The sequence below is a fragment of the Kitasatospora sp. NPDC058218 genome (assembly GCF_042882445.1).
Lineage (GTDB): Bacteria > Actinomycetota > Actinomycetes > Streptomycetales > Streptomycetaceae > Kitasatospora.
The window spans coordinates 1-56,985 of the sequence record NZ_JBHVWC010000067.1; the positions used below are offsets into that span (position 1 = coordinate 1).

The following is a 56,985-nucleotide window of genomic DNA, read 5'->3' on the forward strand; positions in this document are numbered from 1 at the left end:
GCAGGGGGGACCCTGTGGGAGAGTAGGACGCCGCCGAACAATCATTGTGAAGAACCCCCACCCGATTCCGGGTGGGGGTTCTTTGCGTTTCCGGGACAGGTACGCGACGCCTTTTCGGAGCAGGTGCGACCGGGGAGCCCGTTCGGTCGATGCCGCCGGGTGGCCCGAAGGCGCCGGCAGGGCTCCGCGCAGCCCCCTCCAGGCCCTCCTCCGCCGTCAATATGCCGCTAAAACTGCCTGATCAGCGCCCTGATCGGTGGAGAATCGCGGGCTACGCCGTAGTCTCCAAGGTGAGGGGAACAGGTGTCCGGGGTGGTCCCCCGGGCGGGCCGGATCAAGAATGGTGCACATGGGACGCGGCAGGCTGCGGATCTACCTCGGGGCGGCGCCCGGGGTCGGCAAGACCTACGCCATGCTGTCCGAGGCGCATCGGCGGCAGGAGCGCGGCACGGACGTGGTCGTCGGGTTCGTCGAGGACCACGGGCGCCGGCACACCGCGGAGCTGGTCGAGGGCCTGGAGGTCGTCCCCCGTCGCGAGCTGGCCCACCGGGGCGCCGAGTTCACCGAGATGGACCTGGACGCCGTCCTGGCGCGCCGCCCCCAGGTGGTGCTGGTGGACGAGCTGGCGCACACCAACGTGCCCGGCTCCCGCACCGCGAAGCGGTGGCAGGACGTCGAGCAGCTACTGGCGGCCGGCATCGACGTCATCTCGGCCGTGAACATCCAGCACCTGGAGTCGCTGGGCGACGTGGTCGAGGGCATCACCGGGGTCCGGCAGCGGGAGACCGTGCCGGACGAGGTGGTGCGGCGGGCCGACCAGCTCGAACTGGTCGACATGTCGCCGCAGGCCCTGCGCCGTCGCCTGGCCCACGGCAACGTGTACGCGCCGGAGAAGATCGACGCGGCCCTCGCCAACTACTTCCGCCCCGGGAACCTGACCGCGCTGCGCGAGCTGGCGCTGCTCTGGACGGCCGACCGGGTCGACGAGTACCTCCAGAAGTACCGGGCCGAGCAGGGCATCAAGGGCACCTGGCAGGCCCGGGAGCGGATCGTGGTCGGCCTGACCGGCGGGCCCGAGGGGGCGACCCTGATCCGCCGGGCCGCCCGGATCGCCGCCCGGGGCTCCGGCGGCGAGTTGCTGGCGGTCCACATCTCCCGCTCGGACGGCCTGGCCGGCTCGGGATCGGGCTCCTCCCAGGCGCTGATCGAGCAGCGGGCGCTGGTGGAGAACCTGGGCGGCAGCTTCCACGCCGTGCTCGGCGACGACCCCGCCGCCGGGCTGCTGGACTTCGCCCGCGGCGTGAACGCCACCCAGATCGTGCTGGGCACCAGCCGCCGGCCCGCCTGGCAGTACGTCTACGGTCCGGGCGTGGGCACCACCGTGACCCGGGCGTCCGGCGACATCGATGTGCACATCGTCACGCACGAGCAGGCCGCCAAGGGCCTGGGCCGGGTCCCGATCCGGCGGGTCACCGACCTCGGCCGCTCGCGGACGGTCGCCGGCTGGCTGATCGGCCTGGGCGGCCCGCCGCTGCTGGCACTGCTGCTCACCCACGTCGAGGGCCTCGGGCTCTCCACCGACATGCTGCTGTTCCTGTCGTTGACGGTCTGCGCGGCGCTGGTCGGCGGGCTCTTCCCGGCGATCGCCTCGGCGCTGGTCGGATCCTCGGCGCTGAACTACTACTTCGCCCCGCCGATCCACACCTTCACCATCGACGAGCCGCAGAACATCATGGCGGTGGCGATCTTCACCGCCGTCGGCATCGCGGTCGCCTCCGTGGTGGACCTCGCGGCCCGGCGCACCCATCAGGCGGCCCGCAGTCAGACCGAGGCACAGACGCTCAGCGCGCTGGCCGGCACGGTGCTGCGGGGCGTGCCGAGCGGGGACGGCGTCCTGACCGCGCTGCTTGAGCAGGTCCGGGAGACGTTCCAGCAGGACGCCGCCGCGTTGCTGGAGCGGCCCGACCCGCTCGGACCGTGGCAGTCGGTCGCGGCCGCCGGTCCGCGCCCGCCGCTTCGGCCGGAGACCGCCGACGTCGACGTCCCGGTCGGCGACTCCCTGGCGCTGGTGCTGCGCGGCCGGGTGCTGCCCGCCGAGGACCGCCGGTTGCTCGGCGCCTTCGCCGCCCAGGCCGCCGTGGTGCTGGAGCGCCGCCGGCTGGCGGGGGAGGCCGCCGCCGCCCGCCGGGAGGCCGAGGGCAACCGGATCCGTACGGCACTGCTGGCCGCCGTCTCGCACGACCTGCGGACCCCGCTGGCGGGTATCAAGGCCTCGGTGACCTCGCTCCGCTCGGCGGACGTCGAGTGGGACGAGGCGGACGAGGCGGAGCTGCTGGCCGGGATCGAGGCCGGGGCCGACCGGCTCGACCACCTGATCAACAACCTGCTCGACATGAGCCGGCTGCAGACCGGCACCGTCACGCCGCTGATCCAGGAGACCGACCTGGACGAGGTGGTGCCGTTCGCCCTCGGTGGCGTTCCGGCGGAGGCCGTCCGGCTGGACGTGCCCGAGACGCTGCCGATGATCCGGGCCGACGGCGGACTGCTGGAGCGCTCGCTGGCGAACCTGGTCGAGAACGCCGTCAAGTACAGCCCGGACGGTGTGAAGGTGCTGGTCAAGGCCGACGCCCTGCACCCGTCGGGCGGCCGTGCCCGGGTCGAGCTGCGGATAGTCGACCGGGGGCCCGGGGTGCCAGAGGAGGCCAAGGAACGGATCTTCGCGCCGTTCCAGCGGTACGGGGACGCGCCGCGCGGGGCCGGGGTGGGCCTCGGGCTCGCGGTGGCGCGCGGCTTCGTCGAGGCGATGGACGGCACCGTCACGGCCGAGGACACCCCGGGGGGCGGCCTCACCATGGTCGTCACCCTGCCCGCCGTCGACCGCCCGCCGGAGCCGGAGGAGCCCGCCGAGCGGGCCGGGCCGGCCGACTCACCCGAGAGTCCAGCACCGGTCGCTCCCGCCGACGGCCTGCCGTCCGGGCCGGCGGACCGCCCGTCCCCCGTATGACCACCACCCTTCCGACAGCTGTGAAAGGCGGAGCCCGTATGACCCGGGTCCTCGTCGTGGACGACGAACCGCAGATCGTCCGCGCGCTGGTGATCAACCTCAAGGCCCGAAAGTACGAGGTCGACGCGGCCCACGACGGCGCGAGCGCCCTGGAGCTGGCCGCCGCCCGCCACCCCGACGTGGTGGTCCTCGACCTCGGTCTGCCCGACATGGACGGCGTCGAGGTGATCAAGGGCCTGCGCGGCTGGACCAGGGTGCCGATCATCGTGCTCTCGGCCCGGCACGCCTCCGACGAGAAGGTCGAGGCGCTCGACGCGGGCGCCGACGACTACGTCACCAAGCCCTTCGGGATGGACGAGCTGCTCGCCCGGATGCGCGCCGCCGTCCGCCGGGCCGAGCCGGTGGCCGGTGAGGACGACTCGCTGGTGGTCACCGACAGCTTCACCGTCGACCTCGCGGCGAAGAAGGTCAACCGGGACGGCACCGACGTCCGCCTGACCCCCACCGAGTGGCACCTGCTGGAGGTGCTGGTCCGCAACGCCGGCCGACTGGTCAGCCAGACCCAGTTGCTCCAGGAGGTCTGGGGTCCGGCCTACCGCACCGAGACCAACTACCTGCGGGTCTACCTCGCCCAGCTGCGCCGCAAGCTGGAGCGCGATCCTTCGCACCCGCGCCACTTCATCACCGAGCCGGGCATGGGCTACCGCTTCGAGAGCTGAGCCGCGGGGCGGTCCGGCCCCCGGGCGGCTCCACGGCCTGCCGCAGCGGCCCCCAAAAACGGTACCCTTCCGACATGAGTGGTGACATCAGCAGCGACCAGCCGCAGGGCCGCTTCCGCCGCATGCTCAGCCGGCTGACCTCCTCCGCGGAGGAGCTGCAGGCGGAGGAGTTGCGCCAGGAGAGCGCGGCGGAGTCGGGCTGCACTCCGATCGCCCGCTGCGGGGACCGTGAACTGGTCACCGTCGCGGGCACCCTGCGCACGGTGACCCTCCGCCCGCGGGCCGGTGTGCCCGCGCTGGAGGCCGAGCTCTTCGACGGTACCGAGGCGCTGGACGTGGTCTGGCTCGGCCGTCGCTCGATCGCGGGCATAGAGCCGGGCCGCCGACTGGTGGCCAGCGGCCGGATCGGCCACGCACGCGGGCGCCGCGTGCTGTTCAACCCCCGCTACGAACTGCGTCCGGTCGGACACGGGAGCGAATGAGCGTGAGCAACCAGCCCGGCGGCGAGCCCGCCGCCCAGTTCGGCGTGGTCGAGATCGCCCCCGGCGAGCAGGCGGCCCGCGAGGCCGCCTCCCGTGAGGTCGCGGCCCGTGAAGCCGCGTCCCGCGAGGCCGCCGACACCGTGATGAAGGCGTTCGGCGGAGTCCGCGGCATGGTCGACATGACGCTGCCCGGCCTGGTCTTCATCGTCACCTACAACATCACCCACCAGGTCCCGGCGGCGGCCTGGGCCGCGCTCGGTCTGAGCGGCCTGTTCGTGGTGGCGCGCCTGGCCCGGCGGGAGACCGTCCAGCACGCCTTCAGCGGCGTCTTCGGGGTCGCCATCGGTGCCTGGATCTCGATGAAGACCGGCAAGGCGGAGAACTTCTACCTGCCCGGTCTGCTGTGGAACGTCGGCTACTGCATCGGCCTGGCCGTCTCGGCGCTGGTCCGCTGGCCGATGATCGGCCTGATGCTCGGCCCGATCACCGGGGAGATGTTCACCTGGCGCAAGGAGAACCCCGGGCGGCTCGCGGCCTACACCAAGGCCACCTGGGCCTGGGTGGTGATCATGGGCATCAAGCCGGTGATCCTCTTCCCGCTGTACTTCACCCACAACGTCAACCTGCTCGGCTGGCTGAAGGTCGCCCTGGGCATCCCGCCGATGCTGCTGGCGATGTACGTCACCTGGCAGATCCTGCTGAAGGCGCCGCCGCCCATCAAGGCGCAGCTGGACGACGAGCCGGCCGGGGAGCCCGCCGAGGCGCCTCCGGGGGACAGGTAGCGGCGGCCGCGCGTACCGCCGCGAGCCCACGTACGACAGCGGGCCCGCACTCGACCGAGTGCGGGCCCGCTGTCGTACGCCGACGGCGTCGGCCGCTACTGGGCGCCGGAGGTGGCGGAGAGCAGGTTCTCCAGCTCCTCCTCGCGCTCCTGGGCGGCCACGAAGAGCAGCTCGTCGCCGCCCTCCAGGGTGTCGTCCTTGCCCGGGGTGAGGACCCGGCCCTCGCGGATGATGGTCACCAGCGAGGTGTCCGGCGGCCAGGCCACGTCGCCGACCCGGGTGCCGACCAGCTCGGTGTCGCTCGCCAGGGTCAGCTCGACCAGGTTGGCGTTGCCCTGGCTGAAGCGCATCAGCCGGACCAGGTCGCCGACGCTGACCGCCTCCTCGACCAGGGCGGACATCAGGCGCGGGGTGGAGACGGCGACGTCCACGCCCCAGGACTCGTTGAAGAGCCACTCGTTCTTGGGGTTGTTCACCCGGGCGACCACCCGCGGCACGCCGTACTCGGTCTTCGCGAGCAGCGAGACGACCAGGTTGACCTTGTCGTCACCGGTGGCGGCGATCACCACGTGACAGCGCTGCAGCGCGGCCTCGTCCAGCGAGGTGATCTCGCAGGCGTCGGCCAGCAGCCACTCCGCCATGGGCACCCGCTCCACCGAGATGGAGTTCGGGTTCTTGTCGATCAGCAGGACCTCGTGGCCGTTCTCCAGCAGCTCGCTCGCGATCGAGCGGCCGACGGCACCGGCCCCGGCAATGGCGACCCGCATCAGTGACCCTCCTCCTTCGGCCCCTGCGCGAACGCGGCCTCGACGGCAGCCAGGTCGGCCCGGCGTGCCATGACGTGCACCAGGTCGCCCTCCTGCACCACCATCGCGGGCGTGGGCAGGACGCCCTCGCCGAGGCGCGTGACGAACGCCACCCGGGTGCCGGAGGCCTCCTCCAGCGCGCTGATCCGGTGGCCGACCCAGTGCGGGTCGTAGGCGACCTCGGCCAGCTGGACGGTGCCGCTCGGATCCTGCCAGAGCGGCTCGGAGCCGCTCGGCAGCAGTCGGCGCAGCATCTGGTCGGCCGTCCAGCGGACGGTGGCCACGGTCGGAATGCCCAGGCGCTGGTAGACCTCGGCGCGCCGGGGGTCGTAGATCCGGGCCGCGACGTTCTCGACGCCGAAGTTCTCCCGGGCGACCCGGGCCGCGATGATGTTGGAGTTGTCACCGCTGGAGACGGCGGCGAACGCGCCGGCCTCCTCGATGCCCGCCTCCTTCAGGGTGTCCTGGTCGAAGCCGACACCCGTGACCCGGCGGCCGTTGAAGCCGGCGCCGAGGCGGCGGAAGGCCGTCGGGTCCTGGTCGACGACGGCGACCGAGTGGCCCTGTTTCTCAAGCGCTCTGGCGAGGGCGGAGCCCACGCGGCCGCAGCCCATGATGACGATGTGCACCGGCGCTACCTCACCCGTCCCGTTGGGTTCTTGACCTGCGCAAACACCGTTCATCTTCCTTTCCCACCCCGTAGTCCGGGGCGAGCGTCCTCGTGGGGCCCGGCGCGACAACTTGAGTGTTGCCCGCCTGCTCGTATCCGACACGCTAGCCGGTCCACCGAACACAGTCGCGACGAAGGGGGGGCCATAAGTCGGACCACAGGGGTAAGAGCCCCTACGATTCCTTAACGTGCCTATGCCGACTGACCTTCCGAAACGCATCCTGATCGGGCGTGCGCTGCGCAGCGACAAGCTCGGGGAAACGCTGCTTCCCAAGCGCATCGCGCTGCCCGTCTTCGCCTCGGACGCGCTCTCCTCGGTCGCGTACGCGCCCGAGGAAATCCTGCTGACGCTCTCCCTGGCGGGTGCCTCGGCCATTCACTTCTCCTGGCAGATCGGCGTCGTCGTCGCCGTCGTGATGCTCGCCGTGGTGGCCTCGTACCGGCAGAACGTGCACGCGTACCCGAGCGGTGGTGGCGACTACGAGGTCGCCACCGTGAACCACGGCCCGAACTCCGGCCTGGTGGTCGCGAGCGCGCTGATGGTCGACTACATCCTCACCGTGGCGGTCTCCACCACCTCCGGGGTGGCCAACGTGGTGTCCGCGGTGCCCTCGCTGCGCGGCCACGAGCTGACCCTCTCGGTCGTCGTGGTCATCGTGCTGATGGGCATCAACCTGCGCGGTGTCCGCGAGTCCGGCAGCGCCTTCGCCGTCCCGACGTACGCCTTCATGGTCGGCGTGCTCGGCATGGTGGTGTACGGCGTGATCCGGCACTTCGGCCTGGGTCAGGACATGCCCGCCGAGAGCTCCGGGTTCCACCTGGAGGCGACGCCCGGCAACGAGTCGCTGGCCGGCTTCGCGATGGTGTTCCTGCTGCTCAAGGCGTTCTCCTCGGGCTGTGCCGCGCTGACCGGCGTCGAGGCGATCTCCAACGGCGTGCCGGCCTTCCGCAAGCCGAAGAGCAAGAACGCGGCGACCACGCTGCTGATGATGGCGTCGATCGCCGTGGTGATGTTCATGGGCATCATCTGGCTGGCCCGCCTCACCGGTGTCCAGATGGCCGAGGACCCCGCCGAGCAGCTGGTCGGCGCGGGCGACGGCTACCACCAGAAGACCGCGCTGGCCCAGATCAGCGAGGCCGTCTTCTCGAACTTCACGCCCGGCTTCTACTTCGTGGCCGCCGTCACCGGTCTGATCCTGGTGCTGGCCGCCAACACCGCCTTCAACGGCTTCCCGGTGCTCGGCTCGATCCTGGCCCAGGACCGCTACCTGCCGCGTCAGCTGCACACCCGCGGCGACCGGCTGGCCTTCTCCAACGGCATCATCCTGCTGGCGCTGGCGGCGATCCTGTTCATCATCGCCTTCGACGCCGACCCGACCCGGCTCATCCAGCTGTACATCGTCGGCGTCTTCGTCTCCTTCAACATGAGCCAGTCCGGCATGATCCGGCACTGGACCAGGCACCTGCGCACCGAGACCGACCCGGCCAAGCGCCGCCACATGCAGCGCAGCCGGGCGATCAACACCTTCGGCCTGGTGATGACCATGGCCGTGCTGATCGTCGTCCTCGCCACCAAGATCAGCCACGCCTGGATCGCGATCGCCGCGATGGTCGTGCTGTTCGTGATGATGAAGGCGATCCGCCGGCACTACGACCGGGTCTCCGAGGAGCTGGTCGCCGCCGAGGAGCCGGACGACGTGGTGCTGCCCACCCGGGTGCACGCCATCGTGCTGGTCTCCAAGCTGCACAAGCCGGCCCTGCGGGCCCTGGCGTACGCGCGACTGGCCCGTGCCCACACGCTCGAGGCCGTCACCGTCAACGTCGACCCGGCGGACACCGCGGCGCTGCGCGCGGAGTGGGACGAGCGCGGCATCGAGGTGCCGCTCAAGGTGCTCGACTCGCCGTTCCGCGAGGTCACCGGGCCGGTGCTGGACTACGTGAAGAACCTGCGCCGCAGCAGCCCGCGCGACGTGGTGTCGGTCTACATCCCCGAGTACGTGGTCGGCCACTGGTACGAGCACCTGCTGCACAACCAGAGCGCGCTGCGGCTCAAGGGGCGCCTGCTGTTCAAGCCCGGGGTGATGGTCACCTCGGTGCCCTGGCAGCTGGAGTCCTCCGAGCGGCGCAAGCCGCAGAAGGCCTGGTCGGCGCCGGGTGCCGTCCGTCGTGGTGAGCCGCGGGCGCCGAAGGCCGTAAAGTCGAAGGTCTCCGCACAGCCCGACGACACCGCTGACAGCAGCAAGGACTCCTCCCAGTGACCCGCAACACCCCGCCCCGCTCCAACGGCTCCTCGGGCTCCTCGTCGAAGGGCTCGTCCTCGAAGGGGTCCTCCTCCAAGGGCGCCCGCAAGGGCGGCGCCGGCAAGCCCGGGCAGGTCGCCCGGCCGCGCTGGGGCAAGCCCGTGCGCCCGGCCGCCACCGACCGCGACGGCTTCACCGCGCAGACCGCCCCGCTCGCGCCGATCGAGCAGGCGCCGGAGCCCGCCGCCGAACGTCCCGCCCCCGCGCAGGCCCGCAAGGACAAGCCCAGGGAGAAGCCCAAGGACGGGGACCGCCCGCGCAAGCAGGCCGTCCGTCCGCCGAAGGTGCTGCGCACTCCTCGTGCGCCGCGTGCCGAGGCCGCCCCCAAGGGGCCCGGTGGCGACCCGCTGGTCGGCGAGCGCTACGAGGTCGAGGTGGGCGCTGTCGCGCACGGCGGCGGCCACTGCGTGGCCCGCCACGAGGGCCGGGTGCTGTTCGTCCGGCACGCGCTGCCCGGCGAGAAGGTGATCGCCCAGGTCACCGAGGGCACCACGAAGTCGCGCTTCCTGCGCGCCGACGCGGTGGAGATCCTGGAGCCCGCCAAGGACCGGATCGCCCCGCCCTGCCCGTTCTCCGGGCCGGGCAAGTGCGGCGGCTGCGACTGGCAGCACGTCACCCCGGGCGGGCAGCGCAAGCTCAAGGTGCAGGTGCTCACCGAGCAGCTGGCCAAGCTCGCGGGCCTCACCCCGGCCGAGGCCGGCTGGGACGGCAGCGTCGAGCCGGTCGGCGGCAAGCTGCCGGCCGGCGAGGTGCCGGCCTGGCGCACCCGGGTGCAGTACGCGGTGGACCAGGAGAGCGGCAAGGTCGGGCTGCGCAAGCACCGCTCGCACGACCTCCAGCCGATCGACCGCTGCCTGATCGCCGCCGAGGGCGTCACGGAGCTGGGCATCGAGGCCCGCGACTGGCCGGGCGTGGCCACCGTCGAGGTGATCGCCGCCGCCGGCTCCTCGGACCGCCAGGTGGTGCTGACCCCGCGGCCCGGCGCCCAGCTGCCGCTGGTCGAGCTGGACAAGCCGGTGTCGATCGCCCGGATCGACGAGCACGACAACATCCACAAGGTGCACGGGCGGTCCTTCGTCCGTGAGCGCGCGGCCGGCCGGACCTGGCGGGTCAGCAACGGCGGCTTCTGGCAGATCCACCCGGAGGCGCCGGACACCCTGGTCGACGCCGTGCTGGACGGCCTGGACCCGCAGTGGGGCGAGAACGCGCTCGACCTGTACTGCGGCGTGGGGCTGTTCGCGGGTGCGCTGGCCGACCGGGTCGGCGAGGACGGCGCGGTGCTCGGCATCGAGTCCTCCAAGCAGGCCGTGGTCGACGCCCGGCACAACCTGGCGGTGCTGGACAACGTCCGGATCGAGTGCGACAAGGTGGAGACGCTGCTGCCGCGCACCGGCATCACCGCCACCGACCTGATCGTCCTGGACCCGCCGCGCGCGGGCGCCGGGCGGGAGACCGTCGCGCACCTGGCCGGGCTGTCGGCCCGCCGGATCGCCTACGTCGCCTGTGACCCGGCCGCGCTCGCCCGGGACCTCGCGTACTTCCGCGAGGGCGGCTACCGGCCGGTCTCGCTGCGGGCCTTCGACCTGTTCCCGATGACCCACCACTTCGAGTGCGTGGCGATCCTGGAGCCGATCGGGGAGTAGCCGAGGCCCTTCGCAGGACGCGCAGGCGGTATCCGGGCACTCCGGGTGCCGCCTGCCGGCGTCCGCGGGCCGGCCCGGTGCGCACGGCCGGGCCGGGCCGTCCGGTCCGAACGGCCCCCCTGGCCCGGATGGTCGGCCCGAACGGCCCGGTACGAGTGGCCGCCCGGGCACGACCGTCGGGCCGGGCTCAGCCGGAGGGCACGCCCACGGTGCCGGCCACCCCGGTGCTGCGCTCGGCCTCGGGCGCGGCCGGGGTCTGCATCGTCCCGGCGGGCAGGCCCTGGTCGCGCAGGCGGCAGCAGATGTCCTGGAGGACGGCGATGCCGGGCTTCTCGTGGTCGTCCGCCGGCCAGACCACGCCGAAGTCACAGGGCACCAGCCCCTCCACCGGCCGGTAGCGGACGTCCGGGCGGGGGAAGAGCTCGGCCGCGACGGCGGGCAGGAAGGCGATCGCCCCGTCGAAGGAGACCGCGGAGAGCAGGGACTCCACCCGGGTGACCTGGTGCCCGCTGTAGCGGACCTTGGTGCCGTCGGGCCGCGGGTCCATCGCCCAGAAGTCCCGTTCGGAGGGGGAGACCTCCGGCGCGAGGCCGACCATCGGCCGGTCGGCGAGGTCCGCGAGCCGCAGCGCCGGCCGCCGGGCCAGCGGGTCGGCGGCGGCCACGCAGACCACCCGCGACTCGGTGGTGAGGGGCTCGGCGTGGAAGCCCTCGGGCGCCGGCAGGTAGACGAACGCGGCGTCGATCTTCCCGATCGCGAGGGCGGTGGTCTGCTCGACCAGGTCAAGGACGTGGAAGTCCACCTCCAGGCCGGGGTGCAGGGTGGTGAGCGCGGCGATCACCCGGCGGGTGGCGGCCAGGGCGGCGGCGCAGTCGGTCAGCCCGAGGCGCAGGGACAGCCCGTCGCCGTCGGCGGGCGAGTGGCGTGCGGCGACGCGCAGTTCGTCCGCCGCGTCGACCACGTTCCGGACGAGTGGAAGCAGGGCATGCCCAAGGGGCGTCAACGTCACTTTCCTGCTCGTCCGGGTGAACAGCTGCACCCCCAGCCGACGTTCGAGGGTGCGGATCTGCTGACTGAGGGCGGGCTGGGTCAGGTAGAGCCGTGCGGCGGCGCGGCCGAAATGCAGCTCCTCGGCCAGCGTCAGCAGTGATCGCAGTTGGTGAACCGCCGGGTCGTCCACGCCGACCATCGCCGTTGCCTCCCATCGCCCCGGAGCTGGCTCCGCCATCCATCAACCATGCTAATCGATAGACGATTGCGCGGAGCCTTGCGGGCGAGGGAAGCTGACGTTGCCTCAGCGCGATCGCAGGAGAATCCGGTACGGCGTGGTCGGGGTGGCCGGAAACCGGCCGACCGATTCTTTCGGCCTGCCCCGATCCACCCGCGTATGCGGAGGCGCGGCCGTCGTTTCGGCGAGAACGGCCGTCGGGGGCCGGGCGTCCACTGGGCACGACCGATTCCGACGGTCCGTCGCGAACCACCGGGCACCATCCCAGAAGCGGTTCCGTGCCGCCCGGCACGGACACGAATTCAGGAGCGGTGAAATGAGTGTGCAACCAGGAATTCCGCCCGAGCCCGCCACGTGCGGACCGCACGATTCCGGCTTCGCGCCCCGACGGGCATGTTGTCTGGAGGAGTGTTGAACCACGACACCACGGGGGAGCCGTCCGCCCGGACGGCATCGGAGCGAGTACTCGAACTGCTCTACCGGTACCAGCGGGTCGACGAGGCGCTGGCGGCCGAACCGGCCGGTGGGGCGGACGGCACGGAGACTTCCGGAAATGCGCGGTGCGAGGCGTGCTCCGAAGTACACCGCGCCAAGATGGAGCGCTTCACCGCGCGCAATGAGCCCATCCATTTCGTGGTGCCGGCCTTCCCGGCGAAGTCCCCGAACCAGGGCAAGGTGCTCGGCGCGCTGCCGGACCTCGGCGAGCAGCTGGCGGTCGGCTTCCTGCAGTCGCTCTGCGACTACGTGCGGCACTTCTACGGGCCGGGCGCCCGGGTCACGATCTGCTCCGACGGCCACGTCTTCGGCGACGTGGTCGGGGTGAGCGACGGGGCGGTGACCGCCTACCGGCAGGTCCTCGCGGACATGATCGGCACCTCGCACTGGTCGGCGCTGGACCTCTTCGGCCTGGACGACGCGTTCGGCAGCCTCGACTACCCGAAGATGCGGCGCGTTCTGGAGGAGAACTACTCCGCGACGCTGGAAGAACTCAAGGAGAACGTCCGCACCGACCGGAACACGCGCGCGCTGTTCAACGGAATACACCGCTTCATGTTCGAGGACGCGGTGGCGCGCCAGGGCGGCGAGACGACCCGGAACCAGCTCCGGAAGAACTCCAAGGACACCGCCTACCAGACCATTCTCCGGAGCAATGCGTGGAGCCGGCTGGTCGCCGAGAAGTTCCCCGACGCGATACGCCTGTCGATACACCCGCAGCCCCCGCACTCGGAGAAGTTCGGGCTCCAGCTCATGCCGACCAAGGACGGCTGGCTGACCCCGTGGCACGGCGTGGTGCTCGACGACGGCGTCAGCCGGTACCTGGTGAAGCGGTGGGACGCCGAAAACCTCCAGGCCTCCGTCGTCTGGCGGGACGGCCGGCCCAGCCATTTCGTCGCCCCGCATCTCGCCGCCCGCCCCTAGGGCCGCCACCCCTCAGAAAGGAGGACGACGCGACATGACGACTCCCAAGCCCTCGGCCGCGGATCTGCGCCACATTCCGCTCCGCCCGTTCGGCCGCGTGGTCGAAGCCCCCGGCGGGAATGCCCGGATCGCCGACATCCCGGTGGACACGCTGGCCCGCTGGACCGAGGAATCGCGGGTCCTGGTGCTCCGCGGATTCTCGCTCCTCGAAAAGCAGGAATTCGCCGACTACTGTCGGAAGTGGGGCGAAGTCCTGAAGTGGGAGCCGGGCGAGGTCATCGACCTGGTGGTCGAGGACAATCCCCGCAACTACCTGTTCGCGAGCGGCGACGTGCCGTTCCACTGGGACGGCGCCTTCGTCGAGGCCGATCCGCGGTACTTCTTCTTCCAGTGCCTGGACGCGACCCCGGGGGCCGGCGGGGAGACCGTCTTCTCCGACACCACCGCCGTCTACCGGGACGCCGACCCCGAGCTGCGCGACCTCTGGGCGCGGATCAGCGTCACCTACACCACCGAGAAGATGGTGCACTACGGCGGCGAGGTCACCGAGAAGCTCGTGGCCCAGCACCCCGGCACCGGTGTGCCCGTGCTGCGCTTCGCCGAGCCGCTGGACCCCGCGGTGTACAAGAACCCGGTGTCCGTCCGGGTCGACGGCATCGACGGCGCGCAGGCCGAGGAGTTCGTCGCCTCGATGGCGCAGCGGCTGCACCTCCCCGACTACTGCTACGCCCACGACTGGCGCCGGGGCGACATCGTGATCGCCGACAACATCGCGCTGGTGCACGGGCGCAATGCCTTCAACGGGCCGACCTCCCGCCATCTGCAGCGGGTCGAGGTCATCTGACCCGCTCCGGTCGGCTTCCGACACTCCCGACGACTCCCGTCATCACCCGTCAACGCCCGGAGGCCACCATTTCCGGCACAGGTGGAGCGAGAACATGAGTATTGGCATTGTGGGAACCGGGATCTCCGGTCTTCATCTGGCGCTGAGGCTACGGCAGTTCGGCATCGACGCCACGCTGTACACGGCGCAGGAGCCCGACGACATCCGCAGCGGGCCGCCGTTGAACTTTGTCACTCGATTCGACTCCACCCGGGAACGGGAATCCGCGCTCGGCGTCACCGAATGGTCCTCGGCGGCGTACGACAACGCGTGGATGCACCTGAACGTGGAAGGCCCGGACGGGTTCTCCTTCCGCGGCCGGCTCCCGAAGCCGGCCAGCTCGGTCGACTTCCGGATGTACCTCGCCACGCTGCTGGAGGAGTACCGGCGGCGTGGCGGGGACCAGGTCCGGCTGCGGGTGGCCGACCGGGCCGGGCTGGACCGGCTGGCCGAACGCCACGACCTGGTGGTCGTGGCGGCCGGGCGGGGCGCGCTCACCGACGTCTTCCCGCGGGACCCGGCCCGCTCGCCCTACCTCGCGGCGCCGCGCCACCTCGCCGGCGGCCTGTTCCACGGGGTCCGGCCGCCGGAGCCGGCCGGGATGACGATGCACATGGTCCCCGGGGCCGGAGAGATCCACGCCCCGACCTACCACTCCTTCGCCGGGCAGGTGACCGCCGTACTCGTCGAGGCCGTCCCGGACGGCCCGTTCGGGGCGCTGACCGGGCGGGACCGCCGCGGTGACCCGGACGGGTTCGCCAAGGAGGTCCTCGCCCTGGTCACCGCCCACGCGCCCGCCCTGCGGGAGCGCGTCGACGAGCAGGACTTCGCGCTCGCCCGGCCGGTGGACCTGCTCCAGGGCGCCGTCGTCCCGGTGGTCCGCCGGGGCTGGGCCCGACTCGACGGCGACCGGTACGCGCTGGCCGTCGGCGACGCCTGGATCGCCAACGACCCGCTCACCGCGCAGGGCGCCAACCTCGGCTCCGAGCTGGCCTTCCTCCTCGCCGACGTGCTGCGCGAGCACGCCGGGCCCTACGACGAGGCGTTCTGCCGCGGCGTCTCCGAACGGATGTGGCAGCGCGCCCAGCCCGTCGTCGACTGGACCAACCTGTTCATCGGCCCGCCTCCGGCGCACATGGGCACCCTGCTCGCCGCCGCCGCGGGCGACCAGCGGGTGGCCGACGCCTTCGTCGCCCACCTCGACCGGCCGGACGCCATGTGGCGCGGCCTCGCCAGCCCCGGGAGCACCGACGAGTTCATCGCCCGGGCCCAGTCCGTGAGGAGCGCAGCATGAGTGTCGAGGTCGGCCTGGTCTGGGACGCGGTCGGACGGATCGAGGACGGGCGGGGGCTGCTCGGACTCGCCCGCCAGGCCGGCCTGGACACCTTCCTGGTCTTCGACCACCTGATGAACGTCTTCCCCCGGCAGGCCTGGGACACCGACTTCAGCCATGTCGCGGCGGGCCTGCCGACCCCGGACCGCTGCCTCGACTTCGCCACCGTGCTCGGCAACTTCGCCCCGCAGGCCGGCCCGGTCCGGCTGGCCATCGGGGTCACCGACCCGAACCGGCGCCACCCCGCGGTGCTCGCGCAGACCGCGCTGACCCTCGCCCAGCTCACCGATCGGGCACCCGTCCTCGGCATCGGCGCGGGAGCGCTGGAGAACCTCGTGCCGTACGGCGTGCCTCACGACCACCAGGTGGACCGGGTCGAGGAGGCGCTGCGCGTCCTGCGCCTGCTGCTCTCCGGCGAGGGCCCGCACGACTTCCGGGGCACCTACTTCTCCCTCGACCGGGCGTTCATCACCCCCGCCCCCGAGGGCCGCACGCCCCGGATCTGGCTCGGCGCCAACCGCCCGCGGATGCTCACCCTGGCCGGCCGCCACGCCGACGGCTGGCTCCCCTCCGAACTGATGGCCCCCGAGGAGTACGCCCGGCGGCTCGACGTGGTGCGGGCCGCCGCCGTCGACGCCGACCGCGACCCCGACACCATCGTCGCGGCGGGCGGCGTCCCGATCGTGGTGGCGCCGACCGACGCCGCCGCGCAGGACCTGCTGCGGGCCACCCCGATCCGCTACCTCGCGCTGCACGCGGGCGCCCGGGCCTGGCGGCGGCACGGCGCCGCCCACCCCTTCGGCGAGGACTACCGGGGCCTGGTCGAACTGCTGCCGCACCTGCTCACCCGCGCGGAGGTGGAGCGGGCGCTCGCGGTGGTGCCCGACGAGGTGGTCGCCGACCAGGTCATCGCGGGCAGCCGGGAGACGGTGCTCAAGCGGATCGGCGAGCTCGTCGACGCCGGTATGCGCCACCCCATGCTGATCCCCGCCTCGGCGCTGGCCTCGCCGGAGGCCGCCGGCTACACGATCGAGTCGGTCGGCTGGCTCGCCGCCCGGCTGCGCTCCGACGCCGGCCCGGGCGCCGGCTCCGAGGCGGTGTCCGCATGACCGGCGTGGGCATCATCGGATCCGGCATCTCCGGCCTGCAACTGGCGCTGCGCCTGCAGCAGTCGGGCGTCCCGGCGACGGTGTACTCGGAGCACGGCGTCGACGGCCTCAAGGGCGGCCGACCGCGCAACTTCCCCGCCCGGTTCGGGCAGACCCAGCAGCGGGAGCGGGAACTCGGCGTCCACGAATGGGAGTTCGCCGACGCGCAGGTGCGGCACTGGGCGGTCACCATGCACACCGGCGAGCCGCGGCCGCTGGAGTTCCTCGCCGACCTGCGGCCGCCGTCCAGCGTGGTCGACTTCCGGATCTACCTGCCGCGGCTGCTCGGCGCCTTCGTCGACCGCGGCGGTGAGCTGGAGGTCGGCGACCGCCCGGTCGAGGAACTCGCCCGGCGCCACGACCTGCTGGTCGTCGCCAACGGCAACCGGTCGGTGCGGCGGCTGTTCCCGGTCGACGCCGACCGCTCGCCGTACAGCACGCCGCAGCGCGTCCTGTGCGCCGGGATCTACTTCGGGATCGACGAGGAGGTGCCGCACTCCCTCGACATCCACTTCCTGCCCGGCGCCGGCGAGATCCTGCGCCTGCCCTTCCACTCCCCGGCCGGCCGGGCCGACGTGCTCGCCTTCGAGGCCGTCCCGGGCGGCCCGCTGGAGTCCGCCTGCCACCTCGACGCCGACGCCGACCCGGCGGCGTTCCACCGGCACGTGCTCGACCTGGTAGCGGCCCACGCCCCGGGTCTGCGCGAGCGGATCGACACCGCCGGCTTCGCGCTCACCGCGCCCGGCGAGCTCGCCCAGGGCGCCATCACCCCGGTGGTCCGCCGGGGCTGGGCCCGGCTCGACGACGGCACCTGCGCGCTGGCCGTCGGCGACGCCTGGATCACCAACGACCCGCTCACCGCCCAGGGCGCCAACCTCGGTTCGCACAGCGCCTTCGCCCTGGCCGAGCTGATCACGGGCCACCAGGGGCCCTACGGCGAGGAGTTCTGCCGGGACGCGTCCGCGCGGCTGTGGGAGCACGCGCGCCACGTCGTGGAGTGGAGCAACGCCTTCCTCGCCGAACCCGCGCCGCACGTCGCCGCGCTGTTCGGGCGGGCCGCGGCCGACAAACGGGTGGCCGACGCGTTCGTCGGCAACTTCAACGACCCGGTCTCGATGTGGCGGGCGCTGTCCACCCCGGAGGGCGTGAGCGCCTTCCTCGCCGACTGCGAGCGGACCGCACCGGCCGCCCCCTGAGCAGAGCCACGACCACCGGAGGAGCGCAATGACCTTTCCCGACATGGCCCGGGACGAGAAGGGCCGGCTGATCCCCGAGTCCGAACAGACCGCGGTGTGGCTGCTCGGCGGCCTGGCCCAGATACGCGTGCCCGGCGAGGCCACCGGCAACGCCTTCACCGTCGTGCAGCACACCGGAAACCGCGGCTACAACACGCCGCTGCACATCCACGACTACGAGGACGAGGTCTTCATGGTCCTGGACGGCACGCTGCGCATGATCTGCGACGGGCAGGAGCTCGTCGCCGAGGCCGGCAGCACGATGATCGTGCCGCGGACCGTTCCGCACGGCTTCGTGACGACCTCGCCGAACGCCCGCTTCCTCACCATCCACTCCACGCCCCAGCCGGACCGCAGGCCGCAGTTCGACCTGTTCCTGAAGGCGGAGATCCCGCACGCCAGGGCCCTCACGCTGCCCACCGAGGACGTGGGCGGCCCGGACCTCGACCACATCATCGCGCTGGGCACCACGTACGCGTACCGCTACGCGGGTCCGCCGCCGACCCCCTGACGGTCGCTCCGGCCCCTCGGCCGGCCGGCCAACGCTCCCGTTCCGACAGAAGAGACACCATGTCGTTGAAGCTCCTTTCCCTGATGCTGTGCGTGTTCGGCATCACCACCGGCGAGTTCGTCATCGCCGGCATCCTGCCGGACGTCGCCGCCGACCTCGACGTGTCGATCCCCGCGGCCGGTCTCCTGGTCACGGCGTACGCCATCGGAATGATCATCGGCGGCCCGGTGCTCACCGCACTGACCGCCCGGTACCCGCGCAAGCCGCTCATCGTCGGCCTGCTCGTCATCGTGATCGTCGGCAACGTCGCGTCGGCGCTGGCGCCCGCGTACGCCGTGCTGTTCGCCGCGCGCATCGTCACGGCGCTGGTGACCGCCACGTTCTTCGCCAACGCGATCGTGATCGCCGCGTCCACGGCCCCGGAGGGCAAGCAGGCCTCGACCGTGTCCAAGCTGGTCTTCGGGATGAACCTCTCGATGATGCTCGGCGCGCCCATCGGCACCTTCATCGGCGACCACTTCGGCTGGCGCGCGACCTTCGCCGTCATCGCCGCGGTCTGCCTGGTCGGTCTGGTCCTGGTGCTGCCGCTGGTACCGGACGTCGCGGCCTCCACCACCAGCGCGGTGGCGGAGCTGCGGGTGTTCCGCAACCGCAACGTCCAGCTGGCGATCGGCATCACCGCCGTCGCCAATATGGGTCTGCTCATGGTGTTCACCTACTTCTCGCCGCTGCTCACCGACCTCACCGGCTTCGCCGACGGGGCCGTCCCGCTGCTCCTGCTCGCGTACGGGGTGGGTGCGGCGGCCGGCAACTTCGTCGGTGGCTGGCTCTCCGACCGCTCCCTGATGGCCTCGCAGGTCGGCCTGCTGGGCCTGCTCACCGCGGGCCTGCTGGTGATGTGGGCGGTCAGCGGCGGCACCGTGGCCACCGCGGTGATGGTGTTCGTGATCGGCGCGCTGGGCTTCTCCGTCATCCCCGGCATGCAGACCCGGGTGCTCACCACCGCCAGTTCGGCGCCGACCCTGGCGATCGCGGTGAACGCCTCCGGCTACCAGCTCGCCGCCGCCCTGGCCGGCTGGCTGGGCGGCCGGGTCATCGACGGCCCGGGCCTGCGCTCCGTCTACCTCGCCGCCGCCGCCGTCACCGTCCTCGGCATCCTGCTCAGCTCCTACGCCTGGCACCGGGACCGCACCAGCAGCAGCGGGGCGGCCGGCACCGGGACCAAGGAGCGGACGGCCGAGACCTCGCCGGCCTGACGCTCCGCCCGGCGGGGCCGCGCCCGGTGCGCCGGCCGGCCCCGCCCGGTCCGCTTCGCCCGGCCCCGTGCGGGGGCCGGGACGCCCGCCGGGGCCACCCGGCCGTCACTCCACGAGGGGCAACCATGGGTCGTGATTCCGTCCTGGTCACCGGCGACTGGGCCGAGCGTCGTCTCGGCACCGCAGGAGTGGTCTTCGTCGAGACCGGCAACGAGGACACCGAGTACCGCAAGGGCCATCCGCCGGGCGCCGTCTGGATCAACTGGAGCGAACTCCAGGACGACCTGCGGCTCGGCGTCGTCGGCCCGGCGGCGTTCGAGCGGCTGATGCGGGCCAAGGGCATCGGCGAGGAGGACACCGTCGTGGTGTACTCGGCCAACGCCAACCTGCTGGCCACCCAGCTCTACTGGTACCTCACCCTCCACGGCCACTGCTCCGTGCGGCTGCTCGACGGCGGCCGCCGCAAGTGGGAGCTGGACGGGCGCCCGCTCACCACCGCGCTGCCCGACCGCCCGGCGACCGGCTACCTGGTCACCGGGCCGGACCCGTCCGTCCGGGCGACCCGGGACGACGTCCTCGCCGCCATCGGGCAGCGCAACATCATCGACGTCCGGAGCCCGGAGGAGTACTCCGGGCTGGTCTTCGCACCCGGCTTCGCCGGAGCCGCCTTCGCCGCCGGCAACAACCCGCACGAGGTGGCCCAGCGCTCCGGCCACGTCCCCGGCGCGGTCCACCTGCCCTGGGAGGCCGTCGTCGACGCGGACGACACCTTCCGCTCCGACGAGGAGCTCGGCCGGCGGTTCGCCGGCCTGGAGCCCGCCCGCGGCACCATCACCTACTGCTGGGTCGGTGCCCGCTCCGCGCACTCCTGGTTCGTCCTGCGCGAGCTGCTGGGCTGGCCGGACGTCCGCAACTACGACGGTTCCTGGGCCGAGTACGGGTCACTGATCGGCGTGCCGGTCGAACGCGGCACCCCCGGCGACTGAACCGAGCACCTCCCCACCCACTCCACGCTGATCCTCCGAGCCTGAAGGGAGCGGGGCCGGCCCGGCCTCGGGCGGCCCCCACCACTTGCCATGAACGAACGCAACACGACGCGGTCCCCGCTCGGCGCACCCGCCCGGGACCGGCTGACGGGCAAGGTCGCCCTGGTGACGGGCGCCAGCTCCGGCATCGGCGAGGCCGCCGCGAAGGCACTGGCCGCGCAGGGCGCGAGCGTGGTGCTGGCGGCCCGGCGCCGGAGCGAACTGGACCGGGTCGCCGGGGAGATCACCGCCGCCGGCGGCGCCGCGATCGCCGTCACGGCCGACGTCACGGTCGACGAGGACGTCGCGGCCGCCGTCCGCGCGGCCGAGCAGCACTACGGCGGCCTGGACATCGCCTTCAACAACGCCGGGACGCTGGGCACCCCGGGCCTGGTCGCCGACCAGAAGCCGGAGGCCTGGACGGAGGACCTCGGCCGGGTGCTCACCAGCGTCTTCCTGTCGATGCGGCACGAGATCCCGGCCCTGCAGCGGCGCGGCGGCGGGGTGATCGTCAACAACGCCTCGCAGCTGGGCGTGGTCGGGTTCGGCGCCGGGATCAGCGCCTACGTGGCCGGGAAGCACGGGGTCGTGGGCCTCACCAAGGCCGCCGCGCTGGAGTACGCCGGGGAGAACATCCGGGTCAACGCCCTCGCACTGGCGACGGTGGACACGCCGATGTACCGCTCCTCGGTGGGCGGCAACCAGGAGATGGTCGACATGTTCACCGCCCTGCACCCGCTCGGCCGGATCGCGAGCGCGCAGGAGGCGGCCTCGGCGGTCGTCTACCTGGCCGGCGACGAGGCGGGTTTCTTCACCGGCTCGGTGCTGGTCATGGACGGTGGATGGACGGCCCGGTGACGCCCGCGACCGCCGCGGGGCCGCAGCGGGCCACCCGGACCGTGCCGGAGGTCGTCGGCGGCGACCTCAAGGTGCCGCTGGTGACCGGGGCCCTGGTGCCGTACGCCAACCTCGACTACGCGGCGAGCACTCCCAGCCTGGCGGCCGTGCGGCACGCGGTGGACGGCATGCTGCCCTGGTACAGCAGCGTGCACCGCGGCGCCGGGTTCGCCTCCGCGGTCTCCACCCGGGCCTACGAGCGGGCCCGGGACACGGTGCGCCGCTTCGTCGGCGCGGCCCCGGACGCCGAGGTGGTGTTCACCCGCAACACCACCGACGCGCTCAACCTGCTCGGCCGCGCGCTGCCGGCCGGCACGGCGGTCTTCCGGTTCTCCACCGACCACCACGCCGCCCTGCTGGCCTGGCGCGGCTCCCCGGTGTACCGCCTCGCCCGGCCGGCCACCGCGGCGGACGCGGTGACGGCGCTCGCGAAGGCGCTCGCCGACGCCCCCAGGGGGCCGAAGCTGGTGGTGATCACCGGGGCGTCCAACGTGACCGGGGAGCTGTGGCCGGTCGCCGACCTGGCGGAGGTGGCCGGCGGCCACGGCGCGCGCACCGTGCTGGACGCCGCCCAACTGGCCGGCCACCGGCCGCTGGACCTCGCCGGCTGGGGCGTGGACTGGGCCGCGCTCTCCGGGCACAAGCTGTACGCGCCGTTCGGCGCCGGCGCCCTGGTGGGCTCCGCCGACTGGCTGGACACCGCCGACCCCTACCTGGCGGGCGGCGGGGCGACGGCCAGGGTCGCCGAGGAGGGCGGCCGGGAGAGCGTCCGCTGGTCGGCGCTGCCGCACCGGCACGAGGGCGGCTCGCCGAACGTGGTGGGCACCCATGCGATGGCGGTCGCCTGCCGGACGCTGACCGCCACCGGCTGGGACGCCGTCACCCGGCACGAGCAGGCGCTGACGGCCCGGCTCCGCGGCGGGCTGGCCGCCGTCCCCGGGGTGCGCCTGCTGGACCTGTGGCCGGGCGGACACCCGCGGCTCGGCGTGGTCTCGTTCAGCGTCGCCCGCTGCGGTGACGCGCCCGCCGACCAGCGGCTGGTGGCCACGGCGCTCTCCGCGGAGTACGGGATCGGCGTCCGGGACGGGGCGTTCTGCGCGCACCAGGCGGTCCACGCCCTGCTGCGCGACGCGCCCGGGCACCAGGGCGACCGCGCGCTGCGCGCCAGCATCGGCCTCGGCACCACCGAGGAGCACGTCGACCGCCTGGTGGCGGCACTGGGGGAGCTGGTGCGGCACGGACCGCGCTGGACGTACGACCACCCGGAGGACGGCTGGCGGCCCGTACCGGACCCCCGGCCGGTGCCGGAATTCCTCCGATGAGCGGGAATTCCGCGCGGCCGTGCCGCGGATGACCGTTTCTCAGTAGGCTCCGGCACCGGAAGGAGAGTGCCCGACATGACCGGACCACGCACGATCGAACAATTGGACAATCCCGCCCGTCCCGTCCGCCGATTCGGCGTCATGCTCTATCCGGACCAGCCTTTCCCGGTGTTGGTGGAACGGCTGGGATGGCTGGAGGAGCTCGGTTTCGACCAGGTCTTCGTGCCCGATCACAGCGCGGACCTGCGCGACCCGAGCGGCCTCTGGTTCGACAGCTGGACCGTGCTGGCCACGGCGGCGGTGACCACGCGGCGGATCCGGATCGGCACCCTGGTGGCCAACCAGATCCTGCGCCCGCCGGCCCAGCTGGCCAAGCAGGCGATCGCCCTCGACCACCTGTCCGGCGGTCGCTTCGACCTGGGCATCGGCGCCGGGCTGTTCCCCTGGGACCACCACAGCGTGGGGCAGGAGCCGTGGTCGCCCAAGGAGCGGGCCGAGCGGTTCGCCGACTACGTGGCGATCGTCGACGGCGTGCTCCGCGGCGGGGTGTTCAGCCACGACGGCGGCCGGCTGTGGGTCAAGGACGTGGTGACGGTGCCCGGTTCGCTGCAGTCGCCGCGGCTGCCGCTGACCGTCGGGGGCCAGTCGCCGACGCTGATCCGGGTGGCGGCCGCGTGCGCCGACGCCTGGAACACCCACGGCCCGCCGGGCGCCGGCGCGCTGGAGGTGCTCGGCATCACCGCCGAGCAGAACCGCCGGCTGGACCGGCTGGCCACCGAGGCCGGCCGCGACCCCGCGGACATCCGGCGCGGGTACACGGTCTTCGGGCCGTGGGACCCGAGGAGAGGACGGCACGGCTACGAGGAGATCTTCGAACGCTTCACCGGAGCCGGTGTCGCGGATTTCGTCCTTGACTGGCCGGGGGAGGCCCATCGGGAGGAATTCGAACGAGTCGCCCGTGAGGTGATTCCGCCGCTGCGCGACAGCTGACGGCGACCGCACACCACGGGGGATTTCACGACGCGATCCTGTCCCACGTGTCGGCCGGGGCGACCCGGCCGATCCGTGAATGCCGCACGGGGGCCACAGGAATTCGGCAGGTCATCGCATTCGGGCGGTCCGCCCGGATTTCGCGTGAAGAGAAAAGGTGTGACAGAGATGATCGAAGACGTGGCCGGCAGGGCCACCACGGGGGCTTCGGACGACGGGGGCGCGTCGGACGGGGGTAGCGCGCCGGACGGCGGAGGAGTCGCGGACGGCGGCGGAGGGGCCGGGGACAGGGGTGCGGGAGCCGCGGACGGCGGCGGAGTGCTGACGGACCCCCTGCGGACCCGGGGCGGGATCACCGTGACCAAGGCCGACCGCCAGTACGAGGACCTGGTCAGCGGACTCAACCAGCGCTACGTCGCGGCGCCCGACTCCATCCGGCTGGTGGGCACCACCGAGGAGGTGGTCGCCGTCGTCCAGGAGGCCTTCGACCAGGGCAAGCGGCTCGCCGTGCGCTCCAGCGGGCACTGCTACGAGGACTTCGTCCACAACCCGGACGTCCGGATCATCCTGGACATGTCCGGCATGCACGCGGTGGGCTACGACCCCCGGCTCAACGCGATAGCCGTCGAGTCGGGCGCCACCAACCTGCGCACCTACCAGACCCTCTACCCGGAGTGGGGCGTCGTCGTCCCCGCCGGGTTCTGCTACTCCGTGGCCATGGGCGGCCACGTCAGCGGCGGCGCCTGGGGGCCGCTCTGCCGTCTGCACGGTCTGGTCGTCGACCACCTGTACGCGGTCGAGGTGGTCGTGGTCGACGGGGCGGGCCGGGCCCGCGCGGTGATCGGCACCCGCGACCCGAAGGACCCGAACAACGACCTCTGGTGGGCCCACACGGGCGGCGGTGGCGGCAACTTCGGCGTCGTCACCCGCTACTGGTTCCGCTCGCCGGGCGCCACCGGGCGGGACCCGCGCGCACTGCTGCCCAAGCCGCCCGAGGAGCTCCTGGTCAGCGCCGTCAGCTGGCCGTGGGAGGAGTTGAGCCGGGACGAGTTCGTCCGCCTGGCCCGGAACTACGCCGACTGGCACGTGGCCCACCTCGGGCCCGACGACCCGGCCCGGGCGCTGATCAGCCAGCTGGTGCTCAACCACCGCAGCGCCGGCCAGATCGGCATGCTCGTCCTGGTGGACGCCTCGGCGCCGGACGCCGAGCGCCTGCTGGCCGACTACCTGGAACACATCGGCGACGGCATCAGCGTCGAGCGCGGCGCGCTGACCCGGCACATGGGCGAACTGCCCGCGCTGCCCCAGTTCGCCGCCCCGCGCCGGCTGCCCTGGCTCAAGGCGGTCCGGCTGCTCGGCACCACCAACAGCGTGCTCAACGACCCGACGCTGCGCGCCGAGTACAAGTCCTCCTTCATGCGCGCCGGCTTCCCCGACGGGCAGCTCGACGCGCTCCACGAGCACCTCACCCGCGAGGACGTGGCCAATCCGAACATCAGCGTGCAACTGACCTCCTACGGCGGCCGGATCAACGCGGTCGACCCGGCGGCGACGGCGGCGCCGCACCGGGACGCGGCCTTCAAGATGCTCTGGCAGGTGTTCTGGAACGACCCCGCCGAGGACGACCGCAACATCGGCTGGGCCCGCGACTGCTACCGGGCGGTCTACGCCGACACCGGTGGTGTGCCGGTGCCGAACGGGATCACCGACGGCTGCTACGTGAACTACCCGGACATCGACCTCGGCGACCCGCGCTTCAACACCTCGGGGGTGCCCTGGCACGACCTCTACTACAAGGAGAACTACCCGCGCCTGCAGCGGATCAAGGCGGCGTGGGACCCGCACAACGTCTTCCGGCACGGCCAGTCCGTCGAGCCGCCCACGGCCTGAACGGTGGCCGGCGGGGCGGCCTGAGGCGGTGCGGCGCCCGGCCCCACTCGGGCGCCGCACCGCCGGGTGTCTGCTGCGGCGTCCTGCCGTCGCCGTTCCGCTGCCGCAGTGTCCCGCCGCTGCCGTGTCCCGTCGCCGCTGCGTCCCCGCGAAGGAGCCCTTCCGATGACCTCCCTGCTCGCGATATCCGCCAGCCCCTCGGCCGGCTCGCGCACCGCCGCGCTGACGGCCCACCTGGTCCAGCTGCTGGCCGAGGCCGGCTTCCGGACCGGGCACGTCCGCGTCCGCGACCTGCCGGCGGCGGAGCTGCTCGCCGGGCGGGCCGAGAGCACGGTGCTGCGCGAGGCCCTGGACGCGGTGGCCGCCGCGGACGGGGTGGTGGTGGCGTCACCCGTCTACAACGCCGCCTACAGCGGTCTGCTGAAGACCTTCCTCGACGTGCTGCCCCGCTCCGCACTGGCGGGCAAGACGGTGCTGCCGGTGATGACCGGCGGGAGCCTCGCCCACGCCCTCGCCCCCGACTACGCGCTGCGGCCGGTACTGACGGCGCTCGGCGCGCGGTACGTCGTCCGCGGCGCCTTCGTCCTCGACGGGGCGATCGAGCCGCGTGACGGCGGTCCGCCGAGGCTGGCGCCGGATGCCGCGCCCCGGCTGGAGCGGGCGGTGGCGGACTTCCTGGCCGCGCTGCCGTCCGAAGCCCCCGGTGAGCTGCCCACGGCCGGGCGGTCCGGCCCCGGCGCCCTCGCGCGGAGGTGACGCAGGCGGCCCCCGACGATCCGGGGGCCGCCTGCGGCGATGGGCCGGGACTGCTCAGGACTCGCGCCGCTCCTCTTCGTCGGCGCTGTGCGGCAGGGTGATCCCGTGCTGGGCGGCGAGCCGCAGGAGTCCGGCGATCCGGCCCTCGTACGCCTGGACGCCGTCGGCGTCCTCCTCGGTCCGGGCCGCCGCGAGTTCCTTGCGGGCCTGGGCGAGCTGCTCACGCAGCTCCTGGTCGAACATCGCTGTCATTGCCGGCCTCCACACCGGTCGGTGCCGCTCCAGGGAATGCTCGGGGCAGTTCAGAGTCTACGAAGATGAAGAACTCTTCAAGTCCCGCCCCCGTGGCGCCCGGGTGGCGTTTCCCGTGGCCCGCCGGCACCGGCGTCCACCGGTCCCGCCGCCTATCGCTCCCGGGGCGCCGCCGGGTGCTGCCGGTGTGCCGCCGGGGCGTGCGGCGGGCTCGCGTGCGCCCTTGTTGTGCTAGCACTTCAGCGCTAGCTTGAATTTCATGGGTAAGAAACAGCTGAACGTCCGGGTGGACGCCACCACCGCGGAGATGGCCCGGGAGCGGGCGGAACAGCAGGGGATCAGCATGAACCAGTACATCGAGCGCCTGGTCCAGCAGGACATGGGCGAGGCCGGGCGGGCGTTCGTCGACGCCGCCGCGCAGTTCATGAAGGAGTACGAGACGGCCTTCCTCGCCGAGTTCGGCGAGCGCGGCGACCTTCAGGACGTGCGCCGTTGAACCTGGAGGTCGACCTCTCGTGGCTGCTCATGACAGCCGAGCAGTACACACCCGGTGATCCGCAGGTCACCGACTACGGATCGCTGCTCGCGGCGGTCGCCCGCCATCAGGCCGAGATCTTCGACATCGCCGTCTATCCCGAACCGCAGGACCGCGCCGCCGCCCTGATGCACCAGCTCATCCGGGTGCCGGCCCTGGAGAAGACCAACGAACTGTTCGCCACCGCCGTCGCCTACGCCTACCTGGTGGCCAGCGGCTGCACGGTCGCGACCACCGCCCGCGAGGTGCGCAGCCTCGCCCGGGCCATCCGCGAGGGGCGGCTCGGCGTGTCCGGCGTCGCCGAGCGGCTGGCCGCCTGGGTGGTGGACGAGGCCGAGGGCGAGGACGTCAGCGGTGAGGACGGCGGTGAGGACGGCGAGGAGTAGGGCCGGGGCCCGTCGGGCGGGCGTCGGACCTCGGGTGGTGGGCCTGTCGGTGCCGGCGGGCCCACCACCCGGTGTCGGGGGAGCGGACGGTCAGGCCCCGGCCGGCTCGGTCGAGGCGGGCTCCGTCGTGGCGGGCTCGATCGGGGCCGGCTCGGTCGCGGTGGCCCCGGTTGCGGGGGGCTCGGCGATCAGGGCGGTCGCGAACGGGCGGAAGCCCGCCCGGCGGTAGATCCGGGCGACGTCCTCGTCGGCGGCGGAGAGGAAGACCGTCCGCACGCCGTTCGCCCGCGCGTGCGCGACCAGCGCCGCCGTCACCGCCAGGCCGAGGCCGCGCCGGCGTGCCGACGGCAGGGTGCCGACGCCGGCCACCTCGGTGACCGTGCCGACCGGGTTGTGCTGGCCGGCGCAGAGCGCCGTACCGTCCTGGACGGCCGCGGCGAGCACGGTGCGGCCGGCGGCGATCCGCCCGGCGATCCGCGCGACCGCTCCGTCCGCCGCCAACTGCTCGGCGGCCAGGGTCAGTTCGTCCGGGCCGGCGAGGCCGAGGCCGGTGCCCGGCTCGCCGAATGCCAGGTGCGGGACGGCCGTCGCGCTCGCGAGGTCCGGGTCGCCGGGCGTCAGGACGCGCACCGACACCTCTGCGGCCGGTGCGGGCGCCGGCAGGGCGGGCTCCTCGTCCGGGCCCAGCACCAGCAGCGGGTGCTCGTGCACCGCGAGTCCGGCCCCCTCCACGGCGGAGCGCAGCAGCGGATCGTGCTCGGCCACCCACTCGAAGGCCTGCGGTGCGCCCAGCTCGCGCTGGCGGGCCAGCACGCGCAGGACGTCCTCGGCGGTGACGGCCGGGCCGGTGTGGCCGAGCGTCGGGCGGGCGTAGAACGGCCAGCCCTCGCCCTCGCGGACGAACAGGCTCAGCGGGCCGAAGTCCTCGACGCGGGCGGAGCTGCGCGGTACCGCGTCGTAGTAGCGCTCGATCTCGTCGAGGAGGGCGCGGCTGGCGGGATCAAGATCGACAGAAGTCACGCCGTGCATCCAAGCAGGCCTGTCGCGTTCCTGCCAGCGCTTTGCGGCAGGCCGGTGTGCGGACGGTCGGTGTGCGGACGGTCCCGCGCGCCGGGGGCCCGGGCATTTCGGACCGATTGTTGCCGAATGCTTACAGGCCGGGCGATCTTGCGTGCAAGCCCCGTGGCATCCTGGGGCTTTTACAGCTCCGCCGGATGCGACGGCGGACGCCGGCACGGGGAGAGGCGAGGGGGATGACAGGCTCATGAGGCTCTGCTTTCTGGTCGAGGAGCACTACCGGCACGACGGCATGCCGCTCGACGTGGTGCGCCAACTCACCGCCTGGGGACACCGGGTGGACGTGCTGCGCCCCGGGAACTCGCTGATGGCGATCTCCGAGGCGGTGCGGGCCGGCAGCCATGACGCCTGGGTGCTCAAGACCGTCTCCGGCGGCCCCGGCCTGACCCTCCTGGAGGCGGCCGCCGCCGTCGGTCTCACCACCGTCAACGACGTCCGTTCCATCCGCGGCGTCCGGGACAAGGCGCTCGCCGCGGTGATCGCGCGCACCCGGGGCCTGCCCGTCCCGGTGACCTACGCCGCCGCCCGCTGGGAGCGGCTCGCCGAGATCCCGGCCTCCGAATACCCCCTGGTGGTCAAGCCCGCCGACGGCAGCTCCGGGCGGGCCGTGCGGCTCGTCCCCACCCCCGACCACCTCGTCGCACTCGGCCCCGAACTGGCCGGTGAGGGCCTGCTGATCGCCCAGCCCTACGTGCCCAACTCCGGCACCGACCTCAAGGTCTACTGCGTCGACGGCGAGCTCTACGCGACCGAGCGCTGCTCCCCGCTCCACCCCGGCCAGGGCGTGCGCGAGCGGCAGGTGCCGCTCGGCGGCGACGTCGCGCGGATCGCCGCCCAGGTCGGCGAGGTCTTCGGCCTCGACCTCTACGGAGTCGACGTACTGCTCGGTCCGGACGGACCGGTCGTCGTCGACATCAACGACTTCCCCAGCTTCCGCCAGGTGCCGGACGCGGTCGCCCGGGTCTCCCGCGCCGTGCTGCGGCTGGCCCGCACCGGCACCGCGGTCTCCGCTCCGGCGCCCGCGCTGGTCCAGGAGCCGACCGCGTCGGCGACGGAGCCGGTGCGGCTGCCCGCGCAGGGCGCGGCCGTGGGCGTGGGCGGCGCGGGGCTGATCGACGGCCTGGGCCGCACCGACCTCGTCAACGGCGCGGTGGGCGGCGCGATATGAGGATCTGCCTGCTCACCTCCGACCCCGGCCACCCGGTCCTCGCCGCCACCGCCGCCCTGCTGGCCCCCCACCACCGGGTCGAGAGCCTCGACCCCGACGGCGGTGACGCCCCGCCCGCCGAACTCCTCGGCCCCGGCCCGCTCGCCGACGTCTACCTGCTCAAGTCCCACACCCCGCGGGGCCTCGCGCTCGCCCGCCACCTGGAGGAGCGCGGCGCCCCCGTCGTCAACTCGGCCGCCGCGACCGCGTTCTGCCAGGACCGTACGGGCATGGCCGAGCTCGCCCACCGGTCCGGCCTGCCGTTCGCCGACACCCGCACCGCCGCCACCATCGCCGAACTGCCCGACCCCGACCACCCGCTGGTGATCAAGAGCCGGCACAGCCGCCGGGGCGACCTCGTCGCCCGCGTCGACGACGCCGCCGGGCTGCGCGCCCTCGCCGACCAGTGGCCCGACGAACCCGTGGTGGCCCAGCCCTACCTGGCGGGCACCGGCTGGGACCAGAAGATCTGGGTCGTCGCCGGCCAGGTGTTCTGCGCCCGCCGACGCTCCGAACTCGCCGAACCCGCCGCCGAACCCGCCGACGGCGGGGCGTTCGGCCCCCGGGAACTGCCCGCCGACCGCGCCGAGCTGGCCCGCCGGGTCGGCGAGGTCTTCGGCCTCGACGTCTACGGCGTCGACCTGCTCGACGGCCGCGCCGAACCGGTGATCGTCGACATCAACGCCTTCCCCGGCATCCGCGGCCAGGCCGGCGCCCCCGAAGCCCTCGCCGCGCTCGCCCTGCGCGTGGCCCGGCAGGGCGGCGGCCACCGCCTCCCGGCACAGCGGGATGCGGACCGGGACACCGCCGGTCGTTAGGCTTGTCCTTTCCGGCCGGACCGCACGACCGGACGGCGAGAGAAGACGGACGTTGCTGCAGGACATCCAGCCCTACCTGGCCTGCCCGCACTGCGCGCAGGCCCTCACCCCCGACGGGCGCGCCCTGCGCTGCCCCGCCGGGCACAGCTTCGACATCGCCAAACAGGGCTACGTCAGCCTGCTCGCCGGCGACGCGCACACCGGCACCGGTGACACCGCCGACATGGTCGCCGCCCGCAGCGAGTTCCTCGCCGCCGGCCACTACCGCCCGATCGCCGACGCGCTCGCCGACGCCGCCGCGGCCGTCGCCCCCGAAGGCCTGGTCGCCGACCTCGGCGCCGGCACCGGCCACTACCTCGCCCACGTCCTGGACGCCCTGCCCGACCGGCCCGGCGCCGCCCTCGACATCTCCAAGTACGCGCTGCGCCGCGCCGCCCGGGCCCACCCCCGGATCGGCGCCGTCGTGTGCGACGCCTGGCGCCCGCTGCCCCTGCTGGACGCCGCCGCCGGCCTCGTCCTCAATGTCTTCGCGCCGCGCAACGGCCCCGAGATCCGCCGGGTGCTGCGACCCGGCGCCACCCTGCTGCTGGTCTCGCCGACCCCTCGCCACCTGCGTGAACTCGTCGGCGCGCTCGGTCTGCTCTCGGTCGACGAGGAGAAGCAGCGCCGGATCGACGAGAAGCTCGGCCCCCACCTGACCCCGGCGGGGCGACAGGAGGTCGAGTTCGGGCTGCGGCTGTCCGCCGCCGACGTCCGCACGGTCGTCGGCATGGGCCCGAGCGCCTGGCACACCGACCGGGAGCGGCTGGCCGCCCGGCTCGCCGACCTGCCGGACCCGGTCGAGGTCACCGCCTCCGTGACGGTCGCCGCCTACCGGCGCTGAGCGGGGCGCCCCTGGCCGAGGTGGTGGGGCGGGGCCGGCCTCGGGAGCACCGACTCCGGGGGCGGCGGTCGGTGGCGCCTCGTGCGGTGGCTCGCGCGGCCCGCAGTGGTTCGTGCGGCGCCCCGCGCGGTGCCGTGTGCGGCGCCTCATTGGGATGAATCTGGCGGGCAGGCACGTTTCTGCCGCCCGAGCGGCGGCTAACGTCCGACGGGTGAACCGCGACGCCACCCGGCCCGCCGTGCCGGCCCACCCCCATCAGCGGACCCCGGACCCCGGCCCGCCGCCCGTGCAGCGCCCCACCGTCGAGGAGATCCGGCTCACCTCGTTCAAGTCCTACCGGCGCGCGGTCCTGCCGCTCGCGCCCCTCACCGTGCTCCACGGGCCCGCCGGCGTCGGCAAGTCCAACGCCCTCGACGCCCTCGCGGTCCTGTCCCGGCTCGCCCTCGGCGAGGAGATCACCGACTCCCTCGACGGCCTGCCCGGTCTCGGCGGTCCCCTGGCCACGCCCGTCCGCGGCGGCCTCGCAGGCTGCGTCCCGCACGGCCGCGACGCCCTCATCCTCGGCTGCACCGTCCGCTCCGACGAGGGGCCGATCCGGCTGGAACTCGTCATCCGCACCGACGGCCCGGTCCGGATCGCCCGCGAGCAGCTCACCCTCGACGGCCGGACCCTCGTCGAAACCGGCGAGCAGGACCTCCGCCGGCACCGCGTCAACGTCGGCTGGCACAACGACACCCGGCAGGGCGACATCCGCGCCCCCTTCCCCAACACCACCCTGATCACCGCCCAGATCCCCCTGCGGGTCGCCGGATCCTCGGCCGGCGAACGCACGGTGCTGGCCGCCACCGAACAGGTGCTCACCGCGCTGCGCGAGGTCTTCCCCGTCCACCCCGTGCCCGGGCTGATGCGCGACTGGGCCCGCCCCGACCCGCAGGCCCGCCTGCTCAGCACCGCCGCCAACATCTCCGCCGTGATCGCCCGGCTCAGCAACGAATGCGGCCGCCGCTACGGCCAACTGCTCCGCGTCGTCCAGTCCGCCGCCCCGCACCCCCTGCTCGGACTCGACCTCGCCCACCGCGGCGCCGGCGCCGACGAACGGGTCCTCGCCGTCTTCGACGAAGGCGTCCTCGGCCGTACCGGCGCGGACCAGGCCTCCGACGGCATGCTGCGCCACCTCGCGTTCGCCGCCGTCCTGCTCACCGGCGCCGGGGTGCTCGACCTCGACGTGGCCGCCGAGGTGCCCTGGGCGCACCGGCAGCTCACCGTGCTGGCCGAGGACCTCGGCGCCGGGCTCGGCACCGAACAGGCGGCCTCGCTGCTGCGGCTGGCCCGGGAGATGGCCGGGCGCAACCAACTGCGGGTACTGGCCGCCCTCCAGGAGCCGGCCGCGGCGCGGGAGGCGCTGGGCGGGCCCGGCGAGCTGCCGCCGGAGGTCGCCCTCGTCGAGTGCCGGCGCGACCCGGGCTCCGGACACACCGTGCTGCGCACGGAGACCGCGCGGGTACCGGCCCAGGCCGCGCGCGGGGAGGGGGCGGCGCTGGGGCCGGGTGCGCGTGCGGGCTCGGGTTCGCGGCCGGGGCCGGGGCCGGGGCCGGGGCCGGGGCCGGGTTTGGGGGCGTCGGGCGCTTAGGGGGTCGGGGGTTCGCCCGACGGGCGGGCGCGGCCCCGGATGCGGTAGACCTGGGCGGGTGAGCGAACGAGAGACGGAACCTGCGGACCCGACCCTGGAGAGCCTGCGGCAGCGGCTGACGGAGTTCGCCGCGGCGCGCCGCTGGGAGCCCTTCCACACGCCCAAGAACCTGGCCGCGGCGCTGACCGTGGAGGCCGGGGAGCTGCTGGAGATCTTCCAGTGGCTCACCCCCGAGCAGGCCGCCTCGGTGATGTCCGAACCGGACACTGCGCACCGGGTGCGGGACGAGGTCGCCGACGTCCTCGCGTACCTGCTGCAGTTCTGCACGGCGGTGGGCGTGGACCCGCTGACCGCCCTGGCCGCCAAGATCGAGCGCAACGAGCTGCGCTTCCCGGCACCCGGGGGCGGGGCGCGGCCGGGGGCGGGGCCCGGGGCCTGAGCCTCGGCCGGGGCCTGGGGGAGGGTGCCGTCGGCCCGTGCGTCGGCCCCGGCGCCCGGGCGGTGTCAACCGGGGGAGGGGCGACCAACCCCTGCGAGGGACAAGAGTTGTCCACAGCCCCGGGGTTGTCCACAGCTTCCGAAGAGGTGGCCGCGCCGATCCCTTCGTCGGCGCACGCTTTCGCCGTGACCAGGTGCCCACTCGTCGCACGACCGGGTGAGCACGGTGAGAACGTGTGGAAGGGGTCCTCCGATGGAGGCGCTGCGACTGATCAAGACGACCCGGCACGCCCTGGCCGAGGCCAGGAACGTGCCCGACGTGCTGCTGGAGGCGCGGCAGGCTGCGCTGCTCACCGAGGCGGTGGGCGCCCGGCTGGCGGAGCTGGACGAGGCCGGGCCGGACGACCCCGAGCTGGCCGGCCTCGGCCAGCAGCTGGCCGAGGCCGGTGCCCACGCGGCCGGGTGTCTCGACCGGTCCTCGGGTGACTCGTCCGCCCTGCTGGGGCTGGGCATCGGTGGGCGCGCCGGGCGGCTGACCGAGCTCGGGGCCGTCGGCCCCGCCCTGGAGGAGCTCCTCGGCCTGCTCCAGGACGTCGGCGAGACGCTCGTGGTGCTGGCCTGCGGAGCCGAGACCGAGAGCCTCTACTGGACGTGCATCGACGGGGTCGATGCCGGCTCCGAGTGCAAGGACGTGGTGGGCCGGCTGCGGGAGGCCGTCCGACGGGCCGAGAGCGGTGCGGAGGCGGCGGGTGGTGCGGTCGCTCCACCGCCGCCCCCGGTACCGGCGGCCGAACCGGGATCGCCCTTACTGGTGGTCCGGCTCGGCCCGCCGGGGGACGGCGGGCCGGGGCGGGAGGCCCTGCGGCCGGACTACCGGATGCCGGGCCCGGCCGGTGCGCCGGAGGTGTCCGTGCCGGTGGGGTAGGCGGCCGGGGCGGTGCTCCGCGCACCTGACGACCGCAGGTCGGCGAGGTCCGCGGTCACCGAGGCGAGCAGCTCCTGCATCTGTTCCAACAGACTCTTCGGGGTGGCGGTGCAGGCCGGCCCTCCGGCAGCCGACCGTGCGGGGTTGCTGGGGGACTGCGGCGCGGCAGGTGCCTCGGACCAGGGTTCGGACATGAGGGGACCTCTTCGGATCGGTGGTGCGGCATCAGGCGGTCGGCGACAGGCCGGCCGGCGAAGCGGGGTTGCTGCGGCGCCTCGCCGGCGGGTCCGACGCCCCGCCGCAGCAACCAACGAACCCGCTGCGGACGGGTCACCGGCCACCACCCGATGCGGTCCAACTCCCGTCGGCGGTAAGCCTCCCGGGTGAGCCGGGGTTGCCGCCGGGGAGCCGCCTCGGCTAGGCGCCGGCCGGTGCGGCCCCCGGGGGGAGCCGAGGCGGGTGCGGGGCCGAGCCCGGGCCGGTACACCGGTTCCTGTTCACCTGGGCCGGTCCGCCGGTCCGCCGGTCCGCCGGTCCGCCGGTCCGCCGGTCCGCCGGTCCGTCGGCTCTCGGTTCTCGGTGCCTGGCCGCCCAGGGCCCGGCCGCTGATGCGGCTCCACGTGCCCGGACCGATGTGCCCGGACCGATGCGCGCGAGTCGGTGACTGCGGTCTGCGCAGGGTCGACGGGTGGGGCTGCGCGGCACGGGTCCACCGGTGGCAGGGCTGTCCGGCGCCGGCCCGGCACGGTGCCGGGCAGCGGGGGAGAGGGCCTCGGGGAGGCGAGGAGTGGGAGGGGTGGGGGTGGGCCCCGAAGCCGGGCAGAAGCGAACCCGGGAAAGTCCCCCCAGAACAGCCGAAAGCCCCGGCGCCGCCGAAGCGGCGCCGGGGCCCGAGACCTCGAAGGAGGCGATCAGTTGTGCGCGTGCAGCTCGGCGTTCAGACCGCCCCAGGAGCCGGAGCGGGCGATGACCTCGACCGTGCCGGTCTGCGAGTTGCGGCGGAAGAGCAGGTTGTCCTGGCCGGACAGCTCCACCGCCTTCGCCACCTTGCCGTCCGGGGTGGTCACCCGGGTGCCGGCGGTGACGTAGAGGCCGGCCTCGACCACGCAGTCGTTGCCCAGCGAGATGCCGATGCCGGCGTTGGCGCCGAGCAGGCAGCGCTCGCCGACCGCGACGACCTGCTTGCCGCCGCCCGACAGGGTGCCCATGATCGAGGAGCCGCCGCCGATGTCGCTGTGGTCACCGACCACGACGCCCGCGCTGATCCGGCCCTCCACCATGGAGGTGCCCAGGGTGCCGGCGTTGAAGTTGACGAAGCCCTCGTGCATCACGGTGGTGCCGACGGCCAGGTGCGCGCCGAGCCGGACGCGGTCGGCGTGCGCGATGCGCACGCCGGAGGGGGCGACGTAGTCGGTCATCCGGGGGAACTTGTCGATCCCGTACACGGCGAGCTGGCCGCCCTGGGCGCGGACCGCCAGGCGGGCCTGCTCGACCTTGTCCACCTGCACCGGGCCGATGCTGGTCCACGCCACGTTGGCGAGCAGCCCGAACAGGCCGTCCAGGTTCTGGCCGTGCGGCTGCACCAGACGGTGGCTCAGCAGGTGCAGGCGCAGGTAGGCGTCGTGCGCGTCGATCGGCTTCTCGTCGAGCGAGGCGATCGTGGTGCGCACGGCGACCACCTCGACGCCGCGGCGCGCGTCGGCGCGCAGCGCCTCGGCGGCCCCGGCGCCCAGCTCGGTCTCGGCCTGCTCGGCGGTCAGGCGGACGGTGCCGGCCGGGCCGGGCTCGGCGGCCAGCACGGGGGCGGGGTACCAGGTGTCGAGGATGGTGCCGTCGGCGGCGATGGTGGCCAGACCGGCAGCGACGGCGCCGCTTGCGAGGGAGGTGGATTCTGCAGTCACATCGTGCACGTTAACGAATGCGGGCCGCCGGTGCCGAACACGCTCACCGTGCGGACGGGGCGGCGGGCCGTCCCGGGCCGCGACGGCGCTGCGGCCGGCGGCGGCGGAGACGCGTGCCGCGGCAGGTCACCGCAGGGGTCCGCCAGGGGGCCGTGCCGCTCCCGGCCGCGCAAAACCCGGTGCTCGGCGGGCGGGTGCTGGGCAATACTCGGGCTGGTGTTCATGTCGATCTCCACCACCGGTACTGCCGAGAGCCCGGCCACCGACCTCGGTTTCCTGCTGCACAAGCACCCCGGCAAGGTCCAGCGGTTCGGGACGTCGCACGGCGAGGCCCACGTCTTCTACCCGGAGGCGGGCGACGAGCTCTGCACGGCCGCGCTGCTGCTCGACATCGACCCGATCGCGCTGGTCCGCAGGGGCCGGGGCAAGGGTCGGGGCGGCTCGCCGGACTTCGCGCTCGCGCAGTACGTCAACGACCGCCCCTACGCCGCGTCCTCGCTGCTCGCGGTGGCCCTGCGGACGGTGTTCCGCACGGCGATGAAGGGTGTCTGCGAGACCCGCCCCGGGCTGGCCGACCGGCCCCGGCCGCTGCGGATCGCGCTGCCCGCCGTGCCCGCCAACGGCGCGGGCGAGGGCGGCGGGCCGGCGATGGTGGCCCGGCTCTTCGAGCCGCTGGGCTGGCAGGTCGAGGCGGTGGCGATCCCGCTGGACGAGTCGTTCCCCGAGTGGGGCGAGTCCCGCTACGTGCGGATCGAGCTGGCCTCCGCCACCGTCCGCCTCGCCGACGCGCTCCAGCAGCTCTACGTCCTGCTGCCGGTGCTCGACGGTGCCAAGCACTACTGGGTCGCCCCGGACGAGGTCGACAAGCTGCTCGCCGCCGGCGAGGGCTGGCTGGCCGATCACCCGGAGCAGGCCCTGATCGCCCGTCGGTACCTCGCGCGACGCTGGTCGCTCACCCGGACCGCGATCGAGCGCCTGGAGCTGGCCCGGCTCGCCGAGGCCGACGACCGCGAGGTCGAGGAGATCGATAACGCGGTCGAGGACACCGACCGTTCCGAGCCCGGGGCGGCGGACCGGCCCGGAGCCGAGCCGGCCGGGGAGGGACCGGCGCAGGACGGGGCCCCGTCGAAGCAGCCCTCGCTCGCCGAACAGCGCCGGGAGGCGATCCTGGCCGCCCTGCGCGAGGTCGGGGCGGCCCGGGTGGCCGACCTCGGCTGCGGGCAGGGCGAGCTGATCGGCGCGCTGCTCAAGGACGCCCGGATCACCGAGGTGCTCGGCGTGGACGTGTCCGCCCGGGCGCTGTCGGCGGCCGCCCGCAAGCTGCGGTTGGAGCGGATGCCGGAGCGTCAGGCAGCCCGGGTCAAGCTGGTCCAGGGCGCGCTGACGTACACCGACGCGCGGCTGAAGGGCTTCGACGCGGCGGTGCTCTGCGAGGTGATCGAGCATCTGGACCTGCCCCGGTTGCCGGCCCTGGAGTACGCGGTACTCGGGGCGGCCCGTCCGGCGGCGGTCGTCGTGACCACGCCGAACGCCGAGTACAACGTCCGTTGGGAGAGCCTGCCGGCCGGCCACGTCCGGCATGCCGACCACCGCTTCGAGTGGGATCGTGAGCAGTTCCGCGCCTGGGCCGAGCGGGTGGCGCGGACGTACGGCTACACCGTCGTGATCCGTCCGGTCGGACCGGAGGACCCTGAAGTGGGGCCGCCGACCCAGCTCGCGCTGTTCCGCATCGGCACCACGCCCGAGCCCACGACCGAGCCCCCGGCCACCGACGACGCACCTGTCCGCACGACGCCCGAAGGGGGCGAGCCCCGATGACGACCGACGACGACGCACAGTCCCCGAGCCCCACCGGGGCCACACCCACCGAGCCGGCCGCCATCGAGCCGGCCGCCATCGAGCCAGCCAACGCCCCCGCCCCCGCCTCCGCCCCCGTGAAGGCGCGCCGCCTCCCGGTGACCGACGTCTCCCTCGTCGTCCTGATCGGCACCAGCGGCGCGGGCAAGTCCAGCTTCGCCCGCAAGCACTTCCTGCCCACCCAGGTGATCTCCTCCGACTTCTGCCGCGGCCTGGTGGCCGACGACGAGAACGACCAGTCCGCCTCCGCCGAGGCCTTCGACGTACTGCACTACATCGTCGGCAAGCGCCTGGCCGCCGGCCGGCTGACCGTCGTGGATGCGACCAACGTCCAGTCGGAGGCCCGCAAGCAGCTGGTCCGGATCGCCCGCGACCACGACGTGCTGCCGATCGCGATCGTGCTGGACGTCCCGCCGGGCGTCTGCGCCGAGCGCAACCGGTCCCGGCCCGACCGCCAGCTGCCCGCGCACGTGGTCCCGCGCCAGCACCGCGAGCTGCGCCGTTCCGTGCGGGGTCTGGAGCGCGAGGGCTTCCGCAAGGTGCACGTCCTGCGTGGCGAGGCCGAGGTCGAGGCCGCCGAGATCGTGCCGGAGAAGCGCTTCAACGACCTGCGCCACCTCACCGGCCCGTTCGACATCGTGGGGGACATCCACGGCTGCCGCTCCGAGCTGGAGACCCTGCTCACCCGTCTCGGCTACGCCCTCGCGCGGGACGACGCCGGCCGCCCGGTGGACGCCGTCCACCCCGAGGGCCGCACCGCCGTCTTCGTCGGCGACCTGGTCGACCGCGGCCCGGACACGCCGGGTGTGCTGCGCCTGGTGATGGGCATGGTCGCGGCCGGCCACGCGGTCTGCGTGCCGGGCAACCACGAGAACAAGCTCGGCCGCGCGATGGACGGCAAGAAGGTCACCGTCTCGCACGGCCTCCAGGAGTCGCTGGACCAGCTGGCGGGGGAGTCGGAGGAGTTCCGTGCCGAGGTCCGGGCGTTCATGCGCGGCCTGGTCAGCCACTACCTGCTGGACGGCGGCGCCCTGGTGGTCTGCCACGCGGGCCTGCCGGAGAAGTACCACGGCCGGGCCTCCGGCCGGGTCCGCTCGCACGCGCTGTACGGGGACACCACCGGTGAGACCGACGAGTACGGCCTGCCGGTGCGCTACCCGTGGGCGGAGGAGTACCGCGGTAAGGCCCTGGTGGTCTACGGCCACACGCCGGTGCCGGTGGCGAGCTTCCTCAACAACACCATCTGCCTGGACACCGGCTGTGTCTTCGGCGGCAGCCTGACCGCGCTGCGCTACCCGGAGCGCGAGCTGGTGAGCGTCGAGGCGGAGCAGGAGTGGTACGCGCCGGTCCGGCCGATGAGCACGGACGCGCCGGGCTCGCGCGAGGGCCGTCCGCTGGACCTCGCGGACGTGGCCGGCCGTCGGGTGGTCGAGACCGCGCTGCACGGCCGGATCGCCGTTCGGGAGGAGAACGCGGCGGCCGCGCTGGAGGTGATGAGCCGGTTCGCGATCGACCCCCGGCTGCTCGCCTATCTGCCACCGACCATGGCGCCGAGCGCGACCTCGCGCCGTCCCGGCTACCTGGAACACCCGGAGGAGGCCTTCTTCGCCTACCGCGAGGACGGCGTCCGCCAGGTGATCTGCGAGGAGAAGCACATGGGCTCCCGCGCGGTGGTGCTGGTGGCCCGGGACGACACGGCGCTGGAGAAGCGGTTCGGGCTGGCCGGCCCGGGGGCGATCTGGACCCGCACCGGTCGGGCGTTCCTCGGTGACGACGGCCTGACCGCCGCCGTCCTGGGCCGGTTGCGGGCCGCGGCGGAGCGCTCCGGGCTCTTCGACGAGCTGCGGACCGGCTGGCTGCTGCTGGACGCCGAGCTGATGCCGTGGTCCCTCAAGGCCACCGAACTGCTGCGCCGCCAGTACGCGGCGGTCGGTGCGGCGGCGCGCGCGGCGCTGCCGCAGGTGCTCACCGCACTGGAGCGGGCGGCCGACCGCGGGCTCGACCTCTCCGCGTTGACGGCCCGCCAGCGGCGGCGCGCCGCCGACGCTCAGGCGTTCACCGAGGCGTACCGGCGGTACTGCTGGCCGACCGAGGGCCTGTCGGGCATCCGGCTGGCGCCGTTCCAGGTGCTGGCAGCCGAGGGGGCGAACCTCGCGGTGCGCCCGCACGACGAGCACCTCGCCTGGATCGACGGCCTGGTCGACGCCGACCACGCGGCCGAGCCGCAGGCCCCGGTCCTGCACCGGACCGGCCGGCTGCTGGTGGACACCGGTGACGAGGCGTCCGTCGCCGCGGCCGTCGCCTGGTGGGAGGAGCTCACCGGGGCGGGCGGTGAGGGCATGGTGGTCAAGCCGCTGGCGTCGCCGGCCCGGGGCAAGGCCGGGGAGGGTCGCCCGGGCGGGCTGATCCAGCCCGGGGTCAAGGTCCGCGGCCGCGAGTACCTGCGGATCATCTACGGGCCGGACTACACCGAGTACCTGGACCAGCTGCGGCAGCGCTTCCTCGGGCACAAGCGCTCGCTGGCGCTGCGCGAGTACGCGCTCGGTCTGGAGGCGCTGGACCGGCTGGCGGCGGGTGAGCCGCTCTGGCGGGTGCACGAGCCGGTCTTCGCCGTCCTCGCGCTGGAGTCCGAGCCGGTCGACCCCCGGCTCTAGGCAGGTCGCTTCCGGGAGACCCCCGGCCCCTCTCTTGGGCCGGGGGTCTCCCCGGGCCGGCCGCCTTCCGGGGCGGGCCCCGCCAGGAGGACGCCGGGAGGGCCCCGCGGTCACCCCGTGGGGCCCTCCCCGGTCCCGGCCCGGTACCGTCGCCGGTCCCGGCACGTCCCGAGGCAGTGGAGCCCTGAAGCGCCCGGGCTCGCCGGCCTCCCCGGCCCCGAAGCCCGGGGCGCGCAACCCCTGCCACGCCGAGGCATCGCGAAGTCTTTGCATAGAAATTCCGAGCATCGTATATAATTGCCACTTCGCCGTTTGTCCACGTCACCCCAGGAGCCCGGCATGGCGTTCAACCTCCGGAACAGGCACTTCCTCAAGGAGCTCGACTTCACTCCCCAGGAGTTCCGCTTCCTGGTGGACCTCGCCGCCCGGCTCAAGGCGGCGAAGTACGCGGGCACCGAGCAGCCCCGGCTGCGCGGCAAGAACATCGCGCTGATCTTCGAGAAGACCTCCACCCGGACGCGCTGCGCCTTCGAGGTCGCCGCCCACGACCAGGGCGCCACCACCACGTACCTGGACCCGTCCGGTTCGCAGATCGGCCACAAGGAGTCGATCAAGGACACCGCGCGGGTGCTCGGCCGGATGTTCGACGGCATCGAGTACCGGGGGCACGGTCAGGAGGTCGTCGAGGAGCTGGCCGCCCATGCCGGCGTCCCGGTCTGGAACGGCCTGACCGACGAGTGGCACCCCACCCAGCTGCTCGCCGATGTGCTGACCATCCAGGAGCACACCACCAAGCCGCTGAACGAGGTGGCCCTCGCCTACCTCGGCGACGCCCGCTCCAACATGGGCAACTCGCTGCTGGTCACCGGCGCCCTGCTCGGCATGGACGTCCGGATCGTCGCGCCCCGGGCGCTCTGGCCCGCCGAGGACGTCCGGAAGGCGGCCGACGTACTCGCCGAGTCGACCGGCGCCCGGATCACCCTCACCGAGGACGTCGACGCGGGCGTGGCCGGCGCCGACTTCCTCTACACCGACGTCTGGGTCTCGATGGGCGAGCCCAAGGAGGTCTGGGTCGAGCGGATCGAGCTGCTCAAGCCGTACCAGGTGTCGATGGACACCGTCCGGGCGACCGGCAACCCGGCCGTGAAGTTCCTGCACTGCCTGCCCGCCTTCCACGACCTGGGCACGGTGGTCGGGCGGCAGCTGCACGAGACGACCGGGATGGCCGAGCTGGAGTGCACCGACGAGCTGTTCGAGTCGAAGCACTCCATCGTCTTCGACCAGGCGGAGAACCGCCTGCACACCATCAAGGCCGTGCTGGTCGCGACCCTCGGGGCCTGAGGCCCGGGCCGGCCCGGCCCGGGCGGTGCGTCACGGTGTCAGCTTCACGCAGGCGGCCCGGTCGCCCGCGGCGTGCCGGCCCGCCGGGGTGCCCGCATGGAGGACCACCGAGCGGGCCTCGCCCGGCCGGGGGTGCCAGGCCACCGAGGCGGCGGCCGCGCCGGTGCCCCGGCCGTCGGTGCGCAGCGTCAGCCGCAGCTCGTTGCGGTCGTTGGCGTAGGCGGGATCGGTGGACGGCTGCACCGGGTCCGCGACGTGCTGGTAGTGCGGGCCGGAGGCGGCCGGATCGGACCCGCACGTGCCGGTGTGCAGGTGTGCCGGGAACTCGTGGTCCGGGGCGAGTCCGGCCGTGGTCAGGGTCAGCAGCGTCCGCCCGGGGACCGAGCGGTCGACCACCACGCGGACGTGCGAGCCGTACGGCACCAGGTCCGCGGCGTGGCTGATCGCGGTCGGTGGGACGAAGGCCGAGGCCGGGTCGAAGTCGGCCTCGACCACCGAGACCAGCGGGCCCCCGGAGCCCTGGGCGGCCTGGGCGGGGGAGGTGGCCGGGGCGGCCGCGGCGGCGGTGGGCGCCAGCAGGGCGAGCGGGAGCAGGGCGGCGGCGATCGGACTGGGCATCGGCGGGCCTTCCAGGGGCAGACGGAGCGGGACGCCCTGCTCAACGGCGGCCCGTGCCGAACGGACACCCCCGGGACGCGCCCGGTCCCCCGGGGGACCGTCCACCGTTGGATGTCTGCCCTTGGGGGCCTCGTCACGGGGGGTTCGAAAGGGATGTGCCGGGCGCGGGCAGCGTGGAGGTGGTGCCGACGTGGCGGACGCGCCGCCATGCACTATGGTTTATCTCGACATCGAGATAACTGCCCATTACTATATATCTCGACATCAAGATACTTGCCGAGAGGCGCTCACCGGCGGTGCGGGCAAGGTTGGCCTAAGTAAGGCTGACCTTACCACCGTGGCGGCCGGATACCGCACGAAGCACCTAGAAGGAGTCAGTCGTGTCCGCGAACAGCTTCGACGCCCGCAGCTCGCTGCAGGTGGGCGACGAGTCGTACGAGATCTTCAAGCTCTCCGCCGTCGAGGGTTCCAAGCGGCTGCCCTACAGCCTCAAGGTGCTGCTGGAGAACCTGCTCCGCACGGAGGACGGCGCGAACATCACCGCCGACCACATCCGCGCGCTCGGCAACTGGGACGCCGACGCCCAGCCGAGCCAGGAGATCCAGTTCACTCCGGCCCGTGTGATCATGCAGGACTTCACCGGTGTGCCGTGCGTGGTCGACCTCGCCACCATGCGTGAGGCCGTCAAGGAGCTGGGCGGCGACCCGGCCAAGATCAACCCGCTGGCCCCGGCCGAGCTGGTCATCGACCACTCCGTCATCGCCGACAAGTTCGGCACCCCGGACGCCTTCGTCCAGAACGTCGAGATCGAGTACGGCCGCAACAAGGAGCGCTACCAGTTCCTGCGCTGGGGCCAGACCGCGTTCGACGAGTTCAAGGTCGTCCCGCCCGGCACCGGCATCGTCCACCAGGTGAACATCGAGCACCTGGCCCGCACCATCATGGTCCGGGGCGGCCAGGCCTACCCCGACACCTGCGTCGGCACCGACTCGCACACCACCATGGTCAACGGCCTGGGCGTGCTGGGCTGGGGCGTCGGCGGCATCGAGGCCGAGGCCGCGATGCTCGGCCAGCCGGTCTCCATGCTGATCCCGCGCGTGGTCGGCTTCAAGCTCAACGGCCAGCTGCCGGCCGGCACCACCGCCACCGACCTGGTGCTCACCATCACCGAGATGCTGCGCAAGCACGGTGTGGTCGGCAAGTTCGTCGAGTTCTACGGCGAGGGCGTCACCGCGATCCCGCTGGCCAACCGCGCCACCATCGGCAACATGTCGCCGGAGTTCGGCTCGACCTGTGCGATCTTCCCGATCGACGCCGAGACCATCAGCTACCTGAAGCTCACCGGCCGCAGCGAGCAGCAGCTCGCCCTGGTCGAGGCGTACGCCAAGGAGCAGGGCCTCTGGCACGACCCGTCGGTCGAGCCGGTCTACTCCGAGTACCTGGAGCTGGACGTCTCCACCGTCGTCCCGTCGATCTCCGGCCCGAAGCGCCCGCAGGACCGCGTGATCCTGGCCGAGGCCGCCACCAAGTTCGCCGAGGCGCTGCCGACCTACTCGGCCGAGGCCTCGAAGCCGACCGCGGTGACCGCCCCCGACGGTTCGACCTACGAGATCGACAACGGCGCGGTCGTGATCGCCTCGATCACCTCCTGCACCAACACCTCCAACCCCTCCGTCATGCTGGGCGCCGCCCTGCTGGCGAAGAAGGCCGTGGAGAAGGGCCTGACCGTCAAGCCCTGGGTCAAGACCACCCTGGCCCCCGGGTCCAAGGTCGTCATGGACTACTACGAGAAGGCCGGCCTGCTCCCGTACATGGAGAAGCTGGGCTTCAACCTGGTCGGCTACGGCTGCGTCACCTGCATCGGCAACTCGGGCCCGCTGCCCGAGGAGGTCTCGGCCGCCGTCAACGAGTCCGACCTGGCGGTCGTCTCGGTGCTCTCCGGCAACCGCAACTTCGAGGGCCGGATCAACCCCGACGTCAAGATGAACTACCTGGCCTCCCCGCCGCTGGTGGTCGCCTACGCCCTCGCGGGCAACATGAACATCGACATCACCCGCGACGCGCTGGGCCAGGACGCCGACGGCAACGACGTCTTCCTCGCCGACATCTGGCCGTCCGAGAAGGAGGTCGCCGACACCGTCGCCGGCTCCATCGACGAGGCCATGTTCGACAAGGGCTACCAGGACGTCTTCGCCGGTGACCACCGCTGGCAGTCGCTCCCCGTCCCGACCGGCAACACCTTCGAGTGGGACGCCGAGTCCACCTACGTCCGCAAGCCCCCGTACTTCGAGGGCATGGCCAAGACCCCGAGCCCGGTGACCGACATCGCCGGCGCCCGCGTCCTGGCCAAGCTGGGCGACTCGGTCACCACCGACCACATCTCCCCGGCCGGCAACATCAAGCCGGGCACCCCGGCGGCGCAGTACCTGACCGCCAACGGTGTGGAGAAGCGCGACTTCAACTCGTACGGCTCGCGCCGTGGCAACCACGAGGTGATGATCCGCGGCACCTTCGCCAACATCCGTCTGCGCAACCAGATCGCGCCGGGCACCGAGGGCGGCTACACCCGCGACTTCACCCAGGCCGACGCGCCGGTGTCGTTCATCTACGACGCCTCGCAGAACTACCAGGCCGCCGGCACCCCGCTGGTCGTCCTGGCCGGCAAGGAGTACGGCTCGGGCTCGTCCCGCGACTGGGCCGCCAAGGGCACCGCGCTGCTGGGCGTGAAGGCCGTCATCGCCGAGTCCTACGAGCGCATCCACCGCTCGAACCTGATCGGCATGGGCGTCCTGCCGCTGCAGTTCCCGGAGGGCCAGAACGCCGAGTCCCTCGGCCTGACCGGCGAGGAGACCTTCTCCTTCACCGGTGTGACCGAGCTCAACGAGGGCCGCACCCCGGCGACCGTCAAGGTCAAGGCCGGCGAGGTCGAGTTCGACGCGGTCGTGCGCATCGACACCCCCGGCGAGGCGGACTACTACCGCAACGGCGGCATCCTGCAGTACGTGCTGCGCAGCCTGATCGGCTGATCACCGCACGGGCGGCGGGGCCGAGGCCCCGCCGGTAAAGAGACAGTCAAGAGGCCGGATCGCGTCAACGCGGTCCGGCCTCTTGTATGTCCGGACCGAATGGACTAAACCTCTGTTTCAGCTTGGTCCAGACCATTTGACGCTGAATCAGAGAAAGCCGCAGGTCTTCTCCCATGCGCATGTTCAGTCGCACCGCCGCCCTCATCGCCGCCGCCACGGTGGCCGCCGCCCTCGCGGCCCCCACGGCCCAGGCCCACGACCGTGACCACGGCCCGAAGCTGAAGGGGCAGCGGGTCGGCTACTTCACCCAGTGGGGCGCCGACAGCTCCGCGAAGCGGGTGCAGGAGTCCGGTCAGGCCGAGAAGCTCACCGTCATCAACTACGCCTTCGGCAACGTCTCCGCCGAGGGCACCTGCTTCGAGTCCAACGAGGCCGGCCAGGGCGACGCCCTGAACGACTACCAGCGCCCGTTCTCCGCCGCCGAGTCGGTGGACGGCGTGGCCGACCGCCCCGGCCAGAAGCTCAAGGGCCACTTCAACCAGCTGCGCAAGCTCAAGGCCGAGAACCCGCAACTGAAGACGGTGATCTCGCTCGGCGGGTGGAGCTGGTCCAAGTACTTCTCGGACGCCGCCGCCACCGAGGAGTCCCGCAAGAAGTTCGTCTCCTCCTGCATCGACCTGTACATCAAGGGCAACCTGCCCCAGCTCGGCACCGCCGAGGGCGGCAAGGGCGTCGCGGCCGGTGTCTTCGACGGCATCGACCTCGACTGGGAGTACCCGGGCGGCGGCGGTGACGCCGGCAACGTGGTGCGGCCCGAGGACGGCCGCAACTTCACCCTGCTGGTGCAGGAGTTCCGGCGCCAGCTGGACCAGCTCGGCGGCCGCAAGGGCCCGCACTACCTGCTGACCGCGGCGGTGGCCGCCAACGAGACCGTGGCCGCCCGGCTGGAGCTGCCCACGCTCTCGCGCTCGATCGACTGGCTCAATCTGATGACCTACGACCTGCACGGTCCGTGGGAGGGCACCGGCCCGGCCGCCCACCACGCCAACCTGTACTCCGACCCCAAGGACCCGTCGCCGCTGCAGCGCAGCGCGGACAAGGCGGTCGACTTCTACGCCCAGCACGGTCTGCCGGGCTCCAAGACCGTGCTCGGCGTGCCGTTCTACGCCCACGGCTGGACCGGGGTGCCGGCCGGCAAGCAGGGCGGCCTGTACCAGCCGGCCACCGGGGCCACCGCCGACTTCACCTACAACGAGGTCTCCCGGCTGCCCGGCAAGGTCTACACCGACCGTGACCACGGCGCGTCCTGGAAGTACGACGGCACCACCTTCTACAGCTACGACAACGCCGAGGTGCTCACCCAGAAGGCCCGCTACACCCGGTGGAACGACCTGGCCGGGGTGATGGTCTGGTCGCTGGACGGTGACGACGCCGACGGCAGCGCGCTCGCCGCCCTGGACCGCGGCCTCCAGCGCGGCTGACCGGCACGACACGCCGGAGCCCCCCGCCGCGCGAGCACGCGCGGCGGGGGGCTCCGGTGCGGACGGGGTGCCTCAGGCGCGGTCGCAGGCCTGCGCCCGCAGCGCCCGGGCCAGGTCGTCCCGGCGCTCCAGCACGAGCCGGCGCAGCGCGGGGGCCGCGTCCGGGTGGCCGGCCAGCCAGGCGTCCGCCTCGGCCAGCGTCTCCTCGCTGATCTGGGCGTGCGGGAAGAAGCCGCCGACGATCCGCATCGCGATCTCGATGGTCCGCTCGGACCAGACCCGCTCCAGCAGCTTGAAGTACGGCGCCGCGTACAGCGCGGTCAGGTCGCGGTGCGCGGGCAGCGCGAAGCCGGCGATGTTCGCCTCGACCAGCGCGTTGGGCAGTTCGTCCGAGTCGATCACGGCGGACCAGGCGGCGGCCTTGGCCTCCGGGGTCGGCCGGGCGGCCAGGCACTGGGTGTACTGGCGCTTGCCGCTGGCGGTGTTGTCGGCCGACAGCTCCTCGGCGAGCTCCTCGTCCGAGGCCTGGCCGGCCGCGGCCAGCGCCAGCCAGAGCGCCCAGCGCAGCTCCTGGTCGACGTCCAGGCCGTCGATCCGGGCGGTGCCGGCGAGCAGGCCGCGGACCAGGCCCAGGTGCTCGGAGCCGTTGGCGGTCTGTGCCAGGAAGCGGGCCCAGGCCAGCTGGTGGTCGCTGCCGGGGGCGGCGGCGCGCAGCTCGCGCAGCGCGCCGTCGGCCAGCAGTCGGCCGCCCTCGCCGCGCCAGGCCGGGTCGGCGTACAGGTCGACGGCGCCCTTGGCCTGCAGGTGCAGCGACTGCAGCACGCCGATGTTGGACTCCTGCCCGGCGAAGCGCAGCACCAGGGCGATGTAGTCGCGGGCCGGCATCAGGCCGTCCCGGGTCAGGTTCCACACCGCGGACCAGGCGAGCGCCCGGGCCAGGTCGCCGTCGATGTCGCCGAGGCCGGCGCGCAGCGTCTCCAGCGACTCGGTGTCGAAGCGGATCTTGCAGTACGTCAGGTCGTCGTCGTTCAGCAGCACCAGCGCGGGCCGGGCCCGGCCGACGGCCTCGGCGACGACGGTGCGGGCACCGGTGACGTCCAGCTCGATCCGCTCGGTGCGCACCAGGGCGCCGTCGGCGTCCCGGTCGTAGAGGCCGACGGCGATCCGGTGCGGGCGCAGGGTGGCGCCGTTCCCGGCGTCCTGGAGGACGGCGAGTTCGGTGATCCGGCCCTCGGCGTCCACGGTGACCTGCGGGGTCAGCGAGTTGACGCCGGCGGTCTGCAGCCAGGCGGCGGCCCAGGACTTGAGGTCGCGGCCGCTGGTCTCCTCCAGGATGTCCAGCAGGTCGGCGAGTTCGGTGTTGCCGAAGGCGTGCCGCTCGAAGTAGCGGCGGGCGCCCTCGAAGAAGGCCTCCGAACCGGCGTACGCCACCAGCTGCTTGAGCACCGAGGCGCCCTTGGCGTAGGTGATGCCGTCGAAGTTGAGCTTGGCGTCCTCCAGGTCCCGGATGTCCGCGGTGATCGGGTGCGTGGTCGGGAACTGGTCCTGCCGGTAGGCCCAGGCCTTGCGCTGGTTGGCGAAGGTGACCCAGGCGGAGGAGTAGCGGGTACGGGCGCCGATCAGCGCGTAGGAGCCCATGAAGTCGGCGAACGACTCCTTCAGCCACAGGTCGTCCCACCAGCGCATGGTGACCAGATCGCCGAACCACATGTGCGCCATCTCGTGCAGGATGACGTTGGCCCGGCCCTCGTAGGCGGCGTCGGTGACCTTCGAGCGGAAGATGAACTCCTCGCGGAAGGTGACGCAGCCCGGGTTCTCCATCGCGCCGATGTTGTACTCGGGCACGAAGGCCTGGTCGTACTTGCCGAACGGGTACGGGTAGTCGAACTCCTCGTGGAAGAAGTCGAGCCCGAGCTTGGTGACGCCGAGGATCTCGTCGGAGTCGAAGTAGGGCGCGAGCGACTTGCGGCACAGCGCGGCGAGCGGGATCTCCAGGGTGGTGCCGTCGGCCAGCGCGCGGCTGTAGTGGTCGGTGGCCACGTGGTACGGGCCGGCGACCACGGCGGTGAGGTAGGTGGAGATCGGCTGCGTCGGCGCGAACCGCCAGGTGCGGGCGGTGCCTTCGGTGCTCACCTGCTCGTGCACGGCGTTGGACCGGACGTCCCAGGCGGCGGGCGCGGTGACGGTGAAGGAGAACGGGGCCTTCAGGTCGGGCTGCTCGAAGGTGGCGAACACCCGGCGGGCATCGGCCGGCTCGTAGTGGGTGTAGAGGTAGGTCTCGCCGTCCACCGGGTCGGTGAAGCGGTGCAGGCCCTCGCCGGTGCGGCTGTACGCGCAGTCGGCGTCCACCACGAGGACGTTCTGCTCCGCGAGGCCGTCGACGTGCACCCGGGCGCCGTCGAAGGCGGTGGCCGGGTCGAGCGCGCGGCCGTTCAGGGTGACCGCGCGGACGGCGCTCGCCAGCAGGTCGAGGAAGGTCGAGGCGCCCGGCTCGGTACAGCGGAAGGCGATCGTGGTGGTGGAGCGGAAGGTGGCGGCCGCCGGGTCGGGGGCCGAGGTCACGTCCAGCCGGACCTGGTAACTGTCCACGGCCAGGATGCTGGCCCGCTGCTGGGCTTCGTCGCGGCTCAGGTTCTTGCCCGGCACGGCGGTACTCCTTTGTCCGGCTCGCACGGTGGTGCGGTGTTCACTGGTGCGGTGGGGTGCTGCGGGTTGTGGTGCTGCGGGGGCATCCTTTCACGCCCTCCGCGCCGGTACCATTGCACAAACCGGGGCGCCGGTTCGGAATCAGCGGCGCCCCGCGGGTGTTCGGGATCGGGTGGACCCCTCGTCGGGGCCGCCCCGCATCTCACCGAAGGACGACAGCCGTGACGACTGCCGCTGAGCGCAAGACCGCCGACTTCTGGTTCGACCCGGCCTGCCCGTGGGCCTGGATGACGTCCCGCTGGCTGATCGAGGTCCAGCAGCTGCGCCCGGTGGACGTGAACTGGCACGTGATGAGTCTGTCGGTGCTGAACGAGCACCGCGACCTCCCGCAGGACTACCGCGAGCTGCTGGACAGCGCCTGGGGCCCGGTCCGGGTCTGCATCGCCGCCGCCCAGCAGCACGGCGACGAGGTGCTCGGGCGGCTCTACACCGAGCTGGGCACCCGCTTCCACAACCAGGGCCTGCCCCGGACCCGCGAGACCGTCGAGGCGGCGCTGGTCGCGGCGGGCCTGCCGGCCGAGCTGGCGGACGCCGCCGACACCGACGCGTACGACGAGGCCCTGCGCGCCTCGCACAAGGAGGGCATCACCCTGGTCGGCGAGGACGTCGGCACCCCGGTGATCGCGGTCGAGGGCGCGGACGGCGAGCGGGTGGCCTTCTTCGGCCCCGTGGTCACCCCGGCCCCGCGCGGCGAGGCCGCCGCCCGGCTCTGGGACGGCACCCTGCTGGTCGCGTCGACCCCGGGCTTCTACGAGATCAAGCGCACCCGCACCGCGGGCCCGTCCTTCGAGTAGGCGCGTCCGTACCGCTGCCGCGGCCCCGTCCTCCCGGGCGGGGCCGCGGCAGCACGAAGGGCCCGGTACCGCCGAGCGGTACCGGGCCCTCGCGCGTGTCCTAACGGGTGGCGGCGGCGTCCCGGCGCTGCTTGACCAGGCCGGCCGCGACGAGCAGCGCGACGAGCACACCGGCCGCGTACAGCTGCTGCCGGTTGCCCTCGGTGGTGGTCATCAGCGCCAGGATGCCGACCACGGCGGCCATCGCGATCCAGGTCAGGTACGGGAAGCCCCACATCCGGACGGTGAGCAGCTCGGGCGTCTCGCGCTCCAGTCGCCGGCGCATCCGCAACTGGACGACGCAGATGAAGAACCAGACCACCAGGATGGCGACGCCGGTGGTGTTCATCAGCCAGGTGAAGACGGTGTCGGGCCAGAACTTGGAGGCCAGCACCGCGCCGAAGCCGAACAGGCAGGAGGCGACCACGGCCAGCCGCGGCACCCCGCCGCTGACCTTGGCCAGCGCCTTCGGACCCTGGCCGCGGGAGACCAGCGAGTACGCCATCCGGGAGGAGCCGTAGATGTTGGCGTTCATCGCGGAGAGCAGGGCGATCAGCACCACGGCCTCCATGATGGTGCCGGCGCCGGGCACGCCCAGGTGCTGCAGGACGGTCACGTAGGGGCCGTTCTCGACGACCGACGGGTCCTTCCAGGAGACCAGGGTGACGACCAGGGCCATCGAGCCGATGTAGAAGATCGCGATGCGCCAGACGGCCGTGCGCACCGCGTTGGCGACGTTGCGCTTGGGGTCGTCGGACTCGGCGGCGGCGATGGTGACGGTCTCCAGACCGCCGTAGGCGAACACCGAGGCGAGCAGACCGACGATCAGCCCGCTGACGCCGGTGGGCAGGAAGCCGCCCTGGCCGGTGAGGTTCTCGGTGCCGGGGGCGCCGGGGCCGAGCACCCCGGCGACGCCGAGCGTGCCGAGCACCAGGAAGGCGATGATCGCGGCGACCTTGATGGTGGCGAACCAGAACTCGAACTCGCCGAAGTTCTTCACCGCGGTGAGGTTGCTGGCGCAGAAGAAGACCATGAAGAGGCCGACCCAGACCCAGGCGGAGACGCCGGGGATCCAGCCGTTGACGATCTTTCCGGCGGCGGTAGCCTCGGCCGCGACGCCGCAGCAGAGCATCACCCAGTACATCCAGCCGGCGGTGATCCCGGCCCACGGGCCGACCTCCTTCTCGGCGTGGACCGAGAAGGAACCGGACGCCGGGCGGGCCGCCGACATCTCGCCGAGCATGCGCATGATCAGCATGACCAGGAGGCCGGAGAGCGTGAAAGCCAGGATGATGGCGGGCCCGGCCGCCGCGATGCCCGCCCCGGAGCCGACGAAGAGACCGGCGCCGATGACCCCGCCGAGCGCGATCATCGAGAGGTGGCGCTGCTTCAGGCCGTGCGAGAGCTGCTGCCCACCGGCCGGCGCATCGGTGGTGGAGGTCGTCCCGGGCGCCGAGGGCGCGGAGGTACGGGCCATGAGGAGGGAATCCAGACTGTTCGGAATGCGGTGCGAGTTGCCCAATATCCGGGGGCACTGCTGTCCATGCCAAGAATGACGGGGCCGGGCCCACGATGCGGACCGGATCGTGACGGGAAATGGCCGAATTGGTCACATTCCGTGGCCGCGAGGGGGTCGGACCCGACAATGACCGGCTCCGGGGCTTTGTCCGGTTCCCTGACGGTGTCGGCGACGATCAGCGCGTAGGTTCACAGATGTTCACTCACCTGATCATCAGAGCCACCTGATCATCCGATCACCTGATCCAAACGCTCACCCGATCGTCCGACTCGCCCGATCACCCGATCGCCGACCGTCCCCGTGCGGAGGAACCCCCGATGGCCACTGCCAGCACCCCGACTGCCAGCACCCCGATACTGAGCCGCGCCGTCCTGGCCGACCTGTTGCCCGCCGCGTCCGGCCGGTTCGGCGCCCAGGCCCGTGACCTCGCCCTGGTGACCGGCGGCGCCGCCCTCACCGGCCTGGCCGCCCAGTTCTCGGTGAGCGTCCACGGCTCCCCGGTGCCGGTCACCGGCCAGACCTTCGCCGCCCTGCTGGTCGGCACCGCGCTCGGCGCCCGCCGCGGCATCGCCTCGCTCGGCCTCTACCTGCTGGCCGGCATGGCGGGCCTGCCCTGGTTCGCCGAGGGCGCCTCCGGCTGGTCGATCCCCACGCTCGGCTACATGATCGGCTTCGTCCTCGCGGCCGCGCTCACCGGCGCGCTGGCCCGCCGGGGCGCCGACCGGACCCCGCTGAACACCGCCGCCACGATGGCCCTCGGCACCCTCGCCATCTACGCCGTCGGCGTGCCGTACCTCGCCTTCTCGCTGGACGTCCCGCTGGCCCGCGCCGCCGAACTGGGTCTCTACCCGTACCTGGTCGGCGACGCGCTGAAGGCCGTCCTCGCGGCCGGCGCCCTGCCGCTCGCCTGGAAGCTGCTCGGGAAGCGCTGAATCTTCTTGGGCCTCGGCTCGCCTCCGGGGTGCTCGCTCGGTTCTGGCCCTCGGCTGAGTGGGCCCGGCTCGCTCGGATTCCGGGCCTCGGCCGGGTGGGCCCGGCTCGCTCGGCCGCCCCCTGCGCGGACCCGGTGCGCGCGCATGCCACACTCATGGGCATGCGCGTGTACCTGGGCTCGGACCATGCCGGATACGAACTGAAGAACCACCTCGTGGAGTGGCTCAAGGAGGCCGGCCACGAGCCGGTCGACTGCGGGCCGCACATCTACGACGCGGCCGACGACTACCCGCCGTTCTGCCTGCGGGCCGCCGAGCGCACCGCCGCCGACCCGGAGGCGCTGGGCGTCGTGATCGGCGGTTCGGGCAACGGTGAGGCGATCGCCGCCAACAAGGTCAAGGGCGTCCGTGCCGCACTGGCCTGGAGCGAGCAGACCGCCTCGCTCGGCCGCGAGCACAACAACGCCAACGTGATCTCCGTCGGTGGCCGGATGCACACCCAGGAGGAGGCCACCCGCTTCGTCGAGGTCTTCCTCAACACCCCGTACAGCGGCGACGACCGGCACACCCGCCGGATCACGATGCTGAGCGAGTACGAGACCACCGGCGAGCTCCCGCCGATCCCGGCCCACCACCCGCAGGTCTGACCCACCCCCTCGACCGCTCCCGCCGGCCGGCCGCGCTCCCCAGCGCGGCCGGCCGGCGCGTCTGTCGGCATCCGCGCCGTCCTGTGTGATCGGCCACAGCGCCCGCCCTCCCCGGCCGGCGCGTGGACCGCCCCGCGCGCGGGGCGCGTGCGCGGCCCGCGTGGTTCGTACGCCCAACCGCCGTACGCTTCCTGACGCAGCGGCCGACACCCGCCGCGATCGGCCGAAACCCGCTGACGCGCCCGCGCCACGGCGACGCCGCCCGTGTCCGAGCCGTCGACGCCGACCCGCACCGGTGGATATGGTCGGTCCCCATGGCTGGCAGACCGCCGGGCGAAACGCCCCAGACGACTGCGACGAGGCCCGGCGCCGCCACGGTGCCCGACCCCGTGACGGCCCGGTTGCGCAAGAAGCTCCGCCGGGTCCGCCGAAGGCTGCGCACCGCCGGTGTCGACTACTTCCGCGGCGGCGCCGCCGACTGGCCGGTGCTCTGCGTGCTGGCCCTGCTGGTCCCGCTGCTGATCCTGCTCAACATCTGGATCCCGGCCTGGGCCCCGCCCACCTCCCTGGTCCTGCCGATCCTGGCCGCGGCCCTGCTGCTGCGCCCCGGCAGCCTGGTGGTGCTCTACGCGCTGGCCGCGCTCGGGCTCTCCGCCGAGTCCGTGATCCACACCGGCCAGCGGGTCGCCAGCGCCGACCCGGACGCCTACACCTACGGCGTCACCCCCGGCGCCGCGCTGGTGGTCGGTGCGGCCGGGGTCGGCGGCCTGCTGCTGGCCCAGTTCCGCAGCCGGGTCGGGGTCCCCTGGTGGGGCGGCTCGACCATGCTCTTCGACCTGCGCGAGCGGCTGCGGGTGCAGAGCCGCGTCCCGGAGCTGCCGGACGGCTGGCACGCCGACATGGCGCTGCGCCCGGCCGGCGGGCAGTCCTTCTCCGGGGACTTCGTGGTCGCCGCCAGGACCGGCCCCGCCCAGCGGGTGCTGGAGGTGGTCCTGGCGGACGTCTCCGGCAAGGGCATGGACGCCGGCTCGCGCGCCCTGCTGCTCTCCGGGGCCTTCGGCGGCCTGGTCGGCTCGTTGCCCGCGCACGACTTCCTGCCCGCGGCCAACGGGTACCTGCTCCGCCAGTCCTGGGAGGAGGGCTTCGCCACCGCCGTCCACCTGGTCCTCGACCTGGACACGGGGGAGTACGAGCTGCTCTCGGCGGGCCACCTGCCCGGGATGCAGCGGCTCGCGGGCGCCGGGCGCTGGGAGATCAAGGAGACCACCGAGGGGCCGTTGCTCGGCATCTACGACGGCGCCAAGTTCGAGGGCGTGCGCGGCCGGCTGAACCGCGGCGACGTCCTGATGCTCTGCACCGACGGCATGGTCGAGGCGCCCGGCCGGGACCTCTCCGACGGGATGGACCGGCTGATGGGCGAGGCCGACCGGCTGGTCCCCGGTGGCGGTCCGGCCGCCGGTGTGGGTGCCGCCGCCCGGCTGATCGAGACGGTCGCCCGGGACATCAACGACGACCGCGCCGTCCTGCTGCTCTGGCGCGACTGACACCGACGGCCGCCCGCACCGCCCGTCCGGACCGCGTCCGCCCGGTCGGCCCGGGTCCGCCGGGAGCCCACCCGCCGCAGGCCCCTCCACCGGGTCCGCCGGTCCCCTCACCGGGCCGTTTCCCCCGGTATCCGCGCCCGCGGTGCCCGGGCACATGCCGCAGGCAGCTGCTGTCAAGCCTGGGAGCTGATCTTCAGCCATTTCCGAGCCGCCGTCACCGGAGCGGACCAGCCCGTTCCGGTCCGACCCGCCGGGCGTTTCCCGGCCGCTCAGCGGCGCCCCACCGACGATTCGTCAGAACGCCTCCGCTATCGTCTCGGTCGGCGGAAACTCGTCTCGCATCGCAGGATATCGGCGTTCGGCTGACAGTCAGACCTTTACGCAATCGGCACGGTCGACCACACTGAGTCCGGGCGGGACTGGTCAGGATTCGGGGGATGGGGGCGCCACATGCGGCACGACGGACACCGTCCGGCCGTACCGGACTCTCCTTCCGGCCGCGACACGTCGGACGAACTGCCGTTCCGCCTCGGGACCGTCGGACAGGCCGGGGTCCGGCTTCGCAGGGGCTGTCAGCCGATGGCGCCCCGCTATGAAACGAGGAAGTGAGTCCGGGTGGCACTCTCCGTCTCCGCACTGGTCCTGTTCGGCGTCATCTGCTTCATCTTCATCCGCAACAAGCAACTGAAGGTCGGGCACGCGATCCTGGCCGCGCTGTTCGGCTTCATGCTCAACCAGAGCACGGCCGCCAAGCCGATCCAGGACTTCCTGAGCCAGATCGCCAAGAGCATCTCCAACATCGCCAGCTGACCCCCGGCGGCCTCGGGCGGGGCCCGGGGCGGGTTCAGCGGGGGTGGAGGCCGGCCGTCCGGGTCACCGGTCGGCCCGTCTGGCCTGCCGCCAGCGGGCGAAGAGCCCCCGGGCCCGCGCCGCCGCCGGGGTCGGCCGCCGTACCGCCACGGGCGCCGCGGCGCCCGTCGGCGCGGTCGTCACCGTCGCCGCGTCCGGGGCCGTCAGCAGCACGAACAGCCGCGCCCAGCAGAGCCGTTCGCCACGCGGCCAGTCCAGCGCGCGCAGCGCCGCCGACGCGGCCTCCGACACCTCGCCGTTGACCCGGACCTCGGCGACGTCGTCCCCCGCCTTGCCGCCGAGGAAGAGCTTCACGCCGTTCAGGTGCCGCCCGGTCAGCTCCGGCAGCAGCGCGGGCGCCAGCGCGGGCAGCACCCGGTGCTCCGCCAGCCAGCCGGCCAGTCGTTCGTTGCCGAAGCCGAACACCGCCGCCGGCCCCTGCACGGCGTGCCAGCCCGGCAGTTCCGGGTGATCGGCGTGGTCGCCGTGCTCGCCCCGGCGCTCCCGCAGCTCGACCAGGGCCGAGGCGGTGGTGGTCGCCCACATCCGCACCGCGTTGTCGAGCTTCTCCTCCTCGGTCTTGCCGAGGCCGGCCGCGCAGTCCCACACCACCGGCGCGTCCGCGTG

48 protein-coding genes (1 of these 48 only partly in view) are annotated in these 56,985 nt (G+C 73.2%); 37 read left to right on the forward strand and 11 right to left on the reverse strand.

The window, feature by feature from the left end:
- Positions 1-349: 349 nt before the first annotated feature.
- The 4 genes from ACFVYI_RS33970 (at position 350) to ACFVYI_RS33985 (ending at position 4,987) form a co-directional block, all read left to right on the forward strand.
- The gene (locus ACFVYI_RS33970) at positions 350-3,004 is read left to right on the forward strand and encodes an ATP-binding protein (protein WP_387892707.1); all 2,655 of its coding nucleotides are present in this window, start codon (positions 350-352) and stop codon (positions 3,002-3,004) included.
- 38 nt (positions 3,005-3,042) lie between these two features.
- Complete coding sequence (locus tag ACFVYI_RS33975; RefSeq protein WP_387892709.1) at positions 3,043-3,723, forward strand: response regulator; 681 nt, start codon at positions 3,043-3,045, stop codon at positions 3,721-3,723.
- Between the two features lie 74 nt (positions 3,724-3,797).
- Complete coding sequence (locus tag ACFVYI_RS33980; protein WP_387892711.1) at positions 3,798-4,205, forward strand: OB-fold nucleic acid binding domain-containing protein; 408 nt, start codon at positions 3,798-3,800, stop codon at positions 4,203-4,205.
- Between the two features lie 2 nt (positions 4,206-4,207).
- Positions 4,208-4,987, forward strand: a complete 780-nt coding sequence (locus ACFVYI_RS33985; RefSeq protein WP_387892713.1) for a DUF3159 domain-containing protein — start codon at positions 4,208-4,210, stop codon at positions 4,985-4,987.
- Positions 4,988-5,082: 95 nt separating this feature from the next.
- On the opposite strand, the gene ACFVYI_RS33990 is transcribed toward ACFVYI_RS33985, so the two are convergent.
- Together ACFVYI_RS33990 and ACFVYI_RS33995 are read right to left on the reverse strand one after the other, a co-directional pair.
- Entirely contained in the window at positions 5,083-5,754 is a 672-nt protein-coding gene (locus ACFVYI_RS33990; protein ID WP_387892715.1) for a potassium channel family protein, read from the reverse strand.
- Entirely contained in the window at positions 5,754-6,422 is a 669-nt protein-coding gene (locus ACFVYI_RS33995) for a TrkA family potassium uptake protein (RefSeq protein ID WP_360641287.1), read from the reverse strand. Before ACFVYI_RS33995 ends, ACFVYI_RS33990 begins: the two co-directional genes overlap by 1 nt.
- Positions 6,423-6,657: 235 nt before the next feature.
- Between ACFVYI_RS33995 and ACFVYI_RS34000 the strand changes: the two genes are divergently transcribed.
- Both ACFVYI_RS34000 and ACFVYI_RS34005 read left to right on the forward strand, forming a co-directional pair.
- Positions 6,658-8,721, forward strand: a complete 2,064-nt coding sequence (locus ACFVYI_RS34000; RefSeq protein WP_387892787.1) for an APC family permease — start codon at positions 6,658-6,660, stop codon at positions 8,719-8,721.
- Positions 8,722-9,050: 329 nt separating this feature from the next.
- Complete coding sequence (locus ACFVYI_RS34005) at positions 9,051-10,406, forward strand: class I SAM-dependent RNA methyltransferase (RefSeq protein ID WP_387892789.1); 1,356 nt, start codon at positions 9,051-9,053, stop codon at positions 10,404-10,406.
- A 187-nt stretch (positions 10,407-10,593) separates the two neighbouring features.
- On the opposite strand, the gene ACFVYI_RS34010 is transcribed toward ACFVYI_RS34005, so the two are convergent.
- The gene (locus ACFVYI_RS34010) at positions 10,594-11,634 is read right to left on the reverse strand and encodes a LysR family transcriptional regulator (RefSeq protein ID WP_387892717.1); all 1,041 of its coding nucleotides are present in this window, start codon (positions 11,632-11,634) and stop codon (positions 10,594-10,596) included.
- Positions 11,635-12,045: 411 nt separating this feature from the next.
- Between ACFVYI_RS34010 and ACFVYI_RS34015 the strand changes: the two genes are divergently transcribed.
- The 13 genes from ACFVYI_RS34015 to ssuE all read left to right on the forward strand — a co-directional run bounded on the left by ACFVYI_RS34015 (position 12,046) and on the right by ssuE (position 26,299).
- The gene (locus ACFVYI_RS34015; RefSeq protein ID WP_387892719.1) at positions 12,046-13,053 is read left to right on the forward strand and encodes an L-tyrosine/L-tryptophan isonitrile synthase family protein; all 1,008 of its coding nucleotides are present in this window, start codon (positions 12,046-12,048) and stop codon (positions 13,051-13,053) included.
- 34 nt (positions 13,054-13,087) lie between these two features.
- The gene (locus tag ACFVYI_RS34020) at positions 13,088-13,897 is read left to right on the forward strand and encodes a TauD/TfdA family dioxygenase (RefSeq protein WP_387892721.1); all 810 of its coding nucleotides are present in this window, start codon (positions 13,088-13,090) and stop codon (positions 13,895-13,897) included.
- Between the two features lie 94 nt (positions 13,898-13,991).
- Entirely contained in the window at positions 13,992-15,230 is a 1,239-nt protein-coding gene (locus ACFVYI_RS34025; protein WP_387892723.1) for a styrene monooxygenase/indole monooxygenase family protein, read from the forward strand.
- A complete protein-coding gene (locus tag ACFVYI_RS34030) occupies positions 15,227-16,378 on the forward strand; it encodes an LLM class flavin-dependent oxidoreductase (RefSeq protein ID WP_387892725.1) in 1,152 nt (383 codons plus the stop codon). Before ACFVYI_RS34025 ends, ACFVYI_RS34030 begins: the two co-directional genes overlap by 4 nt.
- Positions 16,375-17,613 carry a styrene monooxygenase/indole monooxygenase family protein gene (locus tag ACFVYI_RS34035; RefSeq protein ID WP_387892727.1) on the forward strand — a complete coding sequence of 413 codons (1,239 nt, stop codon included), beginning with the start codon at positions 16,375-16,377 and terminating at the stop codon, positions 17,611-17,613. The genes ACFVYI_RS34030 and ACFVYI_RS34035 overlap by 4 nt, the downstream gene beginning before the upstream one ends.
- Before the next feature lie 28 nt (positions 17,614-17,641).
- On the forward strand, positions 17,642-18,163 hold the full coding sequence (locus ACFVYI_RS34040) for a cupin domain-containing protein (RefSeq protein WP_387892729.1): 522 nt from the start codon (positions 17,642-17,644) through the stop codon (positions 18,161-18,163).
- 59 nt (positions 18,164-18,222) lie between these two features.
- Positions 18,223-19,419 (forward strand): MFS transporter, encoded by a 1,197-nt coding sequence (locus tag ACFVYI_RS34045; RefSeq protein WP_387892731.1) that lies wholly within the window; start codon positions 18,223-18,225, stop codon positions 19,417-19,419.
- A gap of 125 nt (positions 19,420-19,544) precedes the next feature.
- Positions 19,545-20,405, forward strand: coding sequence for a sulfurtransferase (locus ACFVYI_RS34050; protein ID WP_387892733.1), 861 nt, complete (start codon positions 19,545-19,547; stop codon positions 20,403-20,405).
- A gap of 90 nt (positions 20,406-20,495) precedes the next feature.
- Positions 20,496-21,302, forward strand: a complete 807-nt coding sequence (locus tag ACFVYI_RS34055) for an SDR family NAD(P)-dependent oxidoreductase (protein WP_387892734.1) — start codon at positions 20,496-20,498, stop codon at positions 21,300-21,302.
- Entirely contained in the window at positions 21,299-22,663 is a 1,365-nt protein-coding gene (locus ACFVYI_RS34060; protein ID WP_387892790.1) for an aminotransferase class V-fold PLP-dependent enzyme, read from the forward strand. Before ACFVYI_RS34055 ends, ACFVYI_RS34060 begins: the two co-directional genes overlap by 4 nt.
- Positions 22,664-22,738: 75 nt before the next feature.
- On the forward strand, positions 22,739-23,653 hold the full coding sequence (locus ACFVYI_RS34065) for an LLM class flavin-dependent oxidoreductase (RefSeq protein WP_387892735.1): 915 nt from the start codon (positions 22,739-22,741) through the stop codon (positions 23,651-23,653).
- Between the two features lie 318 nt (positions 23,654-23,971).
- Positions 23,972-25,543 (forward strand): FAD-binding oxidoreductase, encoded by a 1,572-nt coding sequence (locus ACFVYI_RS34070; RefSeq protein ID WP_387892736.1) that lies wholly within the window; start codon positions 23,972-23,974, stop codon positions 25,541-25,543.
- 165 nt (positions 25,544-25,708) lie between these two features.
- A complete protein-coding gene (gene ssuE / locus ACFVYI_RS34075) occupies positions 25,709-26,299 on the forward strand; it encodes an NADPH-dependent FMN reductase (protein WP_387892738.1) in 591 nt (196 codons plus the stop codon).
- 54 nt (positions 26,300-26,353) lie between these two features.
- On the opposite strand, the gene ACFVYI_RS34080 is transcribed toward ssuE, so the two are convergent.
- Positions 26,354-26,551 carry a hypothetical protein gene (locus ACFVYI_RS34080; RefSeq protein ID WP_387892739.1) on the reverse strand — a complete coding sequence of 66 codons (198 nt, stop codon included), beginning with the start codon at positions 26,549-26,551 and terminating at the stop codon, positions 26,354-26,356.
- Positions 26,552-26,810: 259 nt separating this feature from the next.
- On the opposite strand from ACFVYI_RS34080, the gene ACFVYI_RS34085 reads away from it, so the two are divergent.
- Positions 26,811-27,047, forward strand: a complete 237-nt coding sequence (locus tag ACFVYI_RS34085) for a toxin-antitoxin system HicB family antitoxin (RefSeq protein ID WP_360641271.1) — start codon at positions 26,811-26,813, stop codon at positions 27,045-27,047.
- Positions 27,044-27,472: a fic family toxin-antitoxin system, toxin component gene (locus ACFVYI_RS34090; RefSeq protein WP_387892741.1), complete on the forward strand. Its 429-nt coding sequence runs from the start codon at positions 27,044-27,046 to the stop codon at positions 27,470-27,472. The genes ACFVYI_RS34085 and ACFVYI_RS34090 overlap by 4 nt, the downstream gene beginning before the upstream one ends.
- A gap of 90 nt (positions 27,473-27,562) precedes the next feature.
- On the opposite strand, the gene ACFVYI_RS34095 is transcribed toward ACFVYI_RS34090, so the two are convergent.
- On the reverse strand, positions 27,563-28,501 hold the full coding sequence (locus tag ACFVYI_RS34095) for a GNAT family N-acetyltransferase (protein ID WP_387892743.1): 939 nt from the start codon (positions 28,499-28,501) through the stop codon (positions 27,563-27,565).
- 235 nt (positions 28,502-28,736) lie between these two features.
- Between ACFVYI_RS34095 and ACFVYI_RS34100 the strand changes: the two genes are divergently transcribed.
- The 6 genes from ACFVYI_RS34100 (at position 28,737) to ACFVYI_RS34125 (ending at position 34,450) form a co-directional block, all read left to right on the forward strand.
- Complete coding sequence (locus tag ACFVYI_RS34100) at positions 28,737-29,717, forward strand: RimK family alpha-L-glutamate ligase (RefSeq protein ID WP_387892745.1); 981 nt, start codon at positions 28,737-28,739, stop codon at positions 29,715-29,717.
- Complete coding sequence (locus ACFVYI_RS34105) at positions 29,714-30,574, forward strand: RimK family alpha-L-glutamate ligase (protein WP_387892747.1); 861 nt, start codon at positions 29,714-29,716, stop codon at positions 30,572-30,574. Before ACFVYI_RS34100 ends, ACFVYI_RS34105 begins: the two co-directional genes overlap by 4 nt.
- Positions 30,575-30,626: 52 nt before the next feature.
- Entirely contained in the window at positions 30,627-31,457 is an 831-nt protein-coding gene (locus ACFVYI_RS34110; RefSeq protein ID WP_387892749.1) for a putative RNA methyltransferase, read from the forward strand.
- Between the two features lie 211 nt (positions 31,458-31,668).
- Positions 31,669-33,087 (forward strand): AAA family ATPase, encoded by a 1,419-nt coding sequence (locus tag ACFVYI_RS34115; RefSeq protein WP_387892750.1) that lies wholly within the window; start codon positions 31,669-31,671, stop codon positions 33,085-33,087.
- 58 nt (positions 33,088-33,145) lie between these two features.
- Positions 33,146-33,526, forward strand: coding sequence for a nucleotide pyrophosphohydrolase (locus ACFVYI_RS34120; RefSeq protein WP_387892752.1), 381 nt, complete (start codon positions 33,146-33,148; stop codon positions 33,524-33,526).
- Positions 33,527-33,778: 252 nt separating this feature from the next.
- The gene (locus ACFVYI_RS34125; protein ID WP_387892753.1) at positions 33,779-34,450 is read left to right on the forward strand and encodes a DUF6099 family protein; all 672 of its coding nucleotides are present in this window, start codon (positions 33,779-33,781) and stop codon (positions 34,448-34,450) included.
- On the opposite strand, the gene ACFVYI_RS34130 is transcribed toward ACFVYI_RS34125, so the two are convergent.
- Positions 34,396-34,644: a hypothetical protein gene (locus ACFVYI_RS34130; RefSeq protein ID WP_387892755.1), complete on the reverse strand. Its 249-nt coding sequence runs from the start codon at positions 34,642-34,644 to the stop codon at positions 34,396-34,398. The two genes, ACFVYI_RS34125 and ACFVYI_RS34130, sit on opposite strands and share 55 nt — an antisense overlap.
- A gap of 717 nt (positions 34,645-35,361) precedes the next feature.
- Positions 35,362-36,351, reverse strand: a complete 990-nt coding sequence (gene dapD / locus ACFVYI_RS34135; RefSeq protein WP_387892757.1) for a 2,3,4,5-tetrahydropyridine-2,6-dicarboxylate N-succinyltransferase — start codon at positions 36,349-36,351, stop codon at positions 35,362-35,364.
- A gap of 216 nt (positions 36,352-36,567) precedes the next feature.
- Here dapD and ACFVYI_RS34140 point away from each other — a divergent pair, with 216 nt between their 5' ends.
- The 3 genes from ACFVYI_RS34140 (at position 36,568) to argF (ending at position 42,203) form a co-directional block, all read left to right on the forward strand.
- On the forward strand, positions 36,568-38,169 hold the full coding sequence (locus tag ACFVYI_RS34140) for a 3' terminal RNA ribose 2'-O-methyltransferase Hen1 (RefSeq protein WP_387892759.1): 1,602 nt from the start codon (positions 36,568-36,570) through the stop codon (positions 38,167-38,169).
- A complete protein-coding gene (locus ACFVYI_RS34145; RefSeq protein WP_387892760.1) occupies positions 38,166-40,862 on the forward strand; it encodes a polynucleotide kinase-phosphatase in 2,697 nt (898 codons plus the stop codon). The genes ACFVYI_RS34140 and ACFVYI_RS34145 overlap by 4 nt, the downstream gene beginning before the upstream one ends.
- Before the next feature lie 339 nt (positions 40,863-41,201).
- Positions 41,202-42,203 carry an ornithine carbamoyltransferase gene (gene argF, locus ACFVYI_RS34150; protein ID WP_387892762.1) on the forward strand — a complete coding sequence of 334 codons (1,002 nt, stop codon included), beginning with the start codon at positions 41,202-41,204 and terminating at the stop codon, positions 42,201-42,203.
- Between the two features lie 30 nt (positions 42,204-42,233).
- On the opposite strand, the gene ACFVYI_RS34155 is transcribed toward argF, so the two are convergent.
- Positions 42,234-42,821, reverse strand: coding sequence for a superoxide dismutase family protein (locus ACFVYI_RS34155; protein ID WP_387892763.1), 588 nt, complete (start codon positions 42,819-42,821; stop codon positions 42,234-42,236).
- Positions 42,822-43,201: 380 nt separating this feature from the next.
- Here ACFVYI_RS34155 and acnA point away from each other — a divergent pair, with 380 nt between their 5' ends.
- Together acnA and ACFVYI_RS34165 are read left to right on the forward strand one after the other, a co-directional pair.
- A complete protein-coding gene (gene acnA / locus ACFVYI_RS34160; protein ID WP_387892765.1) occupies positions 43,202-45,847 on the forward strand; it encodes an aconitate hydratase AcnA in 2,646 nt (881 codons plus the stop codon).
- A gap of 173 nt (positions 45,848-46,020) precedes the next feature.
- Positions 46,021-47,328, forward strand: a complete 1,308-nt coding sequence (locus ACFVYI_RS34165; protein WP_387892766.1) for a glycoside hydrolase family 18 protein — start codon at positions 46,021-46,023, stop codon at positions 47,326-47,328.
- A gap of 72 nt (positions 47,329-47,400) precedes the next feature.
- Here ACFVYI_RS34165 and pepN read toward each other — a convergent pair whose 3' ends face one another.
- Entirely contained in the window at positions 47,401-49,974 is a 2,574-nt protein-coding gene (gene pepN / locus ACFVYI_RS34170; protein ID WP_387892768.1) for an aminopeptidase N, read from the reverse strand.
- Between the two features lie 221 nt (positions 49,975-50,195).
- Between pepN and ACFVYI_RS34175 the strand changes: the two genes are divergently transcribed.
- The gene (locus ACFVYI_RS34175) at positions 50,196-50,828 is read left to right on the forward strand and encodes a DsbA family protein (RefSeq protein WP_387892770.1); all 633 of its coding nucleotides are present in this window, start codon (positions 50,196-50,198) and stop codon (positions 50,826-50,828) included.
- Positions 50,829-50,928: 100 nt separating this feature from the next.
- Here the strand turns inward: ACFVYI_RS34175 and ACFVYI_RS34180 are convergent, their stop codons facing one another.
- Positions 50,929-52,344 (reverse strand): amino acid permease, encoded by a 1,416-nt coding sequence (locus tag ACFVYI_RS34180; RefSeq protein ID WP_387892772.1) that lies wholly within the window; start codon positions 52,342-52,344, stop codon positions 50,929-50,931.
- A gap of 359 nt (positions 52,345-52,703) precedes the next feature.
- Between ACFVYI_RS34180 and ACFVYI_RS34185 the strand changes: the two genes are divergently transcribed.
- The 4 genes from ACFVYI_RS34185 to ACFVYI_RS34200 all read left to right on the forward strand — a co-directional run bounded on the left by ACFVYI_RS34185 (position 52,704) and on the right by ACFVYI_RS34200 (position 56,319).
- Positions 52,704-53,318: a biotin transporter BioY gene (locus ACFVYI_RS34185; protein ID WP_387892774.1), complete on the forward strand. Its 615-nt coding sequence runs from the start codon at positions 52,704-52,706 to the stop codon at positions 53,316-53,318.
- A gap of 161 nt (positions 53,319-53,479) precedes the next feature.
- Positions 53,480-53,965 carry a ribose-5-phosphate isomerase gene (locus ACFVYI_RS34190; protein ID WP_387892776.1) on the forward strand — a complete coding sequence of 162 codons (486 nt, stop codon included), beginning with the start codon at positions 53,480-53,482 and terminating at the stop codon, positions 53,963-53,965.
- A 314-nt stretch (positions 53,966-54,279) separates the two neighbouring features.
- Entirely contained in the window at positions 54,280-55,509 is a 1,230-nt protein-coding gene (locus ACFVYI_RS34195) for a PP2C family protein-serine/threonine phosphatase (protein WP_387892778.1), read from the forward strand.
- A 615-nt stretch (positions 55,510-56,124) separates the two neighbouring features.
- On the forward strand, positions 56,125-56,319 hold the full coding sequence (locus ACFVYI_RS34200; protein WP_329487645.1) for a hypothetical protein: 195 nt from the start codon (positions 56,125-56,127) through the stop codon (positions 56,317-56,319).
- A 63-nt stretch (positions 56,320-56,382) separates the two neighbouring features.
- Here the strand turns inward: ACFVYI_RS34200 and ACFVYI_RS34205 are convergent, their stop codons facing one another.
- Positions 56,383-56,985, reverse strand: the 3' portion of a protein-coding gene (locus ACFVYI_RS34205; protein WP_387892780.1) for a DUF6348 family protein. It continues 189 nt past the right edge of the window; the window shows 603 of its 792 coding nt (coding positions 190-792); the start codon falls outside the window, past its right edge — the gene reads right to left on this strand; it ends in the stop codon at positions 56,383-56,385.

Excerpts from the sequence above, each read along its gene's own strand:
- ACFVYI_RS34095 (WP_387892743.1), bottom strand. The coding sequence starts at position 28,501 with ATGCACGGCGTGACTTCTGTCGATCTTGATCCCGCCAGCCGCGCCCTC.
- ACFVYI_RS34185 (WP_387892774.1), top strand. The coding sequence starts at position 52,704 with ATGGCCACTGCCAGCACCCCGACTGCCAGCACCCCGATACTGAGCCGC.
- ACFVYI_RS34125 (WP_387892753.1), top strand. The coding sequence starts at position 33,779 with ATGGAGGCGCTGCGACTGATCAAGACGACCCGGCACGCCCTGGCCGAG.
- ACFVYI_RS34085 (WP_360641271.1), top strand. The coding sequence starts at position 26,811 with ATGGGTAAGAAACAGCTGAACGTCCGGGTGGACGCCACCACCGCGGAG.
- ACFVYI_RS34040 (WP_387892729.1), top strand. The coding sequence starts at position 17,642 with ATGACCTTTCCCGACATGGCCCGGGACGAGAAGGGCCGGCTGATCCCC.
- ACFVYI_RS34055 (WP_387892734.1), top strand. The coding sequence starts at position 20,496 with ATGAACGAACGCAACACGACGCGGTCCCCGCTCGGCGCACCCGCCCGG.
- ACFVYI_RS34045 (WP_387892731.1), top strand. The coding sequence starts at position 18,223 with ATGTCGTTGAAGCTCCTTTCCCTGATGCTGTGCGTGTTCGGCATCACC.
- ACFVYI_RS34190 (WP_387892776.1), top strand. The coding sequence starts at position 53,480 with ATGCGCGTGTACCTGGGCTCGGACCATGCCGGATACGAACTGAAGAAC.
- ACFVYI_RS34195 (WP_387892778.1), top strand. The coding sequence starts at position 54,280 with ATGGCTGGCAGACCGCCGGGCGAAACGCCCCAGACGACTGCGACGAGG.
- argF (WP_387892762.1), top strand. The coding sequence starts at position 41,202 with ATGGCGTTCAACCTCCGGAACAGGCACTTCCTCAAGGAGCTCGACTTC.
- ssuE (WP_387892738.1), top strand. The coding sequence starts at position 25,709 with ATGACCTCCCTGCTCGCGATATCCGCCAGCCCCTCGGCCGGCTCGCGC.
- ACFVYI_RS33975 (WP_387892709.1), top strand. The coding sequence starts at position 3,043 with ATGACCCGGGTCCTCGTCGTGGACGACGAACCGCAGATCGTCCGCGCG.
- ACFVYI_RS34105 (WP_387892747.1), top strand. The coding sequence starts at position 29,714 with ATGAGGATCTGCCTGCTCACCTCCGACCCCGGCCACCCGGTCCTCGCC.
- ACFVYI_RS34180 (WP_387892772.1), bottom strand. The coding sequence starts at position 52,344 with ATGGCCCGTACCTCCGCGCCCTCGGCGCCCGGGACGACCTCCACCACC.
- ACFVYI_RS33980 (WP_387892711.1), top strand. The coding sequence starts at position 3,798 with ATGAGTGGTGACATCAGCAGCGACCAGCCGCAGGGCCGCTTCCGCCGC.
- ACFVYI_RS34065 (WP_387892735.1), top strand. The coding sequence starts at position 22,739 with ATGACCGGACCACGCACGATCGAACAATTGGACAATCCCGCCCGTCCC.
- ACFVYI_RS33970 (WP_387892707.1), top strand. The coding sequence starts at position 350 with ATGGGACGCGGCAGGCTGCGGATCTACCTCGGGGCGGCGCCCGGGGTC.
- ACFVYI_RS34080 (WP_387892739.1), bottom strand. The coding sequence starts at position 26,551 with ATGACAGCGATGTTCGACCAGGAGCTGCGTGAGCAGCTCGCCCAGGCC.
- ACFVYI_RS34050 (WP_387892733.1), top strand. The coding sequence starts at position 19,545 with ATGGGTCGTGATTCCGTCCTGGTCACCGGCGACTGGGCCGAGCGTCGT.
- ACFVYI_RS34130 (WP_387892755.1), bottom strand. The coding sequence starts at position 34,644 with ATGTCCGAACCCTGGTCCGAGGCACCTGCCGCGCCGCAGTCCCCCAGC.
- ACFVYI_RS33990 (WP_387892715.1), bottom strand. The coding sequence starts at position 5,754 with ATGCGGGTCGCCATTGCCGGGGCCGGTGCCGTCGGCCGCTCGATCGCG.
- ACFVYI_RS34165 (WP_387892766.1), top strand. The coding sequence starts at position 46,021 with ATGCGCATGTTCAGTCGCACCGCCGCCCTCATCGCCGCCGCCACGGTG.
- ACFVYI_RS34020 (WP_387892721.1), top strand. The coding sequence starts at position 13,088 with ATGACGACTCCCAAGCCCTCGGCCGCGGATCTGCGCCACATTCCGCTC.
- ACFVYI_RS34100 (WP_387892745.1), top strand. The coding sequence starts at position 28,737 with ATGAGGCTCTGCTTTCTGGTCGAGGAGCACTACCGGCACGACGGCATG.
- ACFVYI_RS34035 (WP_387892727.1), top strand. The coding sequence starts at position 16,375 with ATGACCGGCGTGGGCATCATCGGATCCGGCATCTCCGGCCTGCAACTG.
- ACFVYI_RS34030 (WP_387892725.1), top strand. The coding sequence starts at position 15,227 with ATGAGTGTCGAGGTCGGCCTGGTCTGGGACGCGGTCGGACGGATCGAG.
- ACFVYI_RS34145 (WP_387892760.1), top strand. The coding sequence starts at position 38,166 with ATGACGACCGACGACGACGCACAGTCCCCGAGCCCCACCGGGGCCACA.
- ACFVYI_RS34155 (WP_387892763.1), bottom strand. The coding sequence starts at position 42,821 with ATGCCCAGTCCGATCGCCGCCGCCCTGCTCCCGCTCGCCCTGCTGGCG.
- ACFVYI_RS34000 (WP_387892787.1), top strand. The coding sequence starts at position 6,658 with ATGCCGACTGACCTTCCGAAACGCATCCTGATCGGGCGTGCGCTGCGC.
- ACFVYI_RS34025 (WP_387892723.1), top strand. The coding sequence starts at position 13,992 with ATGAGTATTGGCATTGTGGGAACCGGGATCTCCGGTCTTCATCTGGCG.
- ACFVYI_RS34010 (WP_387892717.1), bottom strand. The coding sequence starts at position 11,634 with ATGGCGGAGCCAGCTCCGGGGCGATGGGAGGCAACGGCGATGGTCGGC.